We start from the raw sequence: 57,336 nt of genomic DNA, 5'->3' as shown, positions 1-57,336 counted from the left end.
AAGTGAACGGTCAGTACCGCATCGTAAAGATTGAAGCCGACGATTAAACGCGTGTATCACCAATAGCAAACCGGGCCAGACCAACTGATAACACAGAAGGTCTGGCCTGTCGCTAAAAATGGGAATATAATCCCAATCATGAAAGAAGCCCTCTCCAACTCATTGCACCAGGCCCTGTTCCGCATTCTGCGACCTCTTGCGAGGTTGTTGCTGCGCAACGGCATTCCCTATGGTGAGTTTGCCGAACTGGTCAAGCGAGCTTATGTGGAAGCAGCGCTGGAGGACTTCCCGGGTGAACGGCGCAAGCCTACCGATTCGGGTGCGGCGGTTATGACGGGGTTAACGCGCAAAGAAGTTAAACGTCAGCGGGAGATTCTTGCGGGCCAGCACATAGGGAAATCTGAAGTGCTGCATGCCAACCGGGCATCTCGCGTAGTGTCTGGTTGGGTGCATGATGCCAAGTTTCAGAGCGCTGCAGGAGAGCCCGCTATATTGCCTTTTGATGGGGCATTGAGTTTTAGCGAACTGGCAAAAAAGTACAGTGGAGATATGCCCCCGCGTTCTGTGCTGGATGAGCTGTTAAGGGTTGGGGTGGTGTCTGTAGATAGTGACACCGGCAATTTGACTCTTACGCGCAGAGCTTATGTGCCGGTCGGAGACAGTCAGGAAATGCTCCAGATCTTTGGTGAGGATGTATCAGACCTTATAGCGACGGTGGATCATAACCTGGTCTGCAACGCTGGCAGTCAACGGCCGTTGTTCCAGCGCACGCTGACGTATAACAACATTCCACCGGAAGTGATGGAGGCTTGGCGCGCGCAGGCGGCAGAGCAATCCCAGAAAATGCTGGAGCAGTTGGACTCCTGGCTGGGTCCAAAAGACCGCGATGTCTCGGGCAACCAGGCAGCGGACTCACCTCAGGACTCCTATAGAACAGGCGTCAGTGTTTTCATTTTTGAAGAAGTTACTGTTGCAGAAACATCTCCACTCGGCTCTAAAAGTGAGAGGGCTTTATGAATTCCAGCAGCCAGCCTAAGTTTGTGTGTCGCTGGGAGCCTACCGAGCTTGCCAGCACTATATTGTCTTCTCCAAGTCGTGAAGTCGTCAGGCATTGGATCAGTGCGCTTGGATTTCTTGATGAAAATCTGCACCCGGTGCTGCTGTCGATGAATCATCTGAAAGAACCTTCGTTCAGCCAGCTGGTGCAGGCGGTTAATCCCGGGCTTTCCTCTTCTGTGGTTCTAAACGAGCTGCTACGAAAAGGCGTGGTTGAGCAGCTGGATAGCGGGCAAATTCTTCTCAGGCGCAGTACCTATATACAGGATGTGCCCAGCTTTGAGGTTTCGCCTGGAATCAGACGCCAAAAGTATAGACCCGGCGAGAACGCGGGGCGGCGGTACAGCGATGATACTTGATAAGGCGTCCGAAATTGTGATGCAACAGGCCTTTCCAAAATGGTGAGCACAATGAAACCGATATCCCGCAAACGTTTATTGACTGCACTGGCGGCTCTCTTGACTCTCGGGCTGTTCTCCGCCTGTGGTAGTGAGTTTAAAGTAGCGGATGGTGGCATTCGCGGCACCGGGTCCAGCGTGGGGCCGGTATCGGGGTTTGGTAGTGTTTTTGTGAATGGTGTGAAGTTCTCTACTGATGGCAGTGTGCGCAGTGATGACGGTATCAGCACCGAGAGGCAGCTTCATGAGGGAATGATCCTACGAGTTGAAGGTGAGTGGCGAGCTGACTCCACAGGCCGTGCCGAATCAGTTGAGTATGATGACAGTTTGCGCGGATCGGTAGTCATTGTTGAAGCTTGGAACCATGCTTCAAAAACTGCCGAGATCAGCATTCTTGGACAGACAGTCCGAATTGACTCACGAACAGTTGTGAAAGGAAAAGTGATCGAAGATCTTGTGACGGGTGACTTTGCGAGAATGTCTGGATGGAGGATGCCTAACGGCGATTTTCGGGCCAGCTATCTTGGGCTCCGCGCGCACCAAAATGTAAATGATTTCGATGATTTCAATGAAGTAGAGCTGGAGGGGCATATATCTGATTTGAACACCAGTCAGATGACCTTTGTCATCGGTACTCAGCTTGTCAACTATAGGAATGCGGAATTCAAAGGTATCGACGGTGCTGCGCTCGCTAATTCACTGGTGGTTGAGGTTGAGGGTAACTTGAGCCGTGATGGTGTTTTGCAGGCCAATGAAATAGAGCCGAATGATTTCCGGCGCTACCGTCAAAGCATGGAGACGGATATCGAGTTTGTAGGGCCTGTCACCAGCCCATTTGAAGAGGCCAGCAGCACCTTCACGATTAACGGGTTAACCGTCGAAGTGACGAGTGAAACTGAGTTTGATGACGGTATTCAGCGCAGCGATCTGGTTCAGGGGGCACTGATTCAGGTAGAGGGCAACTTCGTTTCTGATGGAGTTGTAAAGGCAGATGAAATCACCCTGCGTGAGGCGGATGTAGAGATTGAGGGCGGCAAAACCTCCGCGATAGATTACGAGAACAGTCAGTTGTATGTAGGTGGTGTTTTGGTGCAGCTCACGTCTCTGACGATTATCACTGGCGATGAGGAGCAACGTCTCAAGCTGTTGGATCTTGAAGCGGACTTGGTTCTAGAGGTTGAGGGAATCGAGCGCAGGGACAGTGAAGGCAGAGTCTTCCTTGAGGCAATTAAGATTGAACAAGACGATGAAACGCCTGATTTGGAATTCGAACTCTCGGGGCGAGTTACGGCGATTGTAGGGAACGACATCCGTATTCTTGGTGTAGATATGCGTCTTGATGATGCGACTGAATACGATGGGACTTCTAAGGCGGGCCTTAAGGAAAAAGTAGATCTGGGTGAGAACCCGATGGTAGAAGTAGAGTACGAGGCGCGCTCTGGCGCTTACTTTATTGTCGAAATTAAACTGGACGAGGCTGACTGAATTTTGAATTTCGGCGCCCCGGAAAACCGCCGGGGCGCCCCTCTTGAACCCCACCTGTTTTACCCTCTCCAACAAATCCCTGCATAAAGAAGTCCCCCTTTGTCGTCGGCTTTGCTACAACTGTTATAAAGAAGCATCTAAATGACAAAAATAAAGATACCCCGCTCGCCGGAGTAGCATGTTGAGGGATTGGTGTATGGCCTCTCGTTTCTTGAAAAATTTGTTCACCAGCAGGCTGTTTCGGCCAGTGTTTATTGTTCTGGTGGTGGCTGGACTGGCACAGGTTTTTATCAGTCAGTGGTTGATCACAAATCAGGTTGAGCGCTTGATAGACACCGCCGGCTCCGCACTTGAAACCAGCAGCGATCAGCTCAGTGAATCCTTTGAAGCTACCCGCGACGATGTTCGCCTGCGCTTGCAAGCCATGCGCGAAGAAAGTGTAAGGGAGCTGTCTGAAGAACTAACCCTCCAGCAGAGCCAGCAGCAGGAACGCGTGGCGGAGAATGTCCGCAATGCTGTTATGGCAGAGGCGCAAGGGCTGGCAGATGTACTGGCGGCGGTTGCTGCACCACTGATCTGGGACAGGGATATTCCACGGTTGACCGAGCTCGTGGAACTGGCAGACGCCCGGGAGTCTGTGCTCTTCGCTATCTATTTTGACCAGTACGGTAAACGCATGACCCGCTACGTTGATCGTACCGATGAACGGGTGCTCGCTCTGATGGAACAAGGTGACGGGGGCGGTGCGGCCAATCGGGTGTTGGACGCTGCAAGCCGTGATCCGAATGTTGTCATTATAACGGCAGACATCAAACCAAAAGGTTCGGCGATTGGGCAGCTGAAAATCGGGTTGGCATTGGATGGTATTAATCGCGACCTTGCGTCTTTAAAAGCAGAGTTCAGTGCTGCCCTTGCCAGCAGCATTGATGCCTCTAGGAAAACCCTTGAGGCTGAAACCGATCAGGTTAACCAGAGGCTTCAGCAGCAACTGACAGATATTGGAGCCGGCGCGCAATCCCATATCAGCAAGACAGTTGATGCCCTTCGCCGCGAAGCAGCAGGCTTGTCGTCGAGCCTGACACTGGTTGCGGTTAGCTCTATGGTTGTTCTTCTGATTCTGGTGGCAGCGGTGCTTGGAGGGAGCGTGTTGCCGAGGGTTCTGCGCCTGAATTCCGCCATCCGCGGCATTGCCGATGGGGAGGCAGACCTGACTCGCCGGGTGAACCTGAAAGGCAATGATGAGCTGACGGAGATGGCTCGAGGTGTTAACCAGTTTATTGCCCGCATTCAGGAGTTGGTTACCGATGTTAAAAATTCGGCGGAGGTCGCTGTCGGAAAGGCTCGGGCACAGGGTGAGGTCAGCCGGGATGCGGTTGCAGCAGTCAGTACACAGCAGCAGGAAGTTGTGGACGTATCTGAAACCATGGCGGCCATGTCCCACAGCATTGAGGGAGTTGCACAGAATATTCAGGAAGTAGCCGGAGCAGTACGAAGTGTTAGCGCTGAGAGTGATGCAACAGCGGCTATCTCCCGGGATGTCCTTAAGCGCCTCGACGATGTCGTGCTAAATGTACAGCGGGCCGTGGAAGCCGTCAGTGCACTGGATAAGCAAAGCACACAAATTACGTCGGTTTTGTCGGTAATAGGCGCCATTGCGGAGCAGACCAACTTACTGGCACTTAACGCGGCGATAGAAGCAGCCAGAGCGGGTGAGTCGGGCCGTGGGTTTGCTGTTGTTGCCGATGAGGTGAGAACTCTGGCAAGCCGAACTCAAGCATCCACTACCGAAATTGAAGCCATCATTGCGCAACTGCAGCAGGGCAGCAAACAGGCCGTATCGGTGATTGGCAAAGTATCAGAGCAGGTTGTGGAATCGTCTGCGGAGTTCCGCCGCGCCGATGAGCATTTTGACCAGATCAATCAGCTACTCAGTAGCTTGCAGGAACAGGCGCTGAACATCGCATCTGTGGCAGGGCAAGAGGGCCAGCAAGCACAAAGGGTGAGTGTAAGTGTGGAAGGTATTGCGCATACAGCTGAGGTAACTGTGGAAGCCATCCAGCGTTCCGATACGGCCAGTCTTGAAATCAGCGAACTACTGGTGGCCCTTCAGAGCAATGCATCCCAGTTCCGTGTTTAACGGAACCGGGGGCATTTTCAATGATGCATCAGGTGCAAAGCCGCGCACGCGCGCTTTGATATTCTTGCTTCAACCTTGATACCAGAGCCTCTACGCTGACCACATCGGTAATCTGGCTCACACCCTGGCCGGCGGACCAAACGGTCTTCCAGGCTTTGGCTTCATCATCCATTGGTTTCAGTTTTTCACCGTAATTGATTTCACCCGGCTGGTTTAGTTTGGCCATATCGAATCCGGCGGCTTCCAGGCTTTGCCTCATGAAACTGGCCGGCACACCGGAAACCGCCGGGGTATGAATAATATCGCTGGATTCCGACTCGATAATCATGTCGCGGTAGGCATCGTCGGCGTTTGATTCAGTGGTGTTGATAAAGCGCGTACCCATGTAGGCCAAATCTGCGCCCAAGGCTTGAGCCGCCAATATATCTTCACCGTGGGAAAGCCCACCGGCGAGCAAAACCGTGCCATCAAACACCTCCCGGATTTCGTGAACCAGAACAAACGGGTTGGTGGTGCCCGCATGACCACCGGCACCGGCAGATACCGCAATAACACCATCCACTCCAGCCTCGGCAGCTTTACGAGCATGCTTCTGATTGGTTACATCGTGGAACACCACGCCGCCATAGCTATGCACGGCCTCTACCACCTGGCTGGCAGCCCCTAGCGAGGTAATGATGATGGGCACCTGGTGCTTTACACAAAGTTCCAGATCGGCCTGCCAGCGAGGGTTGGAGCGATGTACAATCAGGTTGACTGCATAAGGAGCAATATTGGCATCCGGCTGTGCGTCGTTCAGTTTGCCGAGGCCTTCGTTCATCTGAACCAGCCACTCTTCAAAGCCTTCGCTTGTGCGCTGGTTCAGAGCGGGGAAGCTCCCAACAATGCCCTCTCGACAGCACGCAAGTGCCAGTTCAGGGCCGGATATCAGAAACATGGGGGCGGCAATGAGTGGCAGGCTTAAAGAATCCGCACGGAAGGCTGGAAGTGGCATGAGATCTCCTTAATTTATATTGGAACTTATGTAGGATATAGAGGATCTTAGCCTGCCTGAGTGATTGTGGGAATGTTCGCCTGCTAACAATTATCAGGTTACCTCTGCAAAATAAAAGGAGTTAAACATGGGTGAAGCAAAACGTCGTAAAGAAACCGGTGCACCGCCACCCCGGCAAACCCAGTCGAAAAAGCCGCTGGTTATTGTGGTGAGTGTGTTGGCTCTGGCTGCGATTGTTACTGGTGCCTTTTTCCTGACAGCCGCCCCGACGCCAAACTCAGATGAGTTGCCTGTTGCTGCGCCTAACGCGGAAGCCTTCCCGGCGGAGTTGGATCAGTATGGTGTTTCTGTCGGTGCGGACGACGCTCCGGTGGTTGTGCGTGAGTTTGCGGATTATCAGTGCCCGGCCTGCGGCCTGTTTGCGCCAGCCAGCCAGCGTTTGAAGCAGGAATATGTGGAGGCAGGGAAAGTCCGTTTTGTGTATTTCGACCTTCCCTTGCAACAGCACCAGAATGCGTTTCCAGCAGCCCAGGCTGCCCGCTGCGCCGGCGATCAGGGCGCATACTGGGAGATGCATGAACGCCTTTATGATTCACAAAGCGAATGGAGTGGCTCCAACGACCCGGTGGCCACCTTTGCGCGTTATGGTAAGGATCTTGGGCTTGAAGAGCGCCGTTTACGCCGTTGCATGACAACCGAGTTGCACCGGGAAGTGATCGAAGCGAGCCGTCGCGCAGCCATGCAACTGCAAGTGACCAGTACGCCCACCGTACTGGTGGATAACATTCGCCTGACTCGCCCGGGTTGGGGCCAGCTTTCTGCGATTGTTGAGCGGGAGCTCGCCAACGCTGAAAAGTAACTGCCTGATGCTGGCTTCGGCCAGCCCTGACTTGAACAAAAGCCTGAGTGGGTTAGAATCTTCGCCCTCTCTGGCTTGAACCTTCCAGATAAATACATTGATGCTCCGGATTTACGATCCGGCCTGCAGGAGATTCCCCATGAGCAACAACGTTGTTGTGTGCGCGCTCTATAAGTTCGCCGTTCTGAATGATTACAAAACCCTTCGCCACCCACTGCTGGATATCATGCACGCTAACGGTGTGCACGGCACTCTGTTGCTGGCCCGTGAAGGTATTAATGGCACCATCGCCGGAAGCCGGAGCGGGATTGATGCTGTACAAACCTGGCTGAACGCAGATGATCGCTTTGACGGTATTGATTACAAAGAGTCCTACGTAGATATTCAGCCCTTCAAACGTACCAAAGTGAAACTCAAAAAAGAGATTGTCACCATGGGCGTTGATGGCATCGACCCGAAGCGAATTGTGGGCACCTACGTGGAGCCGGCTGAATGGAACGCGTTGATTTCAGATCCGGATGTGCTTCTTGTAGACACCCGCAACCAGTACGAAGTGGAAATTGGTACTTTCGAGCACGCCATTAACCCCGCCACGGACACCTTTCGCGAGTTCCCGGAATACGTGAAGCAGAACCTCGACCCGGCAAAGCATAAAAAAGTGGCCATGTTCTGCACCGGTGGCATTCGTTGTGAAAAGTCCACGGCTTACCTGAGAGAGCAGGGTTTTGAAGAGGTTTATCACCTTAAAGGCGGCATTTTAAAGTATCTGGAAGATGTGCCGGAAGAGCAGAGCCTCTGGAAAGGTGAATGTTTTGTATTTGACGACCGGGTGACGGTCAATCATCGTTTGGAGCGCGGCGGTTATGACCAGTGTCATGCCTGCCGTCGGCCGATTACCGAGGCTGATAAAGAGCACCCGAACTATGCACAAGGCGTGAGCTGCCACAGGTGTATTGATTCCCTGAGTGACGAGCAGAAGGCACGCTTCGCGGAGCGAGAGCTTCAGATGCGACTGGCCGAGGCTCGGGGAGAGGCACATGTGGGTGGCGACGCCGCTCGGGTAATTGCCGAACGCAAAGCGCGCAAGAAGTCAGAACGGGAGCGCCAGGCCAAAAAAAGCTTGAAAGGTGAGCGTTCAAACGCCCCCGCTCCTTAATATTTGTTCATGCGCCTGAACTGACTATTCAAGGAGATTTCATGAGTTTTAAGAAAACCGTTGCCGTTATTGCCATCACAGCTGCGCCACTGGCCTACGGCCAGGATGCCAAAAACTGGGAAGGCGAGGCAGAGCTCGGTGTGCTTATGACTTCTGGTAATACCGAAGAAACCAACATCAACGGGCGCCTTGGGTTGGTGCATGAGGTAATAGACTGGCGCAATATTGCTGATTTCAGCTCTAACTACTCTGAATCCCAAAACGAAACCACAGGTGCCGATCAAACCACAGCCGAGAAGTATAAGGCAGCCTTGGAAACCAATTACAAGTTTGATGAAAGCCAGTATTGGTTTTTGCGCGGCACTTATGAGAAAGATCGCTTTTCCGGCTATGATTTCGAATCCACGGCTACTACCGGTTATGGAAACCGGGTTTGGCAGCGGGGTGAGCGTTCGTTCCTCGATCTCTCGGCCGGTGCTGGTTACCGATATAACAAGCTGGAAGTATTGAACGCCGACGGCGAAGACGTCGAGAAAGAGGCCATTGCGAGGCTGGCGGCTCAATTCAACTACGCGCTCTCAGAGAATGCGCTGTTTCACCAAAAGCTGAGCACGGAAATCGGACTCGATGAGAACAACGTGATCAGCCAGTCAGAAACGGCTATCAAGGCCAACCTGGTCGGCAACTTGTCAATGAAAGCAGCCTATCGGTTGAAGCACGTTTCCGATGCGCCTGCGGGTGTAGAGTCCACAGATACCGAAACGGCGATCACCTTGCTTTACGGCTTCTGAGGCAGGCTCAGCCTGATTACACCTTGTTTCTGAGCCCCAGCTCATCCGGGTAGGGGCTCAGGTACTGTTGCAGTTTCAGATAATCTGCCGGTTCCCTGCGTTGTGCCATTCGCAGTAATGTCATGGGCACAATCAGCGGCACTTCGCCGCGACCGTACGCGTTAATTTGTTCTATCAGAACCTTGCGATCTTCACCCTCCATGGCATCTCTCAGATAGCCCATCAGATGCTGCATCACGTTTATATGTGAGCCGCGACTTACCTTACCGGTCATGGCTTCCATAAAACCCTGGATATAGCGGGTGGCAATGGTTTCCAGAGCTTCTGATTTTAGATCGCTTAGCATTGGCCCCAGTTGCCGATAGATCTTTTCCGAGTGTGCCAGGAGCTGGAATTTGTGGCGGGTATGGAACTCGATCAGTGCTTTAGCCGTGAGGTTTTCGCCGGCAACATTTTGCATCCAGTCGTCGTAGGCAAACACACGTTCTACAAAGTTTTCCCGCAGTGCGTCATCGTTCAGCCGGCCTTCTTCCTCAACCGGCATCAGCGGGTAGGCGCGCATAAGAGCTTCAGCAAACATGCCTTGCCCGTCGCGTCGCACTACCTGGCCTTCCGGGTTGTGAACTTTGATGCGCGCCATACCGCAGCTAGGGGATTTGGCCATCAGAATGTAACCGCGCAAACTGGCCAAGTCTGGCATGATCCCGCTGGTGAAGTCCTGCATGGCACCGGTGTGGTCAGCAGTGCCTTTGGTTTCTGTCAGGCGCATGCCTTCCGGGTATTCGCGCAGATGAATGGCGGGGCGGGGGACACCCAGGCCAGCTTCCAGTTCAGGACAAATTGGACGGAATTCAAAATGCCGTGACAGCACCTCAGTGCAATAGCGAGAATGTTTGTGGCCACCATCATGACGGACTTCTTTGCCCAACAGACACGTGCTGATACCTACAGGAATGCCGCTCATGCATTTCTCCGTTTTAGTTGACGCTTCTCGCTGATTGCCAAAGTTGTAGCGTAGATCTCGCGAACATTCGAGGCAAATTGTTCAACGGAAAAGTCTTTCGAAAATGCCAGAGCTTGTTCTGAAAGTGTGTTTCTCAATTCCTCATCCTCCAGCAATTTTTTTACCTGAGCACACCATAGATCTTGTCTCTCGGGCGTTTTGAAGCCATTTATACCGTGTCGCACAACGTCGTCGATACCACTGGAACGCACCGCAACCACAGGCAAACCGGCAGCCATAGCCTCCAGAATGACCATGCCTTGAGTTTCAGATTTGGAGGCAAACAAAAAGGCGTCACCCAAACGATACCACGTTGCCATTTTCTCCGGCGGCACAGCACCAACCAATGTGATCTGATCTTCCAGTCCCAGTTCTTGAATTTTGTTTTGCAGGCGCTCTTTTTGGTGGCCTTCGCCGATCATCAGAAAGTGAAAGGGTTTAGTCGACTCCTGATGTAGCCTGCCGATGGCCTCGATCATGAAATCGATGTTTTTCTCGTTCGATAATCGCGACACGCTGACGAAAACCGTTTCATTCTTAAGGTTCAGAGTCTGTCGGAGTTCTGTGATCTCCTCATCCGTTACCGCTTGAAATCGCGTGTACTCAATGCCCGTAGGCTGCACAAAGGTGGGTGTTTTCACGCCAATCATGCGCAGATATTCCTCAGTGGAATAGGTGGGTACGATAACGCCATCGCATTTATTGGCGAAGCGTTTGATAAGAGCGTGGGATATCAAGTTGCGGAAAATAAGCCCAGGCAAGGGTACGAAGTGTGCGTAGTGCTCAAGCCGGGTGTGGTAGGTATAAATGGCCGGCACCTTCAGGCGGCGCGCCATGAACAACCCGAGCGAGCCCAGCCAGAAAGGGTGGTGCAGGTGGACTATATCTGGATGAAAGGCGCGCACACGTTTGCGGATACGACCAAGAAATATGTTGGCCAGGCGGAACTCTCGCTTCTCCCCCATGGCAAGCAATGAAGGTACCCGCAGCGCATGTTCTTCTACTACGGGTTGATCTTTGTAACGCGGTGCGACTACTAAAAGCTTGTCGCCAAGCTGCTCCAGCCCCTTTTTTAGTCGCGCAATGGAAATAGGCACGCCGCCGATGAAGGGTAGATAATTATTGGTGAACATGGCCACCCTTAAAGGTTTGTTCAGCCAGGGCGTAGGGTCCAGGTTGTAGTCGGGGTAGTAGTCCTTGCCAATGAAAATCATGGCGTAGAGTTTGATAGTGATGGCGGCAAACACTGCCACTATAAGAATGAAATTAAGGTAGCCGGCATAGAACAGTGAATACACGAAGAACCAGAGGCTTTCGAGCTGTTTGAGTATAGGGTGTTGGCCAACTTCCAGTTTTCGGAGCGTATGGCTGACCTCGCCCTCAGGGCTGACGCTGACACGCACGTAGTGGTAAAAACTGGTGTCGTTGTTCAGTATTAAGCCGCCGGCACCCCCCGTGGTGACGAACAGCGTGTTGCCCAGCTGTTTTTCAGAATACAGCGAGAGGTTGGAGGAGAACACGAATTTAATGTTGTGTTTTTCAACCATCTTCAGGAGTGCATCACGAAACTCCGGCGGCTCAAGATAATCTTCGGGCTGATCAAGCAAGGCATCTTCTACTGGCTTTAATAGCGGGTGGCCAATAAACAGGATTCGTGCCTTTGAGGTGTCTTGGCTCAGGAGATCTTCCAGCCAACGCACCTGCCACTCCCAGGGCGTTTTTCCAGTACTGTCGAGAAAGATAAGCCGGCTGTTGCCCGCTTGAATGCTATAGAAGTGCGGGCCAAAGTGGTCATAAAAGCGGAAGCTGCCAAAGTTGTCGAATTCATGGGCGCCGAATGTGAGAAGGTAAGGAATATCCAGGTGGCGGAGACTTCCATAGAGCGCGCGATACTTGTCCTCGCCGCCGCTGCTCACTGCGTTGCCGGCAGAAACCAGAAAGTCCGTTCCCGAGGTGTTTAGTTCCGGAATAATGCGATCTTCGAAAACCCCAACCGAGTTGTTGATATTTCCCAGCACAGCAAAGCTGAAGGCCTGATCGTTTGGGACGTTGCGCTGAATCTGCTCCACCTGGGCAGTATGCACGCCCGCAAAATCTTCCAGAAATACGTTCAGGTAGGTTTTGTAACCCAGGAGAAGAATGACGGTCAGCAGGCAGAGATAGAACAGTAACTTAAGTGGATTTCGAAACATTATCCGGATTTCCTGCGGCGTTTAATGAGTTCTTTCTGCAGCACGCCCAGGCCGATGAACATGCCGAGATAGATAGTTATCAGGCGCCAACTCACAATAACCAGAATCAGATGGTTTCCTGAGAGAATGCCGCTGAAGAAACTTCCGAATACACCTTCTGAAATACCCGATGCGCCCGGGGTTGGTGAGAAATACATTATAAATGTTGTCACAACCAGAAGCCCCAGCGACATCAGGTAGTCGATATCGTACCCCAGGCTATGAATCAGCAGAGCAGGGAAGCTGAACAGGCTCAGCAGGAATACCGCTGTAAATAGAACGGAAAGCACTACAAAGAGCGGCTTGCCCTGCAGGTAGTCCCCAAAACTGTGGGAAAAGCGCAGCATCTCTCGCTTAGCCTTGAACTGCCAATGCATATGGCGAGTATCGGTTATGAGTTTCCAGCGATTGAGAATCCTGAGTAGCCCACTGAAGGGCCCGATAAGCCAGCGTGTTCGGAACAGAAGAATGACGAAAAAGCCCAGATATATAAGGATGAATATTGCTAATGCCATGCCCAGATCACCTGTGATGCTCTGGCCATTAAACGCATCCAGAGTCAGCAGAAAGACGGGCGTTAGGGAGAAAATGAAAAGCACCGCCAGCACGGTCCTGATGGTGGTTGCAGCCGTGGCTCTGCCCACCGGAACCCCATGGCGGTGCAGATACCATATCTGAGCGAAGCCACCACCGGTGGCCATAGGCGTGACGTTGGAAAAGAACAAGTTGATAAAAACCAGACGGAAAATAACGGGAAAGGATAAGTGGTGGCCGAGCGCACGCAGCGTGAAATGCAAACGTAAGCCATCAGAAACGAAATACACCAGCAACAGCCCAGTGAGAGCGGTGAGGGTTTGTGGTGCAATCAACCGGATATCGAAACTGATGCTCTGCCCTGCGAACTGGTCGTACACGGCGTAAAGCCCTGCCACCGTGAGCGCGATAAAGAGCAGGCTGAACAGTGCGAGGCGTTTTGCAGAAGCTGGATGCTGATCGTTGGTATTAATGTGTTCGTTCATGGGCTGCCCGTCAAAGATGGACGGGCAGTTTACAAGACTCTAGTGACCGTAAACCATCATGGTGGTATCTGTAATGGCGAAATCGGTGAAACTAACGCTGCCAATACTGGCCTGGCCCACTTTGAATATGGGCATGTCGATATCAGCCCGGAATTCGACGTCGTGAATCGAAAGGCCGTCTTTTCCAGTAGCGGCGCTGGTGCCTCGGGAGATTTTTGCCGTTGCGCTCGCCATTCCGAAGTGACCCAGCGTGTCGTTGCCGCGCCGGTTATGAATTTGCAGGCCTTCAATTCTCACGGCTGCAAAGTTAAACACAAAGATTAAATCTGCAGCATCCCAATTCAGGCTTCCGTTCGTGACTTCAAAATGGGTATCGAGCTGCAACTCGGCTCCGGATACCTGGTTGCCATTGGCCAGAGTGCGCGTGGTAGCACTATCGTTTCGGATAACCAGATCTGTAGGGCCTACGTAGCCTTGCAGCAATACATCAGAAAACAGAGTGGCAGTGCCTTCTGTGCCAGTGGTCGTAACGCTTCCTACGGCGAGCTCAAAATCTATCGCTTGAAGGTAGTCGGTCAAACTGGTTTGGGCGCCATCGTTGGTTGCACCCAAGTGAATAACCAGATCGCCGCTATTGAACTGCTTGCCGAACTCACCATTAACGGAATATTTCGCCAAAGCATCGGCTACATCGGGATCGGTGGTGCTAAGCAGCCCGGCATTTGCCCGGCGCGCAATTTCTGAGAAACCGTGCTCAAGAACTTCACCGGTGCCAGCAATATCCACTGTAAGCTTCAGGTTATCCAATGTGGTGTCGTTGTGCCCGGAAAGCCGCATGTTGTTCACACTTAGTGTGCCCTCATCCGTCCACGACAGGCGATCAATGTTGATTTTGGTTTCCAGTTCGATGGTAATGCCGGCCTGGCCCGATACGCCCGACAGTGTGCTGTCATCCAATGGCAGAAATTCGGCCATGGCAGTAGCAGGCAGGGATAGAGCAAGTACCCATAATGAAAGCGCTGTTGATCGCGTGGTGCGGCGACAGGTGTGCGGATGAATCATGACGGCCCCGGCTTCATGGTTTGTTTTGTTGTTGTTAGCAGGGAGTCTTTGCCAGACTCCCGGGCCGCAGGGGACAGCGTAACCAATGCAGCGGGAATAAGGTTTTGTTACATGTTGTTACGATAAGTAGGAAGCAGCGATATGTCTGTGCGCTTGGTCACAGTTGGAGGGTCGGCTTGGAATATGGTCTGCCTGCTGGGCTGCCGCCTCTAGCTGGAGCTCAGGGCCCTTTGAATCATTTCTTTTTGGTGCTCAGCAAACTCTCGAATCAGAGCCTGAGCCTGCTTCACATCCCGCGCTAGAACAGCCTGCGGAAGGCGGGTAAAAAACTGACTTGTCTGGGTCAGGCCATGTCGATAACGCTCGGCACTCAGATAATATGCGCGACTAACCGCTGGCTTGAAGTTTGAAAGAGCCTCTGTGAGATAAGTGTTACCTACTAAATCACAGCAAGCCTCCATCACCTCAAAGCTGGCTTCCACTACTGCCGTAATATCTGCCGATGGTGCTCGCATTTGCTCCACTGCCTGAGAAACAACGGCCATCACTCGATCCCGGTCGCTTTCCTGCCAACGTTCGCATAGTTTAGCTGCCAGCATCATCAGCAGGTGCATGTAAACGTCGTACAGCTCAGACGCATGTTCAGCATCCAGTTTTGAGGCAGATGCGCCTTTTCTTGGGGTGATTTCCACAAGATGCCACCGCTCAAGGGTGTAAAGCGCTTCTTTTACCGAGGCGCGGCTCACCTTGAGCTCGGTGGCGAGAGTGGCTTCCTGGATGCGTTTACCAGGCTGGATTTGCCCGGTCATGATGCGCTCTGCCAGATAGTTGGCGATCTGCTCTGCCAGGGTGTTAGGCACCTTGAAATCCATACAGGTTCTCTGAAAGCGTTTTGAAAACTGGCAGGCCGGGAACAGGCACGGAACCAGCGGGACAGGTTGTGGGCGCAAGTTTATCATAGCTTGTGCGCCGCTTTTGATCTGCGTTGCGGAATGACCACCCCTTGAAATTGTGCAGACGAGGACGCAGGTATACAACCTGAATTCTCGATAGCAAATAAGGGAAGCCCCATGCCCAAGCATTTTGAACAAGCCCCCGGACTATACGAAGAGCCGGTTCCAGAAACGGAAGGCTATGTATTTAACCAAACCATGCTGCGCATTAAAGACCCTGAGCGCTCAATGGACTTCTATACCCGTGTGCTGGGAATGCGGTTGGTGCGCAAACTTGATTTCCCCGAAATGAAGTTTACGCTCTATTTTCTTGCCTACCTTGATGACCGCCAAGCTAACTATGTGCCTTCAGACGATGGGCATCGAACCACCTACACGTTCGGGCGCGAGGCAATGCTGGAGTTGACCCACAACTGGGGAACTGAAAACGACGCTGACTTCGCCTACCACAATGGCAACGATCAGCCACAGGGTTTTGGCCACATTGGTATTGCAGTACCTGATGTTTACACGGCTGCCGAGCGGTTTGACAAGTTGGGGGTTGAGTTCGTCAAGAAGCCCGACGATGGCAAGATGAAAGGCCTGGCTTTTATCAAGGATCCGGATGGCTACTGGATTGAGATTCTGCAGCCTAATATGCTGGAAAAGCAGCGCAAGGATAGCTGATCAGTTTGACGTTGCGGTGCCGCTTGCAGGAGCGGCACCGGGCTTTCCTCCATAACGCGAGGCCACAATAACCGCCGCAGTGAGTATGAATGCGCCCGCAATTCCTACCGGCCCCAGAATCTCTCCCAAAATTATCCAGGCGAGCAAGGCAACGAACAGTGGCTCCAGCGTAACAATAATGCTGGAGAGCGTTGCTGGTGTGGTTTTCATTCCTGCAAAGAAGCTCACATAGCCAATGCAGGTGGGCACAATGCCTATCACGGCTACCATCAGCCAGTGCCTAATCTTAAGCTCTTCAAGCCCCTCAAACCCGCCACTGAGCACTACCACAGGAAGTAGGATGAGTGCGGCCGTAAAAAAACAAATGAATGCTGTGGTAAAAACGGATGTGCCGGTGGAGCTGTAGCGACTGGTCAGGGTGAAACCCGTGTAAACCAGCGCGGCCAGCAGTGCCATGAGAATACCGGCCAGGCGCAGTGTACCGCTGGTATCCATATCACTGAACACCAACATTGCGGTGCCCATAACAGCAGTCATCAGCGCCAGAACAGTTATCAGGCTTGGCTTTTCCCCCAGTAACGGCGCCGAAAGCAATGCGACCAACACCGGCGGCAAGCACAGGGCGATCAATGTGGCGATACCCGCGCCGGTTAGGTCCACGGCCAACAGATAGCTGCCTTGATAGATGGCTTGGAAAAGACCAAGCGCTGCAAGCGGCGCGAGAGATCGTAAACTTAGCTGCCGCAATGAGCTGCCTGGCGCATTGGTAGCAGCTTTTTGAAGTTGTCGTTGTTCCCTGCGCATCAGTACCCAGAAGAATGGTAGGGCAACGGCCAGCCTGAGAAAGGCCAGGGTGGTAGCTTGCAGGTCAGTCTCGGTAAACAGAAACTTTGCAACTATTCCCGTTGTCGCCCAGAGCAGGGCGGCCAGGGCGATCAGTAGAGCACCTCGAATCATTCTATAACCAGTACGATGAGTTCTTTCGGGCCGTGGACACCGTAAGCGAGAGTTTGCTCAATGTCCGCGGTTTTGGATGGCCCGGAGACTAACAAAGCGTTTGTCGGCATGCCAGAAGCCCAAATCTGTGCTTGCATGGCCTCGTGAAAGGTTGCGTAGAGCTCGGAGGCTTCCAGTACCGCAATATGGATGGGCGGAACAAGGCTCATCAGGCGAGGCTCGTCTGGAGTGGGCCACAGGATCAAAGACCCTGTCTCGGCTATGCCGCCCCGGGTGGAGGTGATGCTGGCATCAACGTTGTTGAACAGGTGAGGCTGCCAGCTTTCAATGGGTTCGTCATAGATCAGCAGTTCCGGCAAGTCATCTTGTTCGGATTCACGTAACCTGCGGCCAATTTCGTGTGCTCCGGGAACCAGCAGACAGCGGGCATCGCGCGCGGAAAGGATGTCGGCAAGCTGAGCAACCCAGGAATCCCGCGTGCAACTATGTACTTCCCCGTGCACGGACTCAATGGTCTTCTGGAATTGCTCAATCCTTTCCGCCACAGAGGACACCGGCCGCTGCAATACTGAAAAGTCGCACTCTGGCACGCTTAACTCGCCACCGCTTCGGTTTCGCAGGCGCTGTAAAATGCTGTCCCGGGCGCTCATTGGTCGCGCTCCTTCATTTTTTGATGGAGTGTTTTGTTAGCTAGCTTTGGTGCCGTTCGATATTTTGTCCAGCCCCCAAGCTGCCCGGGTTGTAGCATACGCAGGCGGGCGGCCACTGCAGTACCAAACCGGTAAATGCCCGGCCGCGCATGCATCCAGCTCCAGCCTTTCCAGATCAGTGCTTCCAGGGTTCCACGTTTCGCTCCATGGCCTCGCACTTTAGCGGGGTTAAGTTTGTCGCCATCCACGGACTCCTGGCGCAGGCGTACCAGTAAATCCGGAATCGGAATTTTAACCGGGCACACTTCACCACAAGCACCACACAGGCTTGAGGCTGTTGGCAGGTGCCGGCCTTCATCCAGCCCGATCAGGTGGGGCATCAGGATTTTGCCGATTGGGCCGGGGTAGGTGGTGCCATAAGTGTGGCCACCCACGCGGGTATAAACCGGGCAGTGGTTCATACAGGCGCCGCAGCGAATGCAGCGCAGGGTGTCCAGCAGCTCGTCATCCTGGTAGATGGACGAGCGGCCGTTGTCGACCAGCACCAGGTGAACCTCTTCGGGGCCGTCGAGTTCTTCAGGCTTGCGCGGGCCAGAGATCATATTGAAGTAGGTAGTGATGTGCTGCCCGGTGGCGGATCGGGTAAGCAGGGCCAGAAGTGGCACCACATCCTCCAGAGTGCCCACCACCTTTTCTATACCGGTAACCGCAATATGGCAGGGCGGCACCGTGGTGGTCATGCGGCCGTTGCCTTCATTTTCCACCAGGCAAAGCGTCCCGGTTTCAGCCACTGCAAAGTTTACACCTGTAACACCCACATCGGCATTCATGAACCTTTCACGTAACTGCTGGCGGGCGCTGGCGGTGAGGTACTCCACATCGCTGGACAGATCAGTACCGGTTTTCTCGTGCATGAGCTCAGAAATTTCACCGGTATTCTTGTGAATCGCGGGCATGATGATGTGAGACGGTGTCTCGCCGGCAAGCTGGACGATGTATTCGCCCAGATCGGATTCCAGTGCTTCAATACCGTGTTCTTCGAGGTAATGGTTCAGCTCCATTTCCTCAGACACCATGGATTTACCTTTGATGACTGTTTTGGCATTCCTGGCTACACAAATATTCCGCACGATCCGGCAAGCCTCGTCGCCATCAATTGCCCAGTGCACCTTGATACCGTTTGCGGTGAGCTTTGTCTCAAGCTGCTCCAGTAAATCGGGCAGGTTTGCCAGTGCCCGCAGGCGGATGTTGGCGCCCAGTTCTCTTAAGGCTTCCAGGTCCATGCCTTCAAAGGCGTCTTTGCGCTTGCTGATAAGCCCGTCCATAGCCCTGCGGAAATTCTGGCGTAGTTTGGGATCTGCAATGGCAGCCTGGGCACGGGGGTGAAATTCTTTTACATCAATGTGGTGTGGGTTTGCTGATGATTCAGAGTTCATGACTCGCCCCCTTTTCCGGGGTTAGTGCGATTCCAGAGAAAGCTCAGGATGTGCTGGCCAGCCAGGGGTTTGCGATTCTTCTCTGCATAGCCGGCAATGTTCATAAGACAGCCGCAATCCGTTGTCACAAACTCACCGGCGCCAGTATCGGTCAGAGTGTCTACTTTTTCGCTGACCATGGCCCCTGAAATCTCCGGGTGGCGCACGGCAAACGTGCCACCAAAGCCACAACACTCTTCCGCCCGGGTTTGCTCAACCAGGCTGACATTGTTGAGTTGACCAATGAGCCGGGGGCCAACTTCCGCAACGCCCATCTCCCTGCGAGCTGAGCAAGAAGTGTGCATTGCAACCGTGGTGGGCTCACCCACGTCTTCCAGTTTTATATGGCAAACGTTCAGAAGAAAATCCGTCAGCTCCCAGGTTCGCGCGGCAATGTCGATGGCTTTGGCTTCCTGGCGGGTGTGCTTGAACAAGCTGGGGTAATGCTTTCGCATCATTCCGCCACAGGAACCGGATGGCACAACGATGGGCCAGTCCTCCGGGAACAGGTCGAGCTGGGCCTTAGCAACCGCCCGGGCTTCATCATGATAGCCAGAGGTGTAGGCCGGCTGGCCGCAACACGTTTGGTCTTCGGGAAAGCAAACCTTGATACCTTCGCGCTCGAGCAGTTGTATCCCGGCCATACCCGCATCGGGGTAGAACATGTCTATCAGGCAGGTCGCGTAAAAATAAACGTGGGAAGGTTTTGGCGGGTAAATCTTGATGGGATCTGCCATAGCGTGCCACTCGAGCTGGTTATCATTGTTGTCCAGCAATCATAGAGGGGCGGCCGGGGTGTTGCCAGACGACTTTTGTTTGAGTAGGAATGGAGAAGAGAGCAGTGGTTGAAAAATGGCGGCTGGAGGCCGCCGTCTGACACGATCTAGGGCAATGTTTATTTTACCGTTAACCGCTCAGCATTTTTTTCTACAGTGCGTGCGCCTATACCTTTAACGTTGGATAGCTCCTCAGGTGTTTTGAAAGGACCATTGGCATCGCGGTAAGCGACAATAGCTTCTGCTTTGCTGGCGCCAATGCCGTCGAGGTTTGCCAGAGTGGCTACGTCTGCGCTGTTGATATTAATGATTGGCTGCTCTGCATAGGCAAACCCCGTTGCCAGGCTGAACAGTAGAACGAGTGTGGCGAAAAAAGATGTGTGCTTCATGCAAGTGACTCCTGAGACTAATTGTGTGGTTATGGTTTTGAGTCAGGGTGCAATGCAGCAAAAGCAGGGGTTCTGGCGTTTTGGGTGGAGATCAAATACGAAAAAGGTGTGAAGGAATGTCTGGGAAAAGCAGTGCACGGACAAGGATTACATTCCATGTATCCCTTGCTCCGTGGCTGACCCCCGCCTGTTCCTTCAGGCTGCACTCTTCCTGAGCGCTTCATCCCTGGTCATCCTTGAAAGCCCATATCCTTCGGGCAGTTCCAATTCCTTTCGACCGTTCAACATCCCTTTGATCGCCCCAAATCCTTATGGGCGCTCCGGTTCCATGGAGCATTCATCCCTGTGCCAACGTTCCTTGCTGGCTTGTCATCCCTGACACTGCTTATTCTAGCGACAGGGTGTTTGGGGGGTACGGGAGATTGGCCCATTGGCTTGTGAGACATTTCCTACAGGCCTCGTAGGTATAAGCCATATTCGCGAAAGCGATATGCTATAGCGAGTGTCCCAGCAGTCCCAGAACGCCAAGGGTAATCAGGTAGCCTGCAACGATGTAGTTGAGCAAGCGGGGGAATACCAGAACGCCAATGCCTGCACCCAAGCTGATTAGCGGGGCAAGTTCCAGGTGAATCGTCATAACTGTCCTCAGTGATTATTTTTTGAAAAATGAAAGAAATCCGCCGGCGGCGATCAGGGCGGCACCACCAATCAGATACCACATAGTATCGTCAGTGAAACGCCCAGTAAGTGTTTCGCTTATCTGATCGCCAACTGACTGGGTTGATTGATAACCAAAAAAGAGCAGGGCGATGCCTACTACGAGTAACACAATACCTACGAGTTTCGAGCTTCCCATGTCGTGTTCCTTATTTGTGTGCGAGTTTGTCTCGTGCCGAAAGCTTGGCACCGAATGTTTTCATCGGCAACCTTGTGTTTCTGCGCGTCGTGAAAGTGAGTTGGCTCGAGTGAAGACAAGGGAGATCATGTCTCTACAATGGTTCCCAGTTTTAGAAAAGGCCCAGTTGGGGCTGCTTTTCATTGAACCTCAGGGCATCCAGCCCATCCACGCGAGCGCTTAAAAGTTCAGCCCAGATTTCCGTGAGCGCAAGGGCGTCGCCAATATCCGGCATGTGCAGGAAAAAATAGGGGCGCCGGTTTTCCTCAATCCATGTGGCTACGCGTTCAACCCAGGGTGCCAGGTAGTACCGGTTGGCTTCCAGATTCGGGTGACCGATGTAGCGGATTACAGGCTCTGCATCGCCGGGAAGTAAGTGCACCGGCACTCGGGGTTTCTTGCGTTGGGCCTCTATGGTGACTTCGTTGTCTGGAGTGGCCGCAAACAGGGCCCGGGTGTCCATGCATACGCGTGCGATATTGCGCTCTCGAAGGCCACGATTCAGGATTCTTTCAGCCTCGCCCTTGCTGAAGAAGGCGCTGTGACGAACCTCTACAGTGCATGTCAGTGGTGCTGGCAGGGCATCAATAAATTGCCATAGATTATTCAGATGCACGGGCCCAAATGCGGCAGGTAGCTGCAGCAAAAACGGACCGAGTACATCCTCCAGTGGTGCGACAATAGTCAGGAAATCCCGCATGTCCGCGTCTACGCCGGATAGCAGCCGGTCGTGGGTGATGTTGCGGGGAAATTTAAGCAGAAAGCGAAAGCTGTCTGGCACCTGGGAACGCCATTGAAGGCACTGCTCGCGGCTGGGTGTCGCGTAAAAGGTTGTGTTGCCCTCCACACAGTTAAAAATCCGGCTATACCGGCGCAGCGGGCTCGTATCTGACGGTAGCCGACTGTTCCAAGCGGAGTGTTGCCACTGAGGGCAGCCAAGAAAGTAGGGGAGTGCCATTGTCAGTGGTTCCGGGGGATAAGGCTTTAAGTTTGCCCTATAGCTTACCGTATCCCGATTGGCTATGCCGCCTGCCACTTAGCTTGGCCACCAGAAGGCTCAAGGCCCGGAACAGCGCCATCAACACCGGGGCCAACAACCATAACAGCCAGCTGCCGATGTATAGGGCAGGGATCAGTAGTAGCAACCAGCCCACAAACTGAACCGCCAGCACCGGGTACCCGAGTACATCCGCCACACCTGCCAGCAAGTCGTTTATCAGGCTGGGGTGGGTAATAACGAGGTAGCCTGCCCCGACAATCAAGGGCCACTTGGCGTATCGAGCGCTGCTTAGCACCATTTTCCCGCTGCGGGTAACCCGTGCGGCCAAAGCGGCGGAGCGAGTGCCCCGGCTTGCACTCTTTGTGGTGACGGCTGCAACACGGCCAGCCTGGAGCACTTTCACTGCACTGGCAAAGATCAGCATGTCCACCGAAGCCCAGCCAACGTCGCTGGCTGTGATCTCAGTTCCAGAGCGGTAGTTTCGCTCCAGATCACGAATGCCGCTGGCAAAAAACTGATTCAGCCCTTCAAGCACCCGTTCGGTGCCTATCCATTGAGTCTTGCCTTGGTTATCGACAATAAATTGACCAAGAAAATCGTGGCCTTCACTTTCAATAAAATTGATGGCGTACCAGCCTCGCTCTTCCGGCGTGAGATCTTCGTTCTGGTTGGCGGGCGGGGCGCCTGGCTCCAATGGCTCTGTTGGTTCTGGACCACCGGCAAAGTACCGCTTTGCGGCCTGATACTGACGAGATGCTTTGTTTATCCATTCAATGGTGCTGATGGGCTGGCTTACAAAGTGCTGAATCGGGGGGAGAACATCTTCACCATACCGGCGCAGAATATTCCTGAACCCCGGCTCTTCCGCATAAATCGGAAACAGGTTACGGGCCATCTCAGGGTAGCTCATGAAGGCAGCCTGAGCCTTTAAAAGCAAGAGAGGGTCGTCGGACATATCCAACAATATGGCCTGTATCTCGACGGGCTCTTGATCAATGCCGGGAAAATCACCGAGTACGTCAGCGGCATGAAGGTTAATCAGTTTGTGTTCAATGGGCACCGGCTTGGCGGAAGTGGTAAAAATCGCCGCCATAAGCAGGGCCATTGCAAAAATCAGGAGGAGCTTTTTCAAAGAATCTCTCGCGGGTTCCGGATGTTTATACCTACCAGTCTAGCGTGAACTCACAGAGTTGGATTTGCTACTTATCTGCTATCGTAATCAGAACGCTACCGCGTTGATGCCAACTTCCGGATTTAGTGCAAATGACTAGAATGAAATCGTTTGTATTGCCGACACTTGCGCTGGTGATATTGTCGACCAGTTTTTGGTATAGCTCTGGCTGGCTGCAGCTCTGTGCTGGCCTGGCGCTGTTTCTGTTTGGCATGCAATGCCTTGAAGAAGGCTTGAAGGAGCTTGCGGGCGGCCGGCTGGAACAGCTTTTGGAGCGCAGTACGGCTACGCCGTTCAAAGGGTTGATGTTCGGTGTGGGCGGCACGATGATTCTGCAATCCACCACCTTGATGTCCCTCTTGACCATTGCGTTTATAAGCACCGGTTTGATTCACTTGGCGGGCGGTATCTCCATTCTTCTGGGTATTAATCTGGGAACCAGCGGAGGCATCTGGCTACTTGCCGCGGCGGGGCAGAATTTCAGTCTGAGCCCTCTGGCACTGCCGTTGTTGGTATTTGGTGTACTAGCCGGCTTCAGCTCCCCAAAAGGCAAAGCATTTGGCCGCATTGTGTTGGGCATTGCCTTTATCTTTCTGGGAATCGACCAGATTAAGAACGGGTTCAGCGAATTTGGCGGCGCTATTGATTTTGCCGGCTCTGTGGACAGCAGCTTTCTCGTTCAGCTCAGTTTTGTTGCGATCGGCCTCCTGTTAACGGCCGTTTTGCAGTCCAGTCACGCTACCTTGATGTTGGTTCTGGCTGCTTTGGCAGGCGGGCAGATAGAGCTTTGGCAGGGTATTGCAATCGCAATCGGTGGCAACATTGGCAGCAGCGTAACCACGGCCATTGTGGGCTGGCTGGGGGGCAATCGCAGTGGCCAGCGGCTTGCGTTGGTACACGCTTTGTTCAACATCCTTACAGGTGTGGTTACCTTCCTGCTTTTGTCACCACTCACCTGGCTATCCCAAATACTGATGGCCGTGTTTGGCGCTGGAGAAAACACGCTCTTGCAACTGGCCATGTTCCAGACCCTGTTCAACGTAATTGGTGTGCTGCTGTTCTGGCCCTGGCAAAAACAGCTGGAGCGCGGGTTGCGTAGGGTATTGCCAGATAGGGCAGAGCCAGCAGTTTTGATTACCGATGCCGCCACCGGCCCTCGCAATCCTGTGGAACAGCGGGAACTGCCTGAAAGCCACGCACGTTACCTGAACGAAGCTGCGCTGGCCTCTGTTGATACGGCCTCCCGGGCGGTGGTTCAGGAATTGCAGCACCTCGGGCGACTTAGCCTTGAGGTGATCTGCCATGCGCTGTACCAGCCTGTTGAGCAATTGATCTCCCGTGAAGTGGATGAAGCGCGCTTGAATTCCAGGCCGGATGATTCCGAGGGGCTGGATACTGAGGACCTGTATCGGCGCCATATCAAAGTGGTCTATTCCGATCTGCTGGGGTTCATGAGCCGGCTGGACACCACGAAAGATGAGGAGCACCAGCAATTCTGGATGACCTGTCAAATGACAGCGCTACAGCTGGTAGATGCAGTGAAAGATGCAAAAGCCCTGCAGAAGAACCTTGGCCGATATTTGCGCGACGAACGCTCGCTTGCTCACGAACACTACATGGAGCTGCGCCGGCACCTGTTGTGGGTGTTAAGGCAGGTGCGTGAAGTTAGCAGGCTGGAAGTCCCTGACGAGGTTTGGCGCAACCGGCTGGACTGGGTGGATAGCGAAGCTGCAAAGTTTGATGCTGGCTTTCGGCACAGAATTTTCACGGATGTGCGCAAAGGCCAGCTCAATAACCTGCAAGCCAGTTCGCTCATGCACGACCTTGGCTATTCCGTTCGCATAACGCAAAGCTTCCGAAACGTGCTGCAGTTGGGGCTTGCGGATGGGGATGAGCTGCTGCGGGAAGTGCGCAGGCTGGGCAGTGATGACGACTTGCCGCTTATCAGGATGTGAGCGGCTATCGTGCAGGATTTTGCAGTAATTTGACGGTATAATTCTGCGCGCAGTTTGAGCGCCCGAAGGTAAGGGCGCTGTAGCTAAATCTCAACGCTTGAAAAGGAAGATATCGTTGAAGACTCTGAATGTAATCAAATACGTTTTTGCCATTGTTGGTGCCGCCATGCTGGTCGGTGCCTTTGCTTTGTACACCAACACCACATCATTTTTGGAACGTTCCGAAACCGCACAGGGCACCGTCGTTGAGCTAATACGCTCGCGCTCCAGTGACTCCACCAGTTACTTCCCTGTTGTTCAATTCAGGGCCGCCGGCGGTCGCGAAATTGAATTCCAGTCTAACTCGGGTTCTAACCCGCCTTCATACAACCGGGGCGAACAGGTAACCGTGTTTTATGAGCCTGCTAACCCTGAAGACGCCATGATCGACGGATTCTTCTCTCTGTGGGGTGCCGCTTTAATCATTGGTGGCATAGGCTCAGTGTTCGGGCTGATTGGCGTTGGAATAATCGCTTTTGGCGTGATGAAAAGCCGCTCAAAAGCCTACCTGCAGAAAAACGGTGTCGAAATACATGCAGCGTTTCAGCGCGTAGAGCAGAACACCAGCCTGACCGTAAATGGCCGCAATCCGTTCAGGATTGTATGCCAGTGGCAACACCCGCAAACCCGTGAACTTCATATTTTCCATAGTGATAATTTGTGGTTTGATCCGACTGACCACGTTAACCAGGAGAAAGTTCCGGTGTTGGTGGATGAGGGGAATTTGAAGAGGTATTGGGTGGATACTTCGTTTTTGCCTAAGTTGGCGGGTTAGGTAAGGCATTTACATCAGCTGGCTGATTTCCGCTCCCTCCGGAACGAGAGAGGGCGTTTGTGGCTTGCGCCCCTTGAGCATATTTGCCAAGCGGCGCTCGCGCACTTTGTGCGCTGTTGGATCAAACTTCAGCACTTTCAGTGGAACCGGATCACTTTCCTGGAGCTTGTCAAAAGTGTCCAGTTTGTTTAGATAGTAAGCGCCGCTGTATTTCTCTCCTTGGAACTGAAACTCAAATTCAACCAACAGGTTGCACAGGTGGTAACCCTCTCCGAGCGGCCGGTTGTTATTGTCGTACTCCTGGTGAAACTGACAGTCAGCTGTTTTTCGAGTCAATACGCCATCGACTTCTACGCCGTGTTTACGCAGCAAGGCTTGTTCGTAGTAATAGCTGATGCTTGAGTAGGTAGCAACGAACGAGTATACGGAAAAGAATCCACCTATCAGGGCAAAGAAACCTCCGAACATCATCGCGCCCCATTGGCCAAAGCCCAGGTAGAAAACACCCCCTCCCACAACTGCACAAATCAGGCCTATGCCCAGCATCAAAAAGAAGCTATCGAGATTATCTTTAATTGCTATCCACAGAAGTGAACGGTCGGTTGCGGATTTTATCTTCATCCTGCTCTCGGTTATAAATCCATAACTCAGTTGGAGAACCAGTCGCGTTGAATGCGGCCGTCTTTGAAGCGATACATGGAGAGCCCAAGACGAAGATCCTGGCCGCGCGCATCTTTGACAAAGCCGGTGTCTTTTCCAAGTGAGTGCAGGAAAGCGTCAGTCAAAACCATCGCGCCATTGATGAACCACCAGATGCCAAGGCCGCCAATCGTAAGGCCCTTGGCGATACCGGATTTCCACTTGCCGAGGTAAAAGCGGTCGACACCGAATATTCCGAGGAATATTGCCAGAATCAGGGTTACCAAGCGGTTTTTTGTTTGGGGTTGTTAGTGTTTGAAGTTTGCATGTTTTCCTCCTTGAAAACTTGTTTTAGAGAAATGATTAGTACAAAACCCAAGTGTTCCGCGAATTAAGGCACATGATTAAGCCGAGAAGATTCGCAAAAAACCTGAAGAACGTAGTTAACGTCTTCATCTAAGCAGACTAAGCAATCGGTCAATACAAATTACTTTGGCAGAACTCTGCGCATTCGCTCATGAAGCTCATCCCGCTCCTTTTGCTTCTGCTCCACATAGCTTTCTTCGATGTCGATCAATCGCGTGGTCGGGCCGTTCGGATCCAAGCGCTCTTGTACAACCTCCGGCCAATGGCGCTTGCTTCTCAGTCTATCGATTCGTTGGACGCACTCCATTCCAAGTGCCATAGGAAAAAAGAAATAGGAATCTACCCAGTAAAAAAAAGCGCCGCCAGAGATGCCTTTGCCTTCTTGCCTTTCCCGGTTCGGGAGCTTTCTGCCTTGGCGCAGTTGGTCGAGAAATGAAACTCCGCCAGATCTTAAGCTTTTCTCTATAAATGGAGTTTTGGATTTGGTTTTCTTGCCTGTTTCATCAAACCAGGGGCCGATGGTCATGAAACACCTTAAATACTCCCAAATGCCCACCAAGGTGGGAAGGCGCTTGCCCGCAGGCACGCCAGAAAGATTCACTGCAATTCGATTTTCAGGGTCACCAAATTTTTGCAGAATGATTTCAAGATTGCCGTGAACGATTGAACCGGAATACTGGTTAACCATTTTATATTCATACGCCACGGCTTCAATGCCGTCCCAGGTGGCATGATAGAGCTGACCCGTCATATCGTAATAGATTTCTTGTGTCCGTCGATTAAAGATGATCGGCAAGTGTGGTGGACGGCTTACTTCCCAAATAATGGGGGCTAATACCATCAAAAAAGAAAGCAACATTAAAACCCAATCAAAGCCAGGTGACTTTCCGAACAAACCGTCGAGTAGGAAGAGTATTAACCCAGCTCCACCAAGGAAAAAGCCTACACCGGTTAGGGTACCTTTACTGTCAGAGCTTGCCGTTCGTAAAGAAAGTGACATCGCATCCTGCGATTCTATAAGCCCGGGCTGAGATGGCAGGTAGCCACTACTGGTTTTGCCATTAAGTAGCAACGAGTTTGAAGAATCCCCAAACTTATCTACTATCCTGTTAAACAGGTTATTCGCGCTTTCAATCACCAAATATCAACCTTTACTGGGGGCATTTCAAGACCAGGTTGGGGGCTATATATCAACTCTCCTTCGAGCCCGAAGATCTGGTCATCGTCATGATAAATTTTTCTGTAGGTCGCCGTAGCGGCGGCGTTGTGAACCCTTGTCCCCTCGTGGAGTGAGAAATCTATCCCCGTCCAGACAACCGGGGTTCGTTTCGGCTGCAGTATCCGCTGTCTTTCTTCAGCATCAAACACCGTACGCAATTGCTGCTCAACCCATGCCAGGGATCGGTAAGTGGCATCATTCCTCAACTCATTTCCGGAAAATTGAATCATTCCGGGGGCCGTTTTTCCTGCCCAGGTAGTTCCACAATCAACCAACTATCCTGGCAGAGGGGGAGGTGCGCGCCCAACTCATCGATTTCCGCTTTTGTTTGGGCCGCAATGCCCACTTCATTTAACGTATCCAGAGCGCCAGTCAGCTTTTTGCGAGTAAGCACGGGGTACATCCATCCTTGGTGATTTTCAGGGCAGTGATTGCCGCCATAAGGCTAACGAGCGCTCAATCAAACCGCACGTTTTGTAATCCTGTTTGTCCGCTAGCGGATACCAACTCAGCTGGAGAACCAGTCGCGTTGAATATGGCCGTCTTTGAAACGGTACATGGAAAGCCCAAGACGAAGATCCTGGCCGCGTGCATCTTTGACGAAACCGGTGTCTTTTCCAAGTGAGTGCAGGAAAGCGTCGGTCAAAACCATCGCGCCATCGATGAACCACCAGATGCCAAGGCCGCCAATCGTAAGGCCCTTGGCGATACCGGATTTCCACTTGCCGAGGTAGAAGCGGTCAACGCCGAAGATTCCGAGGAACATAGCAAGAACGAGGGTTATCGGGCGGTTCTTTTGTTTGGGGTGATCGAGGTTTGAGGTGTGCATGTTTTCATCCTTGAAAGGTTGTTTTGTGTGGTGATTGGTATTGGTAGCTTTTTCTATATTCCGAACTTGGGGAGGTAGTAGAGGATCGGGGTGTCGACTAGCAGTTCCTTCGACAACGCTTCGGCATCGGCCATCATCTCAGGTGTTAGGTGATCCTGATAATTCTCGACCATGTCGAGCGGACTCTCTTTGCCGGTTTGTCGGTGAAGCGCTAGCAAAAGGGCGGCACCTTCCACAGGTCTCGGTTCAGCAAAGCCATAAACGGAGTCCTCACCATAGAGAGCCGCAGCATCTGGCCCAAGCATAATCGCCGAGCCGGACTCAAAAATAGCGTCGTAAAAGTCCGTTTTTCCCATTTCCTCAACCCAGTGCTGGGCTTCCCGGTGCTCACCAAGTGTTCGGAGTTTTAGGGCCAGCTTTAGCATTGCCTTTGGGAATCCTTGCTTCGCCGATGCTCGGAGCCATCGAAATATATCTTCTCGGCGGCCAGTTTGAGTCCAGTAGAACCCCGTCTCTCGCTCATCCAGTAATCCCACGGCTAGCCAGTACTGAGCAAAAGCATTGCCATGCTCCGCTGCTTTCCTAGTCCAAGTGAAAGCCTTAGACCTTTCCCCCCTTTGCCAGTACACAGAAAAAAGTTCCATCATCGCTTCACTATCGCCAGCCTCAGCCTTGGGAAGCGAAGTGTCTAGCGCTTTATCAACCCACGCATCTTGGTCATAATCACAGTCTCTTAAGGTTCCGCAAACAGTTCCTTTTTGACCAAGGCGCAACATGGCATATACATCACCCCCCTCCGCAGCTTGGAGGAAATAATGCTCTGACTCTTTCGTGATGTATGTGTAATCTTGACGGATAATGTTCCCTGCGTAATATGCTGCCTCAACGTGGCCAAGTTCTACTGCTGCCTTGAACTTCTCAAGCGATCGTGTGCCGGAATTCTGCTGGTAAAGCACATAACCTTCTTGGAACAGTTTTTCAGCGGTATCGCCAGCCTCTTTGGCGTAAGCCATAAAGGAACAGAGAATACACTGCAAACAAATCAAGGTTTGGAAAGATAATAAATGCCGGTTTATTTATGATTGACTCCAGAGGTGGTAACTTAATTGCTTCCTCAGTGCACTGTATTTCCTATACATCTCTCTGCCTTTAAAAGCAGCAACTGATGAACCCCTACCCATAAACTCATCCAGCCTCGCCACATTGTTTCGCGCCACCATGATGAGATTCCCTTCCGGTTCTTTTCCATGTGTACTCATCCGGGTTACTGATTCTTCAAACTGGCGCTGCGCACGATTTGGTTCAGTTCCTCGGTAAGATTATGTTAATACCTCATCTTCTATGTTCATCCACTTAAGGCACTGTAGAATCGCTGATTGTTGCTCTCTCAGCATCTGTTCTGCGGTTTTCGGTTCACTGTCATCGTCTCCTTCATACCGTGCAGGCTCTGAAACGAGATTATGCAACAGTGGTCCAATCGCTTCCGGTTGCAGTCCACGGAACCACTGCTGATAGCCCGCAGCCTTTTCGTTATTTCCAGCTTCTGCTGCTCTAGCTATCCGTAATGCCACCATCCCCGCCCTTGCACTCGTGTTGATCGAGTCGAACACCTCTTGCACAAAGCTCAATCGGCGAGCTGCGAAAAAGGATGCATCAAGCGCAGTGGTCAGCTGCAAGTAACTGATCATGCTTAAAAAGCCAAATGCATCTGGCGTTACCCAATCGATGTGGCGGTAACCGTTCTTGTGCAGTTCGTTTTGAACCAGCGCCATCCAGCAGGATGCTGCATTGAAATCAACCTCGAACGCCAGCTTCCCTTTTAGGCCAAGCCCGGTCGTGAGTCCTGCGTCACTGATAAATATCAGCTTGCCATTCTTCATGCCTAGCTGGAACGACCGGCTATACCCTACTCCCCAGCTTGCAGTAAGCCCAAGGTTAAGCGTACCAACGCATGCCCATTTCTCTACCGGGTCGTGGGCTCTCATAAAATTAACTTTCTTTCGCGCCTCGCTCGGCAGGTCCCAGTACAGGCTGGTTGAGGCGGTTACGCTAACCTTTGCTCCTGCAAAGGTATCCAGTTGCCCCTGAGGCATACCGTTACTGATCCCTGACAAGGTTAGGCCTTCCTCTGCCGCCCCGGATTGGTTAAATTCAGGCGAACTTGCCAACAGGACAACTACGCTGATAGATTCCGGTTCTTTTGGTTGGGGTGTTTGAAGTTTGCATGTTTTCCTCCTTGAAAACTTGTTTTGTATGAATGACTGAAGATGTACGGTGTTAAATTCCGAACTTGGGGAGGTAGTGAAGAATCGGGGTATCGACCAGCAACTTCTCCGACCTAGCTTGCGCTTTTTTGATCAGTTCAGGATCGATCTCCGGCAGTCGCAGGTCGGTGCTTTCCTTCACTCTTGAACTGCCGGTTTGGCGGTACAGCGCAAAAAGCGTGGCCAGTCCCTCTATCACTTCGTTAGGTGGACGGCTTTGTTCGCCCTCATGTGGCCGACCTACCATCACTAGACCGAACTCATACAGTGCGTCAAAGTAGTCGGTCTGCCCCATGCGCTTAATCCAAACCATGGCTTCATCATTGTGACCACTACGCTTATACTCCATTGCCAACTTGAGCATAGCTTTGGGATAATCCTGTTCGGCCGAAGCAATTAGCCATTTAAATACATCTTGGCGGCGACCGTCTTCGGTCCAATAGAAGCCCATTTTACGCTCATCAAGCAAACCGACAGCCAACCAATATTGAGCAAACGAGTTGCCTTTTTGTGCTGCCTTTTCAGTCCAGTCGAATGCTTTATCCTTATCGCCACGAGCCCAATATACTGAAAAGAGTTCCATCATGGCATCTGTGTCGCCCGCTTCCGCTTTGGGCAATGCAGTCTCTATCGCGAGTTCGAGCCACCGATCTCTGTCGTATTCACACTTTCGAAGCGTTCCACACAGCTTACTTTTATTAGCGAGCCGCAGCATGGCATAAACCTCGCCCCCTTCTGCAGCCTGGCGATAGAATTCTTGCGCTTCTTCAGTAATGTATGTGTAACGCCGACGAAGTATCTCTCCCACTTGATAAGCTGCCCCTGCATGACCAAGTTTCGCCGCTTGCTCTAACGGCGTAATGGCAACAGCGCTATAACGTTGCTGATAGAGTGTCATTCCTTCTTGGAACAATGCTTCGGCCTGACCGATCCTTGGCTTCGCCGCAATGGAAAACGACAACGAGAGAAGTATCAGTGCTATACAGACTCTGTGACTGGCGCGATTGTACATTATTTTTTCTTGCTTGCTCCCATAGGTGAAAGCTGGGCTTTTTACGGCAGCGTTAAACTGGCCTCTCTGTAAACGGCCATCTTTCAATCAGCACTTAGGATCTGGTGTTATATTCCGAACTTGGGAAGGTAATGAAGAATCGGAGTATCGACCAGCAATTCTCTGGACAACACCTCTGCTTCAGTCACTACCTCAGTGGTCAAACTAGGCAGTCGCTTATCAATGCTTCTCTGAACTGCAGCGCTTCCGGTTTGACGGTGCAAGGCCATGAGCACTGCCAACCCTTCTACAGGCTTGGCGGCTGGGTATTTAAACATTCCTTTTGGACCTTCCAGCAGAATTAAGCCGTAATTGTATAAAGCGTCGAAATAATCCGTCTGTCCCAAGCGATCGACCCAGCCATTCGCTTGATCAAATCGTCCATCTTCTTTGTACTCAACTGCCAACTTGAACATCGCCTTGGGGAACCCTTGCTCTGCCGAGGCTTTGAGCCACTTGAGCATATCAGCTCGGCGGCCAGCTTCTGTCCAGTAAAAACCCATATCCTGCTCTTCAAGCAAGATCGCCACCCAATATTGAGAAAACGCGTGACCGCCTTCGGCTGCTCGCTGAATCCAGCCCCAAGCTTTTTTCTTATCACCAGCCACCCGATAAACAGAATAGGTTTCCTTCATTGCTTCAAGATCACCAGCTTCAGCCTTGGGAAGGACCGAATTCAGCGCACGCTGCAACCACTCTTGGCGGTCATAATCGCAATTCCGAAGCGTTCCACAGAAGTTGCCTTTTTGAGCCAGCCTCAGCATGGCATAGACATCTTCGCCTTCCGCTGCTTGGCGATAGAATGCTTCAGCCTCTTCTGTGATGCAGATGTGGTTCCGGCGAAGTATATTACCGGCATAGTAAGCAGCCTCCACATGCCCTAATTGCGTAGCTTCCTTGAACTTAGCAAAGGCGTTGAGGCTGTATCGCTGTTGGTAGAGTGTGTAGCCATCCTGAAACAATACTTCAGCAACTTCACCACCTGTTTCTGCACGGGCGAAAAGCGTCGTAACGACAAGGAGCAACCCTAGAGTGGCGCCAGAAAAAAACGAGTGACGTATCATCTATACTTGCCTCCACATATGGAGACTAAATTTCTTTCGCAAGCTTTTATAGTCCTCGTATCGATCTTCATCTGAAGGTGACGCCAACCCCTTGCCCATAAACTCATCCAACTTTGCTACATTATTCGAGCAACCATTAACGGATCAGCGTCCGGGTTCTTTCCCTGGGCATTCATTCGGGTTACCGACTCCTCAAACTGACGAGCACTAAAAGAATATTGGTTTTGAGATTGTCAAGTGGGGTTCTTCGTTTTAAAAGATTAAGCTTCTCGAGGCCAGCGTTTTAATAGGTTGATAAGTCTTGTCCTTGTATCTCCTGCATATTTAATGAGTTGTCCGGAAAGTGATATTTTTCCGTAAAACTCTATATGCTCGACAAGGATGTCGCATGTGGCGCTCTTTAAAGTGCCTGAAGAACCAGAAGCCCAGCAACCAGCGACCCACATGGATTCTGCAGTACCACCATCCAGCGGGGACGATTTAAAAAACTCCCGGAAAACAGGGTATCCGAACTCTGGATAAACCCTGAACAATTCCGCACTACTATCGAACTCTATAATTCTTTCGCTAAAAGACCATGTCCGTTCCATGCTGCGATCTGTAATCCCCCCAGAATCAGGCCGTGATGGCGAGCTTGCATCGTATTCCAAATACGTCGGGCTGAGCTGTCTTTGTCTCTCTCTATCTCTTCCAGTTGGGCGGCTCTGGCCTTGCTAGGCTCGGGCTTTACCGGCACCAGTCCATAGTCCAGCTGGGCAGAGCGTTCTACCAGTTGGACACACAGGATACCAACTCTGGCGCGAAGTCGAATGGCGTCCAATACAAAGGCAATTGCCGCCCCCGTACCAACGAGGAAAATGAGTGAGCTATCAAAAAGCGCAGCGCCGAAATACGTCAAAGCGAACACACCGACACCAAGCGCTATGTGCGCCCAACTCATCGATCTCGGCTTTTGTTTGGGCTGCCATGCCCACTTCATATAACGTATCCAGAGCGCCAGTCAGCTTTTTGCGAGTAGGCACGGGGTACATCCATCCTTGGTGATTTTCAGGGCCGTGATTGTCGCTTTCAGGCTAACGAGCGCTCAATCAAGCCTCACTTTTTGTAATCCTGTCTGTCAGCTAGCGGATACCAACTCAGCTGGAGAACCAGTCGCGCTGGATACGTCCGTCTTTGAATCGGTACATGGAAAGCCCAAGACGAAGATCCTGGCCGCGCGCATCTTTGACAAAGCCGGTGTCTTTTCCGAGTGAGTGCAGGAAAGCGTCAGTCAAAACCATCGCGCCATCGATGAACCACCAGATGCCAAGGCCGCCAATGGTAAGGCCTTTGGCGATACCGGATTTCCACTTGCCGAGGTAGAAGCGGTCGACACCGAAGATCCCGAGGAACATAGCGAGAACCAAGGTTATCAGGCGGTTCTTTTGTTTGGGGTGGCTGGTGTTTGACGTGGGCATGTTTTCCTCCTTGAAAACTTGTTTTGTGTGATTGATTGAAGGCTTTTGGTGTTAAATTCCGAACTTGGGGAGGTAAAAAAGAATCGGGGTATCTACCAACAATGACTCAGAAAGAGCTTCGGCTTCCGATATAATTTCATTATCTAAAGTTTCCTTATAATCATCGATTGCCAATTTCACTTCCGAGCTGCCTTTTTGGCGATGCAGTGCAATTAACATTGCGAGACCTTCTACCGGCCGGGCTTCCGGATATCGGAACATGCCGCCCGGGCCATCAAGCAGGATCAAACCGTAGTTATAGAGCGCGTTGAAGTAATCAGTTTTCCCCATAAAATCAACCCACTTGTTTGCCTCCTGGAATCTGCCGTCTTCTTTTAGCTCCACTGAAAGCTTCCAGATCGCCTTGGGAAAACCGTTCTCTGCCGAGGCGCGCAGCCATGCGAGTACGTCTTCGCGGCGGCCTTTGTCGGTCCAATAAAAGCCCCGACCAAGTTCACCCAGCATGATAGCCATCCAGTATTGTGCAAAGGCATCACCAGCTTTGGCTGCCCGCTCAACCCATTCGAAGTCCTTTTCAGGCTTGCCTGCTGCCGCGTAGGCCGCTCCAACGGCCATCATGGCACTTGTATCACCTGTTTTGGCTTGGGGGAGTGCTGTTTCTAACGCGAGGTCAAGCCATCGCTCTCGGTCGTAATCACATTGTCGAAGCGTTCCACACAGCTTGCTTTGTTTAGCCAGTCGCAGCATGGCATAAACCTCGCCCCCTTCAGCGGCCTGGCGGTAGAATGCTTCCGCTTCTTCGGTAATGTAGGTATGGCGCCTGCGAAGTATTTCGCCAACTTGATAGGCTGCTGTCGCGTGACCAAGACTTGCCGCCTTCTCCAGCGGAGTGATAGCGGCCGAGCTGTATTGTTGCTGGTAAAGAGTCATCCCCTCTTGGAACAGTGCCTCAGCCCGTGCTTTGTCAGTCTCCGCACAAACAGAAAAAGACAATGTAAATAAAAGCAGCACAGCCCATGATTGTTGAATTAGAAGTCTCGGCATGGCTTACGCTTGCTCCCAGATGTGTAGGCTGAATTTCTCCCGAAGTTTCTGATACTGCCGAAGACGCCGCTCATCGCCAGGCCCTACAATGTTTCTACCCATAAACCCATCCAATCGAGCGATATTATTCCGAGCAAAAATCAGACGATTCTCGCCAGGCTTGGTGCCATGAGTGTTCATCCGGGTAACTGACTCCTCAAACTGTCGTTGGATACGATTAGGAATTTGGCCGAGGTAGGATTCCGCGTTAACCAGCTCACTGCCTTCCATCCATTTAAGACATTGGAGAATTGAGGCTTGCTGCAGCTTCAGCATCTCAGTGGGTGGCCTAGTTCTTTCTTTGTCGGTATAAGCCACCGGTTCGGATGCCAGATTATGCAACAGTGGCCCGATCGCTTCCGGCTGCAGTCCACGGAACCACTGCTGATAGCCCGCGACCTTTTCACGATCTTTGGCTTTTGCAGCTTTTGCAGCATCTTCTGCTGCCTGGGCTATCTTCAAAGCCACCAGCCCGGCTCTTTCACTCTGGTTAATTGAGTCAAACACTTCCTGCACAAAGCGATAATGGCGAGCCGCAAAAAAGGCCGCATCAAGTGCAGTGGTAAGCTGTAGGAAACTGATCATGCTTAAAAAGCCGAACGCATCTGGCGCTACCCAATCGATGTGACGGTAATCGTTCTTGTGGAGTTCGTTTTGAACCAAGGCTATCCAGTAGGATACTGCTTTGAAATCAATCTCGAACGCCAGCTTCCCTTTCAGGCCAAGTCCGGTCGTGAGCCCTGCGTCACTGATAAATATCAGCTTGCCATTTTTCATGCCTAGCTGGAACGACCTGCTATATCCTACCCCCCAGCTTGCAGTAAGCCCAAGGTTAAGCGTTCCAACGCATGCCCATTTCTCTACAGGGTCGTGGGCTCTCATAAAATTAACTTTCTTTCGCGCCTCGCTCGGCAGGTCCCAGTACAGGCTGGTTGTGGCGGTTACACTAACCTTTGCTCCTGCAAAGGCATCCAGTTGCCCTTCAGGCATACCGTTATTGATCCCTGAGAAGGTTAGACCTTTCCCTTTCTCAAGGTCGACTCCGAGCCCTCCGCTCAATATTACGTTGGCACCAACATAGCCGCTAAGTTTGGCGTTCAGCTCACAGTAAAAGCACCCTATATTCATTTCGTCTTCGCCTTTATCTGTCCAATAGGGAAGTCTCAAAGGCTTGGCTTTACTCGGCTCTGGCAGCTTGACATCCAGGAGATCCAGGTCTCCCTGCATTACAGTCAGCTTTCCACCAATGGTGGCGTTGGCCAACCCGTAGCTGAGTGTCTTTTTGTCGCTTGATTCATTATTTTTCACTATGGTAGCCGAACCCTCGGCACCGGAGTCTGGACCGGATGCGGAGGAGAGTGCAGTCACTCTGACGTTCTCTCTAACGTACTCTGAAACGTCACGGTCGATCCCGCCCAATACATAACGGGAAAACTGAGCCATGTAGCTATCATCGAAGAGCATCAGGTGCTTTCGCGCGTCTTTTTCAAACAGCACGCTTCGCAAATTGATGCCCCACTGCTCTTTCTCGTCGTCTGACTGCAGCGCCGAAACTGAATAGTCTGATTGAACCTGCTTGTAGAAGAGATCAGGCTGGAATACCCCGTGATCACTAAACCAGGCCAGATCCAGGTTCAGCTTCACGCACCCCAGACCCTTCAGAACCTTTTCCAAGATCTCGTCTTGTTCGGGCCGCTGAGCTTTTTTCAATGATAGCGCGATCTGCTTCGCTGTTTCCTGGCTGTAGATATCATGGTCTGGAAGAGGGTGCTTGCCATCCAGATATCTCCCAACCCCTGGTAGGTCATTTAGGCAAAAATGGTCCAAATCACTCTCGCTGCCTATTTGAGTATATTCGCGCAGTGGCATACCTGGTTTGATAAGAACCTTGGACGGTTTGGCCGTAAAGTCTTCAGGATCCCAGACGAACAGCCGGGCTGGCTCCATCGTTCTCGAAAGTGCTTCTGTTTGCTTCTGAAACCGGTACATTCTGGCGCTGTGCTTATCAAGAAGCTTGCGGTAGTGCTCGATCTCGACGTTCGGAATCGGGCCATTTCTGCCAAGAACCTTGGCCCAGTCCACAACAGCATTTTCGAGATCCGTCTCGACCTTCTGATAGTCGCGCTCCATTTGGTGATACCCGGACAATTTTTCCAGTCCCGAGCGAATGTCACCATGATTCGCGAGCACATACTCTGCAACGGCCACTCCGTTGGAGGCCAGTTCAATGGCCTTTTTCAGGTAAGGCCCAACGTAACTGAAGAACCCGTAATATTCCTCCAGGAATTCTTCAATTTCTACCAGGTTCTCTTTAGTTGGAGACAGTTGGCATTCAACACTTCGTTTGTGATAACGGCACATCCGCATAAATGAATGATACTTTGCCTCGTCCGGCAGTTCGTGGCGGAGAAAATCAGCTTTTGCCTTTTTGTATCCCCGTAAAAGTTCAGAAACCTTTTGCTGGTGAGGTGAATAAAGGGTCTCGTTCTGAATTACGAAGCCTGCTGATTCCGCAGCCGAAAAGCCCATTTCCCGGAGTTCTTCGATACGTTTCGTGCATTTGAATATGCTTGCCCTAAGCTCTCGATGCTTCTTTGGCACATTTTGTTTCGCCAAGTATTGAGCGTTTGCCACATCGCTGTATTGTCGTTTTGTGGACGCTGTAACATCAGGGGCGTTGTGAACTTCGTCATACAGGCGCGCGTGTTCATCACTAAGGTCTTCGAAAGTGCCCACAAGCTGGGCCGCCTCAGCCTCAAGCCGCTCTATCTCTCTTTCTGCGCTCCGCCATTCATCCTGCAATATTTTGGGTAGAAACGTTCGAGGGTGAGCGGGTACAAAAAGGTCTGATATCCCGGCAGCCTTGATGCCCTCTATTCGTTTAGAGACTTGTTCCGACTTGATAATTTTCGACAAGCTGGCGCTGCTTTTTTGTATAGCGTTGACGGCATTATCGGTAAGCAGCCAGAAACAGCGCTGACCGGTAATGTAAATGATCGAAGCATAACCGGCACTGCTGCATTCACTGGCCTCAGAACTGGTCGATTCTTCCGAGCATTCATAGGCAGGCTCTGGCAGTTCTGCTGTATCACCTGCAGTGTTTGGGGCTTGAACATCATCCATGATCAGCTCGCTCCGTTTTCAATGGCGTCCAGTTTTTGGTAAGTGGTTAGATCCACTCTCTTAATAAGTGATGAGTAGAAGGGGGCATCTGGTTGACTCTTTTTCTGAATCAGAAACCGAAGAACTTTCTCAACATCAGCTTTGGAATCCAGCCCAATTGAATCTGCAAGCTTCGCTGTATTGTCGACATAATTTCTGGGGTTCTCAGAAGGAATGAACTTCCCATATTTTTCTGTAAGCACATCAATAAATGCACCGTTTCGCTCAGCGGTGAATTCTTCAACTTGTGAATCACGAAAATGCCACGTGAACCCGCTCGGCCTGTCTAGTTCAACCGCTTCGTCATCTGACGATGTCTTCCACCATTGTGCATCGGTCTGCCAATACCAGCAGGTCTCAGGTGGAACAAAATGTTTGTACTGTTGTTGATCAAGTACCGACAGAAACGAGCCTAATACCCGTCCATCATAAAATCGCATCAAACTCAGTTGCGCCCCGCGCGACATGTACAAAAACTGTTGGAGCCAACCGGCCAGCTCATCCAGGTTTTCTGTCGGGTTTGCCAGAAAGACCCCCGGGAACCTGTCTTTGTATTTGTTGATCAGAGCGTCCTGAGCACCAGGAACGTTGTGAAGGTCAATTAGGGCAGGACCCATTTGCCAGCGCTCCTGAAAAGCCGTCCCAAACAGTAACGGTCTCCAGCTCCCGGGGCTCTGGGTCTCGATCTCCTCATAGATCCACGCCAAAACCGATGGGTGGTAAGCGAGATCCAGAATCACAAATGGAACACTGGGTGCAAGTTCCGGGATGGCCGCTGTAGTCCTTTGCTCAGCCATGATCGTGGACCTTACACTTACCGTCATCGTCAAGGGCGCAGCCGCTTACTAAAAGAGCTCCCTTGTCACTTGCCTTTTCAAAAGCGGAGGCAGGAGGCACTACTGTGGTCAACTCTTCTGGAGACCAGCTTTCAGGACTCGCTGAAACGCGCGCTTCGGAAAGACCGAGAGCATCTCGGTCACGAGTGTCTGTTGCCAAGTCCAAGAGTGTTGCAGGTAGCTCTGGACTAGCCGCTCCCACCGCACTCCCACTCCCCGGCCCACCCCCGGAATTCATCCTCACCAATGGCCCCGAAATCGTCACACCACTCGGATCCACCTTCACAAAGCTCCCGCCGGCCTTGAGCGTCACTTCCGCCCCAGCCTCAATAACAATCCTCATACCCGCTTTGTGATGAATTTCATTTCCCGCTTCCACAAGCTGGGATTTGCCGAGTTTGCTGTGGTGGCTGCCGTTAACGGTGAGGCTGTAATCGCCGCCGATCCTTTCCCGGTGTTCTCCGTCTACCGTTGAGTGGTGGTTGGCTTTTACCTGGCTGAAGCGGTCATTTTCCACGGTCAGGTGGCTGTCGTTTTTGATCACTTCGGTGCGGTTGTTTTCGGTGAGCAGGTCCAGGTCTTTTTGAGCGTGGACGTAGATCTGCTCTTTGTCTGCTTCATCCTCAAACCGCAGTTCGTTGCTGCCCTCACCCTTGTGGGTCTGGGTTTTCAGGGTGGTGCGGGTTTTATGCTCGGGCAGCGAGTAGGGCGGTGTATTGGTGGCGTGGTGTGTTCGTCCTGTGATGATGGGTTGATCCGGGTCGCCATCAAGGAAGGAGACAATCACTTCGTGGCCGATTCTTGGCAAGGCCATGAACCCATATTGCCCGCCGGCCCAGCCTTGGCTTACGCGCAGCCAGGCGCTGCTGTGCTCGTTGTTTTCGGAGTAGCGGTCCCAGGGGAAGCGCGCCTTTACCCGGCCGTATTCATCGCAGTGGATTTCTTCGCCTTCGGGGCCGGTGACTATAGCGATCTGCGGGCCGTCCATTAGCGGGCGGTGGGCGCATAGAGGCCGCCAGGTTTTGCTGGCGGGAACCGCACTGAACAGGTTGTGGTAGGTGGTCGGGCCGGTGCCGCCTTCTTCTGCCAGTGCCTGGGGCTGTTTGCCGGTGTGTGTGACGGCGGTTAGCAGCCAGTCGCGGTTTAGTCTCGCGCTGTCATGGTTGGTGAGTTCTACTTTCGCACCGCAGGTGAAATCCGGGCGATTGCTTTCGCCGTTGGCGGTGTTGTCGTCGTTTCTGAGGGCGTCCAGCCTGGCTTCGGTAAACGGCTGGCCGCTGGCGTCGGCTTTGAAGCGGCCTGGGTAGTCGAAATGCTGGTAATCCTGTCGTTGGTTCTCAGCGGGAGCCGCGCTTTCGTGCATTAGCCCATAGGCGGGGTTTTTGAACGTGTAATCTTTGGTGGCTACCGAGGCGGCACGAACCCGCTCTTCGTAGCGGAAGCGGAACACGGCGGGTTGTTTGGTGCTGCCGCCGGCTTTGCCGTTATATTCGGCAGGCTGCAGCCTTGGTGCGTCGCCGTGGTGGTCGGCAAGGATCAGGCCTGGCTGTTCATCTCCGTCGACGCTGCCATGCTGATAGCGGTAGTGCCAGCCCTCCTCGGCGGCCAGGCGTTCTATAAAGGCCAGATCGCTTTCCCGGTGTTGTACGCAGTATTCCCGTTCCTGGGGCGCACGCTTGAGGTCAAATACCGAATCTACAATGCCTCGCTCTTCCAGCAGGGTACGCACGATGGTGTCTGTGGTTTGGGTCTGGAAGATACGGCTGTTGTACATCAGCCCCAGGCGCCATAACGGCGGCTGGATGATCAGTTCGTAGCATGTGCGGCGGTGGCCGGTGTCGCCCCGGGCAAACTCGTTCACCACACCGGTGAAGCGGCGAAGTGGTATGCCATCTTGCCAAACCGCCAAATCTACAAATTGCTCCAGAATGTCCGAAGCCTGAAGCTCGGGGTCGATGCTTGCCAATATGAGGCGGCCATGAAAAAGCTCCGATAGCCCTTCGGTAAGCGCAAAGCTGACGACAGAAAAAACATCTGAGGGAAGCTCACCAACACGTGCAGTGAACTGCAATCCGTTTGCCTGGGGCATATCTTCAGTCCTTGAAGGTATGTTTATCTTGGGATAAATCTGAGCGGGAAGGTATCAGGGCTGGGGTGAAAAATCCAGCGACTGGCCGGCGGTGTGTAACCTTTCTATTTCTGTTGCATCTATACAAGTACAAGCCAAATTTGGCGCAACATGCAATGGAGAATACTCATGTACAAGCAACTCACTCTTACCCTTGGCCTTCTGGCCGCATCAGTTGCCTTTGCACACGATCAGGGCGCAGTTGAGGAAATGCCCCCTGCCAGCCCATATGTGCAAGTGAGCGATGTTCTTCCCCTTCCGGCTTTCATTCCCGGGTTGGGCACACTGTTCGTTGACCCGGACACGCTTCCGGCCGGCCCATTTTTGGGTTACGACCGTGACGGCAAGTTATCGGCAACCATATACATGACCCCACTGAAGGAACTGGAAAACGGGGTGTCTTATGACGATTTGGGAATAGGGGCGCATAAGGTGACCTCCGTCGACATTTACTACAACGCCGGGCACCCGGGCGTTGAGGTTCCCCATGCCCACGTAGTGCTGTTCCATGATGAAGCCGCAAAAGGGAGGCTGGCAAAATGATACTCACACGGCGTGAGCTGCTGATCGGGGCGAGCGGCGCCTTGTTAGCTGTCACCTTGCCGGTGCTCGCATCCGGTCAGCCTTCAGTGCTGATCGAGATGCGAGGAACAGCCCGCGGTGAACGGGTCTGGTTTGACCCGTTTGGCGTGGCTGTTAAGCCGGGAACCCGTGTGAGGTTTGTAAACAGAGATAGTGGCAACGCCCACACAGTGACGGCCTATCATCCGGAGGTGCTTGGCCGAGTGCGCCGCATCCCGGAAAAGGCTATCCCCTTCAATAGTGACTATTTGCTGCCAGAAGATACTTACGAGCTAATATTAACCTCACCGGGTGTCTATGATTTTTACTGTATACCTCACGAACAAGCTGGAATGGTGGGGCGGGTGGTGGTTGGAGATCCCGGTGAGGAAGGCTGGGATAATTCCGCCGTCGGTGCCGGAGGCGTAGCCGAAAGCATAGAGGCTGCATTTCCCTCGGTAGAAAGCATCTTGGCATCAGGCAGCATCAGCGCCTCGGAGTTAAAATGAAACTGATAGCTGAACTACCAGGCACTAAGGGAGTAGGTTTTGATACCTCAGAGCCCGAGCTGGTTGCATTGGCTCGTGAGGGTCATGAGGCTGCCATTCGGGAGATTATCAGGCGCTTGAATCCAAGGCTGTTCAGGATTGCGCGAGGAATTGTTGATAACGATGCGATTGCAGAAGAGGTTGTCCAGGAGGCCTACCTTGTTGCTTTCACACGAATCGATGAATTTCGGGGAGATGCCAAGCTTGCTACCTGGATCACCCGCATAACCTTGAACGCGGCCAAAATGAGGCTGCGTAAGATCAGGCCGGCGCAGGAGTACGACTCTATTAATGAGTCTCAAAATGCGGATGTATCTGTAGTCGCTTTCCCGGGAGTTCAAATACCCAGCCCGGAGGCCGAGCAGGGGCGAGCCCAGTTTCGAGCTTTAATTGAAGCCGCAGTAACAGAGCTGCCAAGTACCTTGCGGGTGCCCTTTATTTTAAGGGAAGCAGAAGGTATGTCCGTGGCCGCGATTGCGCAAGACCTGGACATCAGTGTGATTACCGTTAAAACACGATTGTTCCGGGCGCGCCGGCAACTGCGCAGCGTTATGGAGGAGAAGATTAAAGGCGGCTTTGACTCGATATTCCCGTTCGATGGCCTGCGGTGTGCCGGTATGGCTGATTCGGTTGTCGAAATCCTTGTCGAAACCGCAGGTGCCCAGCGGGACAGGTGATTCGTTTATAGCGCTGGCGGCTTCACACAAACAAAGATCGCATTCCCCGACGTACCATTCCACGGCATGATCTTTTCATAGTCGTGCTCAAGGATATGCACATCAAAGTAGGGTTTTAGAATGTTCGCCAGTTCTTCAAAGCTTACCGCCACCATCGGGTGCTCGTCGTCCCAAGATTGAGTGACGCCACCGGTGGTTTTTGTGATGCTCAGCTTGAGGCCTTGTTTCTCGCCTTCGCCACGGTAATGCCATGCAGAGCTGAAGGAGAACAGGCTGTCCCCCTGAGTAACGGTATGCCGCTCAAATAATCTGTTATCAATTTTGTCTTTGTCGACGGAATTGAAGCAGAACACACCACCGGGTTTTAAAGCTCTGTGTGCACTGGCAATGCACTGCTTCAGCTTTTCGATGTCACCACTGTAGTGGATGGAGTACAAGAAGCAGGTGATCAAATCCAGCGGCTCGTCCACCTGGAAGTCGCACATATCTCCTAATGAAAAGTGAGCCTCCGGGCACCGGGCCTTCGCTTGCTCCAGCATGGGCTGGTTTATATCCAGACCACTGCTTTGATACCCGAAATCGATGAAGTGGCGTACATGGGGGCCGGTTCCGCAGGCCAGGTCCAGATGAGTGTTGCCTTCATTCCCAAACAGCTGATGCAACCTGCGCACGCCGTGGCTTTGGGCGTGGTAGTTAATATCCGCGCACATCAGGTCGTAGTAGGCGGACAAATCGGTATACAGGTAATTTGAGGACATGGCGGCCTGACGGTATTAGACGCTATTAGCGGGAGCATAGTGTGGCGGCGCATCGTAAACCAATCCGCGGTGTTTGCGAAGCGGATAAGTGGGTGGTTTGTAACTAGCTTGCCTCCGAGGCTTCCAGCCTTGGGTTTCGTGGGTAATAACGCTCTGGTAACCGCTCGATATAAGGGAAAAAGCGCGCGTCTTTATAGGGCATTTTCATAAAGCCGGATACGCCCAGCCCGGTGATCTGATCGACAGCAGCCAGAATCTCATCCAGCCGTTGGCGGAACTCGTCTTCTTTCTCCGGATCCAGCAGTCGGTACTGGCTATGGATTTTTAGGTGAAGGGGCAGAGCCTCAAAGATAATCATCCCGGTGTGGCGGATGCTGTTGAGTGCTTCGAGTGATTTGATGATGGGTTCGGGCAGCACCAAAAACTCCTCCGGGTCTGGCCCATCTTCAAAGTAGGAGTGTATTCGTGAGCGATCTTCCACTTCAGGTGCGGAACTCACCTGATACGGCAGCCGCATCTCCGGTGGCGCTATGAAGGGTTGGTCCTGTTCTTCCCGCTCAATATGCAAAGTGTCCCGGGCGTTGAACAGACAGCTTTTGAAGATACCTTGGCGATAGATAGCCTGGGCCAGGTTCACCATGTTGTTCACGGCGGTGGTAAAGGAGGTTCGTAGCTCAGGGTCGTGCAGGTTCAGGGAAGTATCGACGTAAACGCCGTCTGGCTCCCAGCGAACCGCGAGCCCACCCTCCACAGGATAACGGCCAAGCCGGCTGACAGCCGCCAGGAAAGCTTTTTCGGTGTCCCCCATGCCCTGCATGAAGTTTTTGTAGTAGCGATCCAGTTGCACGTCATTAACGTCGTTCAGGGACTCGTCGGCGCCTTCCTGGCGCAAAAAGGCCTTTCGGGAGCTGTACACCACAGTGTCGATTTCCCGATCCGAGATACGTATCCAGATAGGCACCAGTTGCGTAGGGGGCGGCTCTGGCAAATCGATCATTACCGTGCGTGCCATGCGCGGCATCTCTTTCAGATAATGGTCACCGGCCCGCATACGTTGCGCAGGATCCGGGTCCAGCATGCCATCTAGCATGCGGGCAAACTCCATGGGCAAACCGAGGGAAGTGGCGGGTATGGCTAGGTGGCCAAAACGACAAGATTGCCCCGAGGCCAGTGCATAAAGGGTGGCTGCCGCACCTTGTTCGTCAAATCGTGGTGATGAGAGTCCGCCATAGAGTTGCTCTTCACCAATGAAGTACACATCGCCCAAGCGGGCGTTGGTTTGTTGCAGGTTGTCGGACATCAGCTCCATTACGCTGGGGCTGAGGAATTGCTGGTTAGCATCCAATTGAGCGAATACGGAGGAACCCCAGTCGATCAGGGCGATGTTCTCGGTTTCAGCATCAAACACCAGATTGGATGGCTTGATATCTCCGTGCACAATCGGGCGTCTGCCACTATCGGTTTCACGGCGCAAATTGCGCAGAATGTCGGCCAGCTGATCGGCAATGCGGATAATCAGACGAGGGCTCAAGCGGCCTCGTTGGAGGGAGACTTCTTCCAAGTTAAAGCCGGGGGCTCGCTCCATTACCAGAATCGGTTGGCTACCGGCTCGGTGGTAGGCAATCAGGCCGGGCACCCGGGGGTGCTCCACCTGTTCCAGAATGTAAGCCTCATCTTCAAGCCTGTCATGCAGGTGTTGGGGCAGGGTGATGCGGGTAAACTTGAAAACATGCTCAAGATCCCGCGCACCCTCCAGCGGTAGCCGGCCCGCAAATACAAAGCCAAAGGCGCCCTTGCCAATCATTGCTATGTCCGCATAGCCCATCTGCCGGAGCTGATCAGTACATAGCTCAACCCAGTCTTTCAGCTTCTTTGCATCGTCGTGACTGAGCAGATAAATCGACTGCTCTTCCGGGATGTAGAATTGCTGAAGCTGGGCTTGATGCGGCATCGGCAATGATTGGTTGGGTGGCGCCATACCGGTCAGCCCATGTGGAGAAGCATGGATTGTGGTGACTCCAGGTAGCTCTTCCACAGGTTGTTGAACCGGGCAATGGTACCGCCATCAATGATGCGGTGGTCGCCCGCCCAGCTGATAGTCATGATGGAGCGTTCTACCACTTGCCCGTTTGCATCAAACCTCGGCAGCTTCTGGGTGCGTCCCAAGGCCACAATCGCCACTTCCGGTGCATTGATAATGGGTGAGGCGTAAGTGCCGCCCAGTGCGCCAATGTTGGAAATGGTAATGGTGCCGCCTTTGAGATCCGCCTGGCTTACCCGGCCTTCCCGTGCTGCTTCCGTGAGACGGGTTACCTCGTCGGCAATCTCCAGCAGAGTGAGGTGTTCAACGTTCTTCACGTTGGGCACCAGCAGTCCGATCTTGCTATCCACTGCCATGCCCACGTTACAGCTCGGCTGGTAGTGAATTTCAGTCACGTCCTCGTTGATCTGGCTATTGAGTATTGGATACTCGCGAACTGCCAGCGCGATGGCTTTCATAATGAAAGGCATCAGAGTGAGGCGAGAACCACGGGCTTCTGCTTCCGGCTTGAGTTGCTGGCGCAGGGCGAGCAATTCCGTCACATCAATGTCTTCGCTGAAGTTGAAGTGCGGAATGGTAGAGGCCGATGCCACCATGCGCTTGGCCATCACAGCCTGCATGCCTTTGATAGGTTCTACGCGAACTTCCTGACTGTGCGCTGGCCGTTGGGGCCTGCCTGCAGGTGCGGAGGAGCTTCCAGTTTCAGGATGCTCCAGATGGGACAGCACATCGGCTTTCAGCACGCGCCCATCCTTTCCGGAGCCCTGTACATCCTCCAGCGCCAGATCGTTCTCGCGAATCAGGCGGCGCACGGCGGGGCTGGCGGGAATCTTTTGCCCGTCCTGCCGTGTTGTTGAAACCGGGGCTTTTGCAGGCTCCGGGGTGTCGTCTGCTTTTGCGCCGGGTTGGGGTTTAGCCGGTTGGGCTTCTGGCTCATCACTTTTGCTTTCTTCGCTGGCGGCGGCACCACCTGATTCCTCACCGCTTTCATCCACCAGCTCAAACAATGGTGCATGTACCTTGGCTATGTCGCCTTCTTTCCAGTACAGCTTGGTAACCCGGCCTTTATAGGGGGCGGGAATTTCCACTAACGCCTTGTCGGTCATCACTTCTGCGACCGGCTGGTCTTCTTCGATCAAATCGCCTTCACTTACCAGCCATTTGACCAGCTCACATTCCACGATACCTTCGCCGATATCGGGCAGTATAAAATCGCTCATAGTTGTTCTCCTGTCCGGATATCTGCTTAGAATTCGACGCTTTCCCGAATGGCCTCATAGACCTTCAGGTGGTTGGGGAAGTGCTCTTTCTCGAGCACCAGCGGGAAGGGGGTGTCCATCCCGGTAACCCGTGCGATCGGCGATTCCAGATAGAGGAAGCAGCGTTCCTGGATGGTGGCGGCAATCTCGCCCGCAAAACCACCCGTAAGCGGCGCTTCGTGAGTGATCACCAGGCGCCCGGTTTTAAGCACCGACTCAGCAACGGTGTCCACATCCCAGGGCAGGATGGTGCGCAGATCAATCACTTCGCAGGAGAATCCTTCTTTTTCTGCCATTTCGACGGCTTTATCGATGACTTCCATTTGAGCACCCCAGCCCAGCACCGTTACATCGGTGCCTTCTTTGAGAACTTCGGCTTCGCCCAGCGGTAATTGGTACTCCCCCTCAGGCACCTCGCCAACTGAGGCTCGGTACAAGCGTTTTGGTTCAAAGAAAATCGTCGGGTTGGGGTCATTGATGGAGGCCAGCAACAGCCCCTTCGCCTGATGCGGGTTGCGCGGGACTACTATCTTCAAACCCGGCGTGTGGGCGAAATAAGCCTCAGGGGACTGGGAATGATACAAGCCACCGGCTATGCCGCCGCCGTAGGGGGTGCGGATAGTCATGTTGCCGACATTAAACAGGTTTCCGGAGCGATACCGGAACTTGGCCGACTCGTTAACAATCTGATCAAAGGCCGGGAATATGTAATCGGCGAACTGAATCTCGGCTACCGGGAAGGAGCCCTGGGCGGCCAGACCATTGGCGAAGCCAATAATGCCTTGCTCCACCAGAGGCGTGTTGAAACAGCGGTCTTTGCCGTACTTTTGTTGCAGGTTGCTGGTGGCTCGGAAAACACCGCCAAAGACACCCACATCCTCACCGAAACACATAACCTTTTCGTTTGCAGCCATCGCGATATCTAGTGCGTCGTTGATGGCTTGCAGCATGTTCATCTTGGCCATGTTATGCCCCTCCCTGAACGTGAGCAGCCGACTTGGGGTACTCATTCGGATATTTACGAATGTGCGCCTTCAGTTTTTCAAACTGCTCGTTCAGCAGCGGTGGCACCTCGTCGTAAACATCCGTTACCAGGGATTCCAAGGGAGGCGGCGGGAGCTTCTGGGCCCGTTTCATGGTTTCCAACACTTCACGGCGCATGCGTTCCTGCAGCTCTTTTTCTTCGCTCTCGCTCCACCATTTTTTCTTGGTGAGCCAGTTTTGCATGCGCAGGATAGGATCTTTTTCACGCCACACGGCTTCTTCATCTTTGCTTCGATAGCCGGAGGGGTCATCGGATGAGGAATGCGCCGCAAGTCGATAGGTCATGGCTTCGATGAGTACCGGGCGGTTCTCTTCCACGGCCAGTTTGCGGGCGGCTTCGGTGGCCTGATAAACGGCCAGGATGTCGTTGCCGTCGACACGAATGGTGTCCATTTTATAGCCGAACCCGCGAGGCGCTATGCCATCGGCAGCAAACTGTTCATTTGCCGGGGTGGAAATGGCGTAACCATTGTTGCGACAGAAGAAAATAGCGGGTACGCGATGCACAGCGGCCATGTTGAGGCCCGCGTGGAAGTCGCCTTCCGATGCGGCACCCTCTCCGAAGTAAACAATCGTGCAATGTCCGTCGCCGGCCATTTTCTGGCCATAGGCATAGCCGGTGGCCTGGGGGATCTGAGTGGCAAGGGGGGATGAGATGGTCATGTAATTGAGTTTGCTGGAACCATAATGAACCGGCATCTGACGGCCTTTTCCGTAATCTTTCTCGTTGCCGAACAACTGGTTCATGAACTCATCAATGGTGAAGCCGCGATAGGCCAAGGCGCCTTGCTCACGGTATTGGGCCATGATCATGTCAGCGTCGTTCAGGGCGGCGGCGCTACCGATAACGGAGGCTTCTTCACCGGTGCACTGCATGTAGAAACTGAGGCGGCCTTGTCGTTGGGCTCCCAGCATACGCTCATCCAGAATGCGGGTAGTGACCATGGCGCGGTAGATTCGCAGCGCTTTGTCTTTGCTGATGTCAGGCGCTTTGCTGCCTTTGTAGAGCGAACCGTCCTGCTTCAGGAGCTTCAGTGTCGGAATGTGATATTCCGAACCGTCTGTAAAAACAGGGGTATAAACGGATTTGTACTTTGTTGTTGTCATAATCCTCTTCCTGGGGTGATGGCTTGAGGAACAAAATGCCCCTTGTGAGGGCCTCGTTAAGTTATGGAGCCTTGTTCTATTTGCCGGAGTTTTCCAGAGTATAGAACGCATTGTGCAACCCTGCCGGTGTTGCCGTAAGGCTCCTGTTACCAGTTCGAGCAGTTTGGGTAAAACCGGATTAAACTGAGTAAAGTTGACCTTAACGTAAAGTGCGGGCTTTGGGTAGTGTCCTTTGTGGGTGAGCTATTTCCCCGGAGAAGTTAGACTGCACATTGCATCGGCGGCTCGCGCTGTACCTCATGGAATCTTCAGAAGGATAAAGGGATTTGGAAGCCATACTTATTTTGCTTGGCGTAGGCTTGGCGATATTCATACCTGTAGGTTCTGTTCTGGGCTTTATGGCTTTTCAGCAACGGAATGTACACTCTTCTCGCATTGACTCCCTGGGCCGGGAGGTTTTGGAACTGCGTCGGGAAATCGAAGCTCTTCGACGCCCTGGTGCATTGGATAAACAACTTCCAGATGATCCTGCATCGGCTGAAACCCAAAGTTTGGCCTATTCCCAGCCGTCGGCGCCCGCGCGCGAGCCAGAGGCGGTTCCTGTAGCAGCGACGAATGAATGGGTCGAAAAGCCCGAGGTTGAGGCAAGTGACTTGCTGGATTCAGTTTCACCGGCCCGTGATTATTCAGGTATCAAAAAGGCCCTGAAAGAAAACTGGATGGTCTGGCTGGGTGGCCTGAGTGTGGCGCTGGCGGGAATATTTATGGTCAGCCATTCCATCAGCGCGGGGCTGATTGGCCCTGTACCTCAACTGTTACTCGCCCTGGCTACAGGCCTTGCGCTGCACGCAGGCGCGGAATACCTGCGCAGACGCCACATGAGTACAGATCAGGTGTTCGCAGCCCTGGCGGGTGGGGGCAGTATTACGCTATACGCCGCATTGCTTGCCGGTGTTCACCATTACCAGCTAATCAGCCCGGTTGTCGGGTTAATCCTGCTTGCGGCTGTGTCTCTGGCTACCATGGCTTTGGCTCTGGTGCATGGCCCATTGCTGGCCATTATGGGGCTGAGTGGCGCCTATATTGTGCCTCTGCTTATCGGTGGCGAGGACGGCAGCGTCGCCTTTGTGCTCTCGTACAGCTTCCTGATTACGATCAGTTCGCTGCTATTAATGCGTTACGTTTTCCGTGATTGGCTCTGGTACGCCACACTGGCCGGTGCGTTGCTTTGGTGGGCAGCCACCGTGGCTGCAGCCCCTGCTGAGTTGGCAACGGCGATGTATTTGGCCGCCTTGTTTGTTGCTTTTGCATTCTTGCCGGGCGAAGAGCAGGCTGCTCCGTCCCGTTTGCGCGAGGCGCTTCTACCGCTGTTGGCGATTTGGGGTATTTCGATTGCACATCAATCTGTTGATAACCCGTCGTTGTGGAGTTGGCTGCTCATTCTGCCGGTCGCATCCCTGATTCCTCAGAGCCGGGGTACGCTGTGGTTTTTGCCTTGGGGTGCCGTGTTAGCCAGTGCTGCCGGTTGGCTGCTGTATATGGGCCGAATGGAGGGCGATCTGTTTTTCCTGATGCAGATTCCCCTGGCGCAGCAAGCGGGTTTTGTCAGCTACCTGATTGCCGCTGCCATCACCACCACTGGTTTGGGCCTCTGGCTGTGGGGGCGCTATGCCGACCAGCGGCGATGGGCCTCGTTAACCCTGCTTTCGCCGCTGGTATGGCTGGTGCTTGGCTGGCTGTTGCTGCAAGGCTATGGCGAAACATCGGTTGTGTGGGCGGTCGCCACCTTGGTACTTGGCGCAGTTTACGGCGTTCTGGCCTGGCGTATGGAAGGGCTGGCTCGCTATGGGAACGGCGTGGTCTGGGCCTTGATGGCGGCGCACGTCAGTTACTCACTGGCCACAGTGATGGCCTTCCGTGAAGCATCACTCACCCTGGCCTTATCGGTTCAGTTCGTCAGCCTTACCTGGCTGGCTCGGCGCTATCAGATGCCGGAGCTGTACCTGTTACTGAAGGGCGTATTGGCGCTGGTGGTTGCGCGGCTCACTTTCAATCCATGGATACAAGGTTACGATGCCAGCGTGCACTGGACGCTATGGACCTATGGTGGTGCTACATTGCTGGCGGCGGTTGCTACCAGGCTTTCAGAGAAAGGCCATTCGATTCGCCCCTGGCTGGAAGGCGCAACCCTGCACTTGCTGGTGCTGTTCCTGGGCGCGGAGTTGCGTTACTGGCTGTACGATGGCGACATTTTTGTTCACGAATACAGCTTGATCGAAGCAACCATGAATACGCTGCTTTGGGGCGCGCTCAGTGTGACTTATGCTTTCCGAGCCAAGTCGAGTCAATCACTGGCTTGGCTTTATAGGTTGTTCTCATGGGTTCTGCTGGCGCTCTCCGCCCTCAGCTACCTCACGCTGCTCACTTTGCATAACCCCTGGTGGAGTGGCAGTTTCATTGGCAGCACGCCCATCTTCAATATGCTGTTACCTGCTTTTGGTGGCCCGGTACTGCTGGCTCTTGTTATCAGCCGGTTCCCGCAGATTGCACCCAAGCTCTGGTCAATGTGTGTCGCAGGGGCAGGGTTTCTTTTATTCACTGCTCTGGAAATTCGCCAGCTCTGGCAGGGCAGCGATATGGCGCTGTGGCATGGCATGACAGAGGGCGAGCTGTATACCTATTCGGTTGTCGGCATGCTTTACGCCATAGCGGCAATCCTCTACTCCACTGTTTATTCCGCAAAAAGCACCCATATCATCTTGTACAAGGTGGGCATGGCTTTGCTGGGCCTTGTGATCGGCAAGATTTTCCTGATCGATATGGCGGGGCTACAGGGCTTTTGGCGAGTTGCCGCCTTTATGGGCTTGGGGCTCGCTCTCTTGGGCCTTGCATGGATGTACCGAAAAGCTCAGGGAGTTAACCTTGAGCCTGATTCACTAAACAGAGATTCAGATTTATGAATAGCGAAGAGCTAGCCAGCGTACTCGAAATGGATGGTGAAGAGAGATACGACTACTTCCTGAGCGAAGTATTGGAAGAGCGGGAGATCTGGATACTCGTTAATTCGGAAAGCCGCTTCCTGTCCATAGTGTCGGAGGACGACGGTGTCGCACATTTGCCGGTTTGGCCCAGTTCCGAATTTGCTGTTGAATACGCCAAGGGGGCAGATGGGTTGACTCCGAAAAGCATCTCGCTGCCAGATTTTTTCAAGAAATGGGTACCCGGATTGGCGAAAGACGGGCTGCAAGTGGGCGTATTCCCGGGAGCCGATAAAACTCTGTGGATAACAGCAGCAGACGAACTGAAAAAAGACCTGCAGGATGAACTGTCCAACTTCTAGACTTCAGGTAGGACAATCGACGTTGTGTGTTGTGAGGTGAATACATGAGTGACGATCTTAAACATGTGGTTTGTCCACACTGCGATAAGCTGAACCGTGTGCCGGCCGCTCGTCTGGCCTCTGGCGGTAACTGCGGAGCCTGCAAACAGCCCCTGTGGCCAAAGAAGGTGCTTGAGCTCACAGGGCAAAGCTTTGCGCCTCACACCGGCCGCAGCGACCTGCCTGTATTGGTGGATTTCTGGGCCAGCTGGTGTGGCCCCTGCAAAATGATGGCGCCTCAGTTTGAACAAGCGGCGCAGGGTTGGAAGGGCAGGGTGCGCTTTGCGAAGCTCAATACCGAAGAGCACCCGGCACCGGCTGGCCAGTACAGCATTCGCAGCATCCCTACCTTAATACTGTTCCGCAATGGCCGCGAGCTTGCACGGCAAAGTGGCGCCATGAACCAGGGCCAGATCGATCAGTGGCTGAAAAGTAACGGTTGCTGAAGGCGGGTGAGCAGCATGAGGGTGATTGATAGTGAAGACGCGCTGGTGGAACTTGTAACCACGAGTTCTGCTGCCCTTGTGCTGTACGGTGGCGCTAGTTGTGGCGTATGCCAGTCAGTGAAACCACAGCTGGAGCGCATGGCCAGGGAAGAGTTTCCTGAGCTGGTGATGGCGTATGTAGATTGCCAGGCGGCTGCGCCATTGTGTGCTTCACGGAGCATTTTTTCACTGCCAGTGATTCACCTGTGGTTTCAGGGGCAACGCTTTGCCGAGTTTTCCCGAGTCTTCTCTATGGGCGATGTTCGCTCTGCATTAAAACGTCCATATTGTTTGACGATTCAACAGGATAATGCTGAGCAGTAATTGATCTGGTCAGTTAACGGTCATGTTTGTCGAACGCCCGTTTTAACTGGGCTGAGCAGGCTTGTCCCGCGCCTTTTCACAAAGTTATCCACAGAATGGTGGGATAAGTTCCTTTGGTTCAGATAGCCCGCTGTTAAATCCAAAAGCTGATACGCGACGAAGGAGGCCCATTGACCGAGCGCGCAGAATCCAGAGCCAGGCCTTCCCTGATTGGCGGGGCGAGTATTATTGCCAGTGTTTGTGTTGGTGCCGGTATGCTGGGCTTGCCCAGTTCCGGTGCTGGAGCCTGGACGACCTGGTCCAGCCTGGCACTGGTGCTTACCATGGTGGTGATGACACTGTCTGGCTGGATGCTGCTGGAAGCCTTCAAGCACTTCGGTTTGAGAGCATCGTTCAATACCGTTACCAAATCTCTGCTCGGCTCCCGGGTGAACGCATTCAGTAATCTGACGGTATACTTTGTGGGCGGCATTCTCCTGTATGCCTACATCACGTCGTCTGGCCTGATCCTACAGAGCATGACCGGGGTCGACAGTCAGCTGGCTTCAGTTGTTTTTGTCCTGTTGTCCTCACTGGTTGTCTGGCACTCAACCCATGCAGTGGACCGACTGTCGGTGGTGCTCATCACGTTCATGCTGTTGAGTTTTGTACTCGGCGTCTCTGGCCTGGCGGTAAGAATTGACCCGGCTATCCTGTTCGACTCCGCAAATGCCGACGCCCAATATGCGCCCTATGCGATGGCGATGTTGCCAGTGGCGCTGACGTCTTTCGGCTATCATCATTCGGTGGCATCAATGCGCGCCTATTATGGCGAGGAGAGTAAGGCGCAGAAAGCCATTCTGGGCGGTACACTGTTGGCTTTGCTGTTTTACCTGGTGTGGCTGATCAGCATATTCGGCAATCTGCCGAGAGCGAATTTCGGCCCGGTGGTCGCCCAGGGCGGTGACGTGGATGTTCTGCTGGCGGCTCTTGGTTTTGCCATCAATTCCGAGCGGGTGGCGACCACCATCAGTGCTTTCTCAACGGCTGCCATTTTGTCGTCTTTTGTCGGCGTTGGTCTGGGCACCTTTGATTATATGGCCGACCTGCTGGGCTTCGATAATGATCGCAAAGGGCGCTCCAAAACCTGGGCAATTACGTTTATTCCGCCATTGCTGCTGTCGTTGTTTTTTCCGTTTGGCTTCGTTCTGGCCATTGGCTACGCCGGTGCGGCCGCGGCGGTCTGGGCCTGTATTGTTCCGGCGCTGCTGGCCCGGAAGTCCCGAACACTGAAGGATGGGCGCCGTGGCTTTATGGCCCCGGGCGGCCAGTTGGGCATTGCGCTGGTTCTGATTTTTGGCGGGCTGACCATCCTTTTCCATTTCATGGGGCTGGCGGGTTGGTTGCCGGAACCTGTGTTGCTCTGAGACCTGACATCAGGCCATGTTCGTTACTCTTAGTATCAACCGGAGGGACTGGATTTGAATCGTCGCTGCGAATGTACCCTCCTGCTGTTTTTCGTTATTAGTGTTTTGCCAGCCAGCCTGAAGGCAGAAGTCGTGAACCTGTCCTGGGATAACGACCTGCTTACTGGAACCGACCGCGGATATACAAACGGGGTACGCTTGTCGTATCTGACGGACACCGCTGACGAGAACGATGGAACGTCGGCAAGATTTGCGCGAACTCTGCGTGATGAGCTGCGCTTTCTGCCCGGTATAGGTGCGTCTGATTCAGAGCATGCGGTTACACTGAGTTTGCGGCAATTCATGGTTACGCCGGAAGATATCACGGTTGAAAATCCGCAATTCGACGACATTCCCTATGCCGGCCACCTGTCGCTCAGCGGCACGCTCTGGAGCTGGGACGCCGATACGATTACCGGTTTTGGCGCGCACATTGGCGTCATTGGGTCCGAAAGCGGTGCCGAGTCGGTTCAGAAATGGGTGCATAAAACCACTGGAAGCGACAAGCCGCAAGGCTGGGGCAATCAGCTTGGAACCGATGTGGTGGGTGGCATTCAGGGTGCGCATGGCCGAAAGCTGCTGCAACTCGGGCAGGGCGGCAACATTGAACAGCGTGTGTCGGTGATTGGGGCTGGGTTGTTGTCGAGTTTTCGAACTTCTGCAAAAGCCGGGTTGGTCTGGCAGCTTGGTAGGCATCTTCCAGTAAATTTTGTGCCGGATTACGCAGGCACCTCTTCAACTGTCGCCCTGCCGGGCTCTTTCAAGGATTCAGGCAGTAGCTGGTCCGTGTATGTGGGGCTGGGCGTGGAGTATGTAGGCTATTCCTATATTGACGACAATGCCGGGGCATACCGTTTTGACGAAGGGCCGCTGATTGGTCAGCTCGGTCTGGGCGCTACCTGGCAGTGGGGTTACCTGCTGGCCGCCGTCACACTGCGTGCCTCGACCAGCGAAGACGAGCGTCATAAAGATAACTTCAGCTTTGGGACGCTGTCAGTTTCTTGGGCATTATAGAAAGGTCCGTTTCGACTCGTTGTTCACGGGGCACTTCGTCGTGGTCAGCCAGGCCTGACAGGGGTGATGTCTGGATGATTAAACTGAACCTCCAAGATGAGTGATGTTTATGCCCGCAGCTTGTTCCCGGTGCCTGCTCTTAAACAAAAGCGAACAGTCGCTTTGAGACCAACTAAGCAATACAGAGTATAAAGTTTAATCTATGCACTTTCTTCATGACTCCCAGTTTCCCGCGTTTTCATGAACCGGCTGGATCATGGATGAGACGCGGATGAAAGAGTGGTTATGTGAGGACTCTCAAATGTTTCTGATTATACTGGTGACATGAAGCATTCAGAGATTGGCCTGCACATACGAACGTACGATGATGAGGGGAAAAGTCACTCCCACGACCATCATCAACTGGTACTACCCTTAGCCGGAACATTATCTCTGTCAGTAGATACCAGGGAAGGCGAGGTTGCTCAGCGTCGAGCAGCAATCATTCCCGCAGGAATTGGTCATGGATACGCTGCGACCGACGATAACCGGTTTTTGGTTGCAGACGTTCCCGAAGGCTTGGCCCCGGCGCTAGATAAGCTGCCTTGTTTCGTAGACCTAGATCCAGCATTGCTCCATTACGTCCAGTTCCTTCACGCACAGCTCCAAAATGGGACTGAGTCGGATTTTACCCAACATCAAATGCTACTCCTGCTTATTCAGTT

General features: G+C 53.0%; 57 protein-coding genes (1 of these 57 only partly in view). 21 read left to right on the top strand and 36 right to left on the bottom strand.

Going from position 1 to position 57,336, the window contains the following annotated elements; translation table 11 throughout:
• The 5 genes from RG807_RS02935 to RG807_RS02915 all read left to right on the top strand — a co-directional run.
• Window positions 1–47, top strand: the end of a protein-coding gene (locus RG807_RS02935; protein ID WP_309043538.1) for a DUF5666 domain-containing protein. The gene continues 1,387 nt to the left of window position 1, outside the view; 47 of the gene's 1,434 nt are visible here — the last part of the coding sequence; its start codon lies off the left edge, out of view; it ends in the stop codon at window positions 45–47.
• Between the two features lie 91 nt (window positions 48–138).
• Entirely contained in the window at window positions 139–1,017 is an 879-nt protein-coding gene (locus tag RG807_RS02930) for a DUF6502 family protein (protein WP_309043537.1), read from the top strand.
• Window positions 1,014–1,415 carry a DUF6502 family protein gene (locus RG807_RS02925; RefSeq protein ID WP_298448741.1) on the top strand — a complete coding sequence of 134 codons (402 nt, stop codon included), beginning with the start codon at window positions 1,014–1,016 and terminating at the stop codon, window positions 1,413–1,415. Before RG807_RS02930 ends, RG807_RS02925 begins: the two co-directional genes overlap by 4 nt.
• A gap of 51 nt (window positions 1,416–1,466) precedes the next feature.
• Entirely contained in the window at window positions 1,467–2,939 is a 1,473-nt protein-coding gene (locus RG807_RS02920; RefSeq protein WP_309043536.1) for a DUF5666 domain-containing protein, read from the top strand.
• 196 nt (window positions 2,940–3,135) lie between these two features.
• Window positions 3,136–5,076 carry a methyl-accepting chemotaxis protein gene (locus RG807_RS02915; RefSeq protein WP_309043535.1) on the top strand — a complete coding sequence of 647 codons (1,941 nt, stop codon included), beginning with the start codon at window positions 3,136–3,138 and terminating at the stop codon, window positions 5,074–5,076.
• A 28-nt stretch (window positions 5,077–5,104) separates the two neighbouring features.
• Here the strand turns inward: RG807_RS02915 and RG807_RS02910 are convergent, their stop codons facing one another.
• Window positions 5,105–6,070 carry an NAD(P)H-dependent flavin oxidoreductase gene (locus RG807_RS02910; RefSeq protein ID WP_309043534.1) on the bottom strand — a complete coding sequence of 322 codons (966 nt, stop codon included), beginning with the start codon at window positions 6,068–6,070 and terminating at the stop codon, window positions 5,105–5,107.
• 127 nt (window positions 6,071–6,197) lie between these two features.
• On the opposite strand from RG807_RS02910, the gene RG807_RS02905 reads away from it, so the two are divergent.
• The 3 genes from RG807_RS02905 to RG807_RS02895 all read left to right on the top strand — a co-directional run bounded on the left by RG807_RS02905 (window position 6,198) and on the right by RG807_RS02895 (window position 8,876).
• On the top strand, window positions 6,198–6,929 hold the full coding sequence (locus tag RG807_RS02905) for a DsbA family protein (protein WP_309043533.1): 732 nt from the start codon (window positions 6,198–6,200) through the stop codon (window positions 6,927–6,929).
• Between the two features lie 139 nt (window positions 6,930–7,068).
• Window positions 7,069–8,085: an oxygen-dependent tRNA uridine(34) hydroxylase TrhO gene (trhO, locus tag RG807_RS02900; RefSeq protein ID WP_309043532.1), complete on the top strand. Its 1,017-nt coding sequence runs from the start codon at window positions 7,069–7,071 to the stop codon at window positions 8,083–8,085.
• Window positions 8,086–8,126: 41 nt separating this feature from the next.
• Window positions 8,127–8,876 (top strand): DUF481 domain-containing protein, encoded by a 750-nt coding sequence (locus RG807_RS02895; RefSeq protein WP_309043531.1) that lies wholly within the window; start codon window positions 8,127–8,129, stop codon window positions 8,874–8,876.
• Window positions 8,877–8,892: 16 nt separating this feature from the next.
• On the opposite strand, the gene RG807_RS02890 is transcribed toward RG807_RS02895, so the two are convergent.
• The 5 genes from RG807_RS02890 to RG807_RS02870 form a co-directional block, all read right to left on the bottom strand.
• The gene (locus tag RG807_RS02890) at window positions 8,893–9,840 is read right to left on the bottom strand and encodes a YbgA family protein (protein ID WP_309043530.1); all 948 of its coding nucleotides are present in this window, start codon (window positions 9,838–9,840) and stop codon (window positions 8,893–8,895) included.
• Window positions 9,837–12,074, bottom strand: a complete 2,238-nt coding sequence (locus tag RG807_RS02885; protein ID WP_309043894.1) for a glycosyltransferase — start codon at window positions 12,072–12,074, stop codon at window positions 9,837–9,839. Before RG807_RS02885 ends, RG807_RS02890 begins: the two co-directional genes overlap by 4 nt.
• A complete protein-coding gene (locus RG807_RS02880; protein ID WP_309043529.1) occupies window positions 12,071–13,129 on the bottom strand; it encodes a lysylphosphatidylglycerol synthase transmembrane domain-containing protein in 1,059 nt (352 codons plus the stop codon). Before RG807_RS02880 ends, RG807_RS02885 begins: the two co-directional genes overlap by 4 nt.
• Window positions 13,130–13,168: 39 nt before the next feature.
• Window positions 13,169–14,191: a DUF6160 family protein gene (locus RG807_RS02875; RefSeq protein WP_309043528.1), complete on the bottom strand. Its 1,023-nt coding sequence runs from the start codon at window positions 14,189–14,191 to the stop codon at window positions 13,169–13,171.
• Between the two features lie 209 nt (window positions 14,192–14,400).
• Window positions 14,401–15,063 (bottom strand): GntR family transcriptional regulator, encoded by a 663-nt coding sequence (locus tag RG807_RS02870; protein WP_309043527.1) that lies wholly within the window; start codon window positions 15,061–15,063, stop codon window positions 14,401–14,403.
• Between the two features lie 198 nt (window positions 15,064–15,261).
• Here RG807_RS02870 and gloA point away from each other — a divergent pair, with 198 nt between their 5' ends.
• Entirely contained in the window at window positions 15,262–15,810 is a 549-nt protein-coding gene (gene gloA, locus RG807_RS02865; RefSeq protein ID WP_309043526.1) for a lactoylglutathione lyase, read from the top strand.
• On the opposite strand, the gene RG807_RS02860 is transcribed toward gloA, so the two are convergent.
• From RG807_RS02860 to RG807_RS02820, 9 genes are all read right to left on the bottom strand, one after another.
• On the bottom strand, window positions 15,811–16,767 hold the full coding sequence (locus RG807_RS02860) for a DMT family transporter (protein ID WP_309043525.1): 957 nt from the start codon (window positions 16,765–16,767) through the stop codon (window positions 15,811–15,813).
• On the bottom strand, window positions 16,764–17,417 hold the full coding sequence (locus RG807_RS02855) for a LutC/YkgG family protein (protein WP_309043524.1): 654 nt from the start codon (window positions 17,415–17,417) through the stop codon (window positions 16,764–16,766). The genes RG807_RS02860 and RG807_RS02855 overlap by 4 nt, the downstream gene beginning before the upstream one ends.
• Window positions 17,414–18,853: a LutB/LldF family L-lactate oxidation iron-sulfur protein gene (locus RG807_RS02850; RefSeq protein WP_309043523.1), complete on the bottom strand. Its 1,440-nt coding sequence runs from the start codon at window positions 18,851–18,853 to the stop codon at window positions 17,414–17,416. The genes RG807_RS02855 and RG807_RS02850 overlap by 4 nt, the downstream gene beginning before the upstream one ends.
• The gene (locus RG807_RS02845; protein WP_309043522.1) at window positions 18,850–19,629 is read right to left on the bottom strand and encodes a (Fe-S)-binding protein; all 780 of its coding nucleotides are present in this window, start codon (window positions 19,627–19,629) and stop codon (window positions 18,850–18,852) included. Before RG807_RS02845 ends, RG807_RS02850 begins: the two co-directional genes overlap by 4 nt.
• Window positions 19,630–19,787: 158 nt before the next feature.
• On the bottom strand, window positions 19,788–20,057 hold the full coding sequence (locus RG807_RS02840; protein ID WP_298448714.1) for a ComEA family DNA-binding protein: 270 nt from the start codon (window positions 20,055–20,057) through the stop codon (window positions 19,788–19,790).
• 493 nt (window positions 20,058–20,550) lie between these two features.
• The gene (locus tag RG807_RS02835; protein WP_100638438.1) at window positions 20,551–20,694 is read right to left on the bottom strand and encodes a DUF3096 domain-containing protein; all 144 of its coding nucleotides are present in this window, start codon (window positions 20,692–20,694) and stop codon (window positions 20,551–20,553) included.
• A 15-nt stretch (window positions 20,695–20,709) separates the two neighbouring features.
• Window positions 20,710–20,913, bottom strand: a complete 204-nt coding sequence (locus RG807_RS02830; RefSeq protein WP_200202722.1) for a DUF3185 family protein — start codon at window positions 20,911–20,913, stop codon at window positions 20,710–20,712.
• A 151-nt stretch (window positions 20,914–21,064) separates the two neighbouring features.
• Complete coding sequence (locus RG807_RS02825; RefSeq protein ID WP_298448713.1) at window positions 21,065–21,910, bottom strand: DUF72 domain-containing protein; 846 nt, start codon at window positions 21,908–21,910, stop codon at window positions 21,065–21,067.
• A gap of 37 nt (window positions 21,911–21,947) precedes the next feature.
• Entirely contained in the window at window positions 21,948–23,084 is a 1,137-nt protein-coding gene (locus RG807_RS02820; protein WP_309043521.1) for a hypothetical protein, read from the bottom strand.
• Window positions 23,085–23,224: 140 nt separating this feature from the next.
• On the opposite strand from RG807_RS02820, the gene RG807_RS02815 reads away from it, so the two are divergent.
• A complete protein-coding gene (locus RG807_RS02815; protein ID WP_309043893.1) occupies window positions 23,225–25,078 on the top strand; it encodes a Na/Pi cotransporter family protein in 1,854 nt (617 codons plus the stop codon).
• A gap of 115 nt (window positions 25,079–25,193) precedes the next feature.
• Window positions 25,194–25,892 (top strand): DUF3592 domain-containing protein, encoded by a 699-nt coding sequence (locus RG807_RS02810; protein ID WP_309043520.1) that lies wholly within the window; start codon window positions 25,194–25,196, stop codon window positions 25,890–25,892.
• 9 nt (window positions 25,893–25,901) lie between these two features.
• On the opposite strand, the gene RG807_RS02805 is transcribed toward RG807_RS02810, so the two are convergent.
• The 16 genes from RG807_RS02805 to RG807_RS02730 all read right to left on the bottom strand — a co-directional run bounded on the left by RG807_RS02805 (window position 25,902) and on the right by RG807_RS02730 (window position 41,951).
• Complete coding sequence (locus RG807_RS02805) at window positions 25,902–26,513, bottom strand: DUF3592 domain-containing protein (protein WP_309043519.1); 612 nt, start codon at window positions 26,511–26,513, stop codon at window positions 25,902–25,904.
• Between the two features lie 26 nt (window positions 26,514–26,539).
• A complete protein-coding gene (locus RG807_RS02800; RefSeq protein ID WP_309043518.1) occupies window positions 26,540–26,818 on the bottom strand; it encodes a TM2 domain-containing protein in 279 nt (92 codons plus the stop codon).
• A 200-nt stretch (window positions 26,819–27,018) separates the two neighbouring features.
• Entirely contained in the window at window positions 27,019–28,035 is a 1,017-nt protein-coding gene (locus tag RG807_RS02795) for a DUF6708 domain-containing protein (RefSeq protein ID WP_309043517.1), read from the bottom strand.
• Complete coding sequence (locus RG807_RS02790) at window positions 28,032–28,346, bottom strand: hypothetical protein (RefSeq protein WP_309043516.1); 315 nt, start codon at window positions 28,344–28,346, stop codon at window positions 28,032–28,034. Before RG807_RS02790 ends, RG807_RS02795 begins: the two co-directional genes overlap by 4 nt.
• Complete coding sequence (locus RG807_RS02785) at window positions 28,343–28,510, bottom strand: hypothetical protein (RefSeq protein WP_309043515.1); 168 nt, start codon at window positions 28,508–28,510, stop codon at window positions 28,343–28,345. Before RG807_RS02785 ends, RG807_RS02790 begins: the two co-directional genes overlap by 4 nt.
• 114 nt (window positions 28,511–28,624) lie before the next feature.
• Window positions 28,625–28,945 (bottom strand): TM2 domain-containing protein, encoded by a 321-nt coding sequence (locus tag RG807_RS02780; RefSeq protein ID WP_309043514.1) that lies wholly within the window; start codon window positions 28,943–28,945, stop codon window positions 28,625–28,627.
• A gap of 53 nt (window positions 28,946–28,998) precedes the next feature.
• Complete coding sequence (locus RG807_RS02775) at window positions 28,999–29,958, bottom strand: tetratricopeptide repeat protein (RefSeq protein WP_309043513.1); 960 nt, start codon at window positions 29,956–29,958, stop codon at window positions 28,999–29,001.
• Between the two features lie 306 nt (window positions 29,959–30,264).
• Window positions 30,265–31,059 carry a hypothetical protein gene (locus RG807_RS02770; RefSeq protein WP_309043512.1) on the bottom strand — a complete coding sequence of 265 codons (795 nt, stop codon included), beginning with the start codon at window positions 31,057–31,059 and terminating at the stop codon, window positions 30,265–30,267.
• 163 nt (window positions 31,060–31,222) lie between these two features.
• Window positions 31,223–32,221, bottom strand: coding sequence for a tetratricopeptide repeat protein (locus RG807_RS02765; RefSeq protein ID WP_309043511.1), 999 nt, complete (start codon window positions 32,219–32,221; stop codon window positions 31,223–31,225).
• 107 nt (window positions 32,222–32,328) lie between these two features.
• Window positions 32,329–33,324, bottom strand: a complete 996-nt coding sequence (locus RG807_RS02760) for a tetratricopeptide repeat protein (protein WP_309043510.1) — start codon at window positions 33,322–33,324, stop codon at window positions 32,329–32,331.
• Window positions 33,325–33,877: 553 nt separating this feature from the next.
• A complete protein-coding gene (locus RG807_RS02755; RefSeq protein WP_309043509.1) occupies window positions 33,878–34,303 on the bottom strand; it encodes a hypothetical protein in 426 nt (141 codons plus the stop codon).
• Between the two features lie 157 nt (window positions 34,304–34,460).
• Complete coding sequence (locus tag RG807_RS02750) at window positions 34,461–34,781, bottom strand: TM2 domain-containing protein (RefSeq protein ID WP_100638447.1); 321 nt, start codon at window positions 34,779–34,781, stop codon at window positions 34,461–34,463.
• 51 nt (window positions 34,782–34,832) lie between these two features.
• Window positions 34,833–35,711 (bottom strand): SEL1-like repeat protein, encoded by an 879-nt coding sequence (locus RG807_RS02745; protein ID WP_309043508.1) that lies wholly within the window; start codon window positions 35,709–35,711, stop codon window positions 34,833–34,835.
• A gap of 117 nt (window positions 35,712–35,828) precedes the next feature.
• On the bottom strand, window positions 35,829–38,987 hold the full coding sequence (locus RG807_RS02740) for a hypothetical protein (protein ID WP_309043507.1): 3,159 nt from the start codon (window positions 38,985–38,987) through the stop codon (window positions 35,829–35,831).
• A 2-nt stretch (window positions 38,988–38,989) separates the two neighbouring features.
• A complete protein-coding gene (locus tag RG807_RS02735; protein ID WP_309043506.1) occupies window positions 38,990–39,823 on the bottom strand; it encodes a DUF4123 domain-containing protein in 834 nt (277 codons plus the stop codon).
• On the bottom strand, window positions 39,816–41,951 hold the full coding sequence (locus RG807_RS02730) for a type VI secretion system Vgr family protein (protein WP_309043505.1): 2,136 nt from the start codon (window positions 41,949–41,951) through the stop codon (window positions 39,816–39,818). The genes RG807_RS02735 and RG807_RS02730 overlap by 8 nt, the downstream gene beginning before the upstream one ends.
• Window positions 41,952–42,119: 168 nt before the next feature.
• Between RG807_RS02730 and RG807_RS02725 the strand changes: the two genes are divergently transcribed.
• The 3 genes from RG807_RS02725 to RG807_RS02715 are packed head-to-tail and all read left to right on the top strand — an operon-like array spanning window position 42,120 to window position 43,776.
• The gene (locus RG807_RS02725) at window positions 42,120–42,533 is read left to right on the top strand and encodes a hypothetical protein (protein WP_309043504.1); all 414 of its coding nucleotides are present in this window, start codon (window positions 42,120–42,122) and stop codon (window positions 42,531–42,533) included.
• Window positions 42,530–43,060 (top strand): plastocyanin/azurin family copper-binding protein, encoded by a 531-nt coding sequence (locus tag RG807_RS02720; protein ID WP_309043503.1) that lies wholly within the window; start codon window positions 42,530–42,532, stop codon window positions 43,058–43,060. The genes RG807_RS02725 and RG807_RS02720 overlap by 4 nt, the downstream gene beginning before the upstream one ends.
• Window positions 43,057–43,776 carry an RNA polymerase sigma factor gene (locus RG807_RS02715; RefSeq protein ID WP_309043502.1) on the top strand — a complete coding sequence of 240 codons (720 nt, stop codon included), beginning with the start codon at window positions 43,057–43,059 and terminating at the stop codon, window positions 43,774–43,776. The genes RG807_RS02720 and RG807_RS02715 overlap by 4 nt, the downstream gene beginning before the upstream one ends.
• A gap of 5 nt (window positions 43,777–43,781) precedes the next feature.
• Here the strand turns inward: RG807_RS02715 and RG807_RS02710 are convergent, their stop codons facing one another.
• From RG807_RS02710 to RG807_RS02690, 5 genes are all read right to left on the bottom strand, one after another.
• A complete protein-coding gene (locus RG807_RS02710) occupies window positions 43,782–44,534 on the bottom strand; it encodes a class I SAM-dependent DNA methyltransferase (RefSeq protein WP_309043501.1) in 753 nt (250 codons plus the stop codon).
• A gap of 103 nt (window positions 44,535–44,637) precedes the next feature.
• Entirely contained in the window at window positions 44,638–46,485 is a 1,848-nt protein-coding gene (locus RG807_RS02705) for a protein kinase domain-containing protein (protein WP_309043892.1), read from the bottom strand.
• 32 nt (window positions 46,486–46,517) lie between these two features.
• Entirely contained in the window at window positions 46,518–47,795 is a 1,278-nt protein-coding gene (locus tag RG807_RS02700) for a 2-oxo acid dehydrogenase subunit E2 (RefSeq protein WP_309043500.1), read from the bottom strand.
• Between the two features lie 26 nt (window positions 47,796–47,821).
• A complete protein-coding gene (locus tag RG807_RS02695) occupies window positions 47,822–48,799 on the bottom strand; it encodes an alpha-ketoacid dehydrogenase subunit beta (protein ID WP_309043499.1) in 978 nt (325 codons plus the stop codon).
• Between the two features lies 1 nt (window position 48,800).
• Window positions 48,801–49,985, bottom strand: coding sequence for a thiamine pyrophosphate-dependent dehydrogenase E1 component subunit alpha (locus tag RG807_RS02690; protein WP_309043498.1), 1,185 nt, complete (start codon window positions 49,983–49,985; stop codon window positions 48,801–48,803).
• Window positions 49,986–50,311: 326 nt separating this feature from the next.
• Between RG807_RS02690 and RG807_RS02685 the strand changes: the two genes are divergently transcribed.
• The 7 genes from RG807_RS02685 to RG807_RS02655 form a co-directional block, all read left to right on the top strand.
• Window positions 50,312–52,945 carry a DUF2339 domain-containing protein gene (locus RG807_RS02685; protein ID WP_309043497.1) on the top strand — a complete coding sequence of 878 codons (2,634 nt, stop codon included), beginning with the start codon at window positions 50,312–50,314 and terminating at the stop codon, window positions 52,943–52,945.
• Window positions 52,942–53,325 (top strand): DUF2750 domain-containing protein, encoded by a 384-nt coding sequence (locus tag RG807_RS02680; protein ID WP_309043495.1) that lies wholly within the window; start codon window positions 52,942–52,944, stop codon window positions 53,323–53,325. Before RG807_RS02685 ends, RG807_RS02680 begins: the two co-directional genes overlap by 4 nt.
• 44 nt (window positions 53,326–53,369) lie before the next feature.
• A complete protein-coding gene (gene trxC / locus RG807_RS02675) occupies window positions 53,370–53,810 on the top strand; it encodes a thioredoxin TrxC (protein WP_309043494.1) in 441 nt (146 codons plus the stop codon).
• 15 nt (window positions 53,811–53,825) lie between these two features.
• Complete coding sequence (locus RG807_RS02670; protein WP_309043493.1) at window positions 53,826–54,173, top strand: thioredoxin family protein; 348 nt, start codon at window positions 53,826–53,828, stop codon at window positions 54,171–54,173.
• Window positions 54,174–54,343: 170 nt separating this feature from the next.
• A complete protein-coding gene (locus RG807_RS02665) occupies window positions 54,344–55,579 on the top strand; it encodes an aromatic amino acid transporter (protein ID WP_309043492.1) in 1,236 nt (411 codons plus the stop codon).
• A gap of 54 nt (window positions 55,580–55,633) precedes the next feature.
• A complete protein-coding gene (locus RG807_RS02660) occupies window positions 55,634–56,632 on the top strand; it encodes a lipid A deacylase LpxR family protein (protein ID WP_309043491.1) in 999 nt (332 codons plus the stop codon).
• A gap of 324 nt (window positions 56,633–56,956) precedes the next feature.
• Window positions 56,957–57,336: cupin domain-containing protein (locus RG807_RS02655; protein WP_309043490.1), on the top strand; the 380-nt coding region annotated here is incomplete at its 3' end.

This window comes from Marinobacter sediminicola, assembly GCF_031157525.1.
GTDB lineage: Bacteria > Pseudomonadota > Gammaproteobacteria > Pseudomonadales > Oleiphilaceae > Marinobacter > Marinobacter sediminicola.
The sequence above is the reverse complement of the archived record's forward strand: the minus strand, read 5'-3'. Positions and strand labels throughout refer to the sequence as shown.

Coding starts and splice junctions, on each gene's coding strand:
- RG807_RS02740 (WP_309043507.1), bottom strand. CDS start 38,987: ATGGATGATGTTCAAGCCCCAAACACTGCAGGTGATACAGCAGAACTG.
- RG807_RS02860 (WP_309043525.1), bottom strand. CDS start 16,767: ATGATTCGAGGTGCTCTACTGATCGCCCTGGCCGCCCTGCTCTGGGCG.
- RG807_RS02705 (WP_309043892.1), bottom strand. CDS start 46,485: ATGCCGCATCAAGCCCAGCTTCAGCAATTCTACATCCCGGAAGAGCAG.
- RG807_RS02845 (WP_309043522.1), bottom strand. CDS start 19,629: ATGGCAGATCCCATCAAGATTTACCCGCCAAAACCTTCCCACGTTTAT.
- RG807_RS02765 (WP_309043511.1), bottom strand. CDS start 32,221: ATGTACAATCGCGCCAGTCACAGAGTCTGTATAGCACTGATACTTCTC.
- RG807_RS02755 (WP_309043509.1), bottom strand. CDS start 34,303: ATGAAGTGGGCATGGCAGCCCAAACAAAAGCCGAGATCGATGAGTTGG.
- RG807_RS02745 (WP_309043508.1), bottom strand. CDS start 35,711: ATGACTCTTTACCAGCAACAATACAGCTCGGCCGCTATCACTCCGCTG.
- RG807_RS02915 (WP_309043535.1), top strand. CDS start 3,136: ATGGCCTCTCGTTTCTTGAAAAATTTGTTCACCAGCAGGCTGTTTCGG.
- trhO (WP_309043532.1), top strand. CDS start 7,069: ATGAGCAACAACGTTGTTGTGTGCGCGCTCTATAAGTTCGCCGTTCTG.
- RG807_RS02835 (WP_100638438.1), bottom strand. CDS start 20,694: ATGACGATTCACCTGGAACTTGCCCCGCTAATCAGCTTGGGTGCAGGC.
- RG807_RS02715 (WP_309043502.1), top strand. CDS start 43,057: ATGAAACTGATAGCTGAACTACCAGGCACTAAGGGAGTAGGTTTTGAT.
- RG807_RS02925 (WP_298448741.1), top strand. CDS start 1,014: ATGAATTCCAGCAGCCAGCCTAAGTTTGTGTGTCGCTGGGAGCCTACC.
- RG807_RS02720 (WP_309043503.1), top strand. CDS start 42,530: ATGATACTCACACGGCGTGAGCTGCTGATCGGGGCGAGCGGCGCCTTG.
- RG807_RS02760 (WP_309043510.1), bottom strand. CDS start 33,324: ATGATACGTCACTCGTTTTTTTCTGGCGCCACTCTAGGGTTGCTCCTT.
- RG807_RS02825 (WP_298448713.1), bottom strand. CDS start 21,910: ATGGCACTCCCCTACTTTCTTGGCTGCCCTCAGTGGCAACACTCCGCT.
- RG807_RS02895 (WP_309043531.1), top strand. CDS start 8,127: ATGAGTTTTAAGAAAACCGTTGCCGTTATTGCCATCACAGCTGCGCCA.
- RG807_RS02815 (WP_309043893.1), top strand. CDS start 23,225: ATGAAATCGTTTGTATTGCCGACACTTGCGCTGGTGATATTGTCGACC.
- RG807_RS02830 (WP_200202722.1), bottom strand. CDS start 20,913: ATGGGAAGCTCGAAACTCGTAGGTATTGTGTTACTCGTAGTAGGCATC.
- RG807_RS02875 (WP_309043528.1), bottom strand. CDS start 14,191: ATGATTCATCCGCACACCTGTCGCCGCACCACGCGATCAACAGCGCTT.
- RG807_RS02775 (WP_309043513.1), bottom strand. CDS start 29,958: ATGGCTTACGCCAAAGAGGCTGGCGATACCGCTGAAAAACTGTTCCAA.
- RG807_RS02710 (WP_309043501.1), bottom strand. CDS start 44,534: ATGTCCTCAAATTACCTGTATACCGATTTGTCCGCCTACTACGACCTG.
- RG807_RS02905 (WP_309043533.1), top strand. CDS start 6,198: ATGGGTGAAGCAAAACGTCGTAAAGAAACCGGTGCACCGCCACCCCGG.
- RG807_RS02680 (WP_309043495.1), top strand. CDS start 52,942: ATGAATAGCGAAGAGCTAGCCAGCGTACTCGAAATGGATGGTGAAGAG.
- RG807_RS02855 (WP_309043524.1), bottom strand. CDS start 17,417: ATGAGCGCCCGGGACAGCATTTTACAGCGCCTGCGAAACCGAAGCGGT.
- RG807_RS02870 (WP_309043527.1), bottom strand. CDS start 15,063: ATGGATTTCAAGGTGCCTAACACCCTGGCAGAGCAGATCGCCAACTAT.
- RG807_RS02695 (WP_309043499.1), bottom strand. CDS start 48,799: ATGGCCAAGATGAACATGCTGCAAGCCATCAACGACGCACTAGATATC.
- RG807_RS02725 (WP_309043504.1), top strand. CDS start 42,120: ATGTACAAGCAACTCACTCTTACCCTTGGCCTTCTGGCCGCATCAGTT.
- RG807_RS02920 (WP_309043536.1), top strand. CDS start 1,467: ATGAAACCGATATCCCGCAAACGTTTATTGACTGCACTGGCGGCTCTC.
- RG807_RS02750 (WP_100638447.1), bottom strand. CDS start 34,781: ATGCCCACGTCAAACACCAGCCACCCCAAACAAAAGAACCGCCTGATA.
- RG807_RS02890 (WP_309043530.1), bottom strand. CDS start 9,840: ATGAGCGGCATTCCTGTAGGTATCAGCACGTGTCTGTTGGGCAAAGAA.
- RG807_RS02780 (WP_309043514.1), bottom strand. CDS start 28,945: ATGCACACCTCAAACCTCGATCACCCCAAACAAAAGAACCGCCCGATA.
- RG807_RS02805 (WP_309043519.1), bottom strand. CDS start 26,513: ATGAAGATAAAATCCGCAACCGACCGTTCACTTCTGTGGATAGCAATT.
- RG807_RS02790 (WP_309043516.1), bottom strand. CDS start 28,346: ATGATTCAATTTTCCGGAAATGAGTTGAGGAATGATGCCACTTACCGA.
- RG807_RS02735 (WP_309043506.1), bottom strand. CDS start 39,823: ATGGCTGAGCAAAGGACTACAGCGGCCATCCCGGAACTTGCACCCAGT.
- gloA (WP_309043526.1), top strand. CDS start 15,262: ATGCCCAAGCATTTTGAACAAGCCCCCGGACTATACGAAGAGCCGGTT.
- RG807_RS02690 (WP_309043498.1), bottom strand. CDS start 49,985: ATGACAACAACAAAGTACAAATCCGTTTATACCCCTGTTTTTACAGAC.
- RG807_RS02910 (WP_309043534.1), bottom strand. CDS start 6,070: ATGCCACTTCCAGCCTTCCGTGCGGATTCTTTAAGCCTGCCACTCATT.
- RG807_RS02730 (WP_309043505.1), bottom strand. CDS start 41,951: ATGCCCCAGGCAAACGGATTGCAGTTCACTGCACGTGTTGGTGAGCTT.
- RG807_RS02700 (WP_309043500.1), bottom strand. CDS start 47,795: ATGAGCGATTTTATACTGCCCGATATCGGCGAAGGTATCGTGGAATGT.
- RG807_RS02930 (WP_309043537.1), top strand. CDS start 139: ATGAAAGAAGCCCTCTCCAACTCATTGCACCAGGCCCTGTTCCGCATT.
- RG807_RS02880 (WP_309043529.1), bottom strand. CDS start 13,129: ATGAACGAACACATTAATACCAACGATCAGCATCCAGCTTCTGCAAAA.
- RG807_RS02850 (WP_309043523.1), bottom strand. CDS start 18,853: ATGAACTCTGAATCATCAGCAAACCCACACCACATTGATGTAAAAGAA.
- RG807_RS02840 (WP_298448714.1), bottom strand. CDS start 20,057: ATGAAGCACACATCTTTTTTCGCCACACTCGTTCTACTGTTCAGCCTG.
- trxC (WP_309043494.1), top strand. CDS start 53,370: ATGAGTGACGATCTTAAACATGTGGTTTGTCCACACTGCGATAAGCTG.
- RG807_RS02670 (WP_309043493.1), top strand. CDS start 53,826: ATGAGGGTGATTGATAGTGAAGACGCGCTGGTGGAACTTGTAACCACG.